Annotated in this window: 53 protein-coding genes and 1 tRNA gene (2 of these 54 only partly in view); 22 read left to right on the top strand and 32 right to left on the bottom strand. The window is 74.2% G+C overall.

Annotation, left to right across the window (positions count from 1 at the left end):
• The 5 genes in view from ACSUPR_RS16205 to ACSUPR_RS16185 are tightly spaced (at most 2 nt apart) and all read right to left on the bottom strand, a layout consistent with a single transcriptional unit that may run on beyond the window.
• Positions 1-212, bottom strand: the 5' portion of a protein-coding gene (locus tag ACSUPR_RS16205) for a branched-chain amino acid ABC transporter permease (RefSeq protein ID WP_436885456.1). Its footprint begins 901 nt before the window's first position; 212 of the gene's 1113 nt are visible here — the first part of the coding sequence; the start codon lies at positions 210-212; the stop codon falls past the left edge of the window.
• Positions 209-1108, bottom strand: coding sequence for a branched-chain amino acid ABC transporter permease (locus tag ACSUPR_RS16200; RefSeq protein ID WP_436885455.1), 900 nt, complete (start codon positions 1106-1108; stop codon positions 209-211). The genes ACSUPR_RS16205 and ACSUPR_RS16200 overlap by 4 nt, the downstream gene beginning before the upstream one ends.
• Complete coding sequence (locus ACSUPR_RS16195) at positions 1105-1857, bottom strand: ABC transporter ATP-binding protein (RefSeq protein WP_436885454.1); 753 nt, start codon at positions 1855-1857, stop codon at positions 1105-1107. Before ACSUPR_RS16195 ends, ACSUPR_RS16200 begins: the two co-directional genes overlap by 4 nt.
• Positions 1854-2675, bottom strand: coding sequence for an ABC transporter ATP-binding protein (locus tag ACSUPR_RS16190; protein WP_436885453.1), 822 nt, complete (start codon positions 2673-2675; stop codon positions 1854-1856). Before ACSUPR_RS16190 ends, ACSUPR_RS16195 begins: the two co-directional genes overlap by 4 nt.
• A gap of 2 nt (positions 2676-2677) precedes the next feature.
• A complete protein-coding gene (locus ACSUPR_RS16185) occupies positions 2678-3853 on the bottom strand; it encodes a substrate-binding domain-containing protein (RefSeq protein ID WP_436885452.1) in 1176 nt (391 codons plus the stop codon).
• Between the two features lie 258 nt (positions 3854-4111).
• On the opposite strand from ACSUPR_RS16185, the gene ACSUPR_RS16180 reads away from it, so the two are divergent.
• Entirely contained in the window at positions 4112-4948 is an 837-nt protein-coding gene (locus ACSUPR_RS16180; RefSeq protein WP_436885451.1) for an SDR family oxidoreductase, read from the top strand.
• Between the two features lie 18 nt (positions 4949-4966).
• On the opposite strand, the gene ACSUPR_RS16175 is transcribed toward ACSUPR_RS16180, so the two are convergent.
• The gene (locus tag ACSUPR_RS16175) at positions 4967-6835 is read right to left on the bottom strand and encodes a PASTA domain-containing protein (RefSeq protein WP_436885450.1); all 1869 of its coding nucleotides are present in this window, start codon (positions 6833-6835) and stop codon (positions 4967-4969) included.
• 151 nt (positions 6836-6986) lie between these two features.
• Between ACSUPR_RS16175 and ACSUPR_RS16170 the strand changes: the two genes are divergently transcribed.
• The gene (locus ACSUPR_RS16170) at positions 6987-7958 is read left to right on the top strand and encodes an ADP-ribosylglycohydrolase family protein (RefSeq protein ID WP_436885449.1); all 972 of its coding nucleotides are present in this window, start codon (positions 6987-6989) and stop codon (positions 7956-7958) included.
• Between the two features lie 37 nt (positions 7959-7995).
• Positions 7996-8517, top strand: a complete 522-nt coding sequence (locus ACSUPR_RS16165; RefSeq protein WP_436885448.1) for a YbaK/EbsC family protein — start codon at positions 7996-7998, stop codon at positions 8515-8517.
• A 207-nt stretch (positions 8518-8724) separates the two neighbouring features.
• Here the strand turns inward: ACSUPR_RS16165 and ACSUPR_RS16160 are convergent, their stop codons facing one another.
• Positions 8725-9801, bottom strand: coding sequence for a CU044_5270 family protein (locus tag ACSUPR_RS16160; RefSeq protein WP_436885447.1), 1077 nt, complete (start codon positions 9799-9801; stop codon positions 8725-8727).
• Positions 9798-10376 carry an RNA polymerase sigma factor gene (locus tag ACSUPR_RS16155; RefSeq protein ID WP_436885446.1) on the bottom strand — a complete coding sequence of 193 codons (579 nt, stop codon included), beginning with the start codon at positions 10374-10376 and terminating at the stop codon, positions 9798-9800. The genes ACSUPR_RS16160 and ACSUPR_RS16155 overlap by 4 nt, the downstream gene beginning before the upstream one ends.
• 218 nt (positions 10377-10594) lie before the next feature.
• Between ACSUPR_RS16155 and paaZ the strand changes: the two genes are divergently transcribed.
• Positions 10595-12634, top strand: a complete 2040-nt coding sequence (gene paaZ / locus ACSUPR_RS16150; protein ID WP_436885445.1) for a phenylacetic acid degradation bifunctional protein PaaZ — start codon at positions 10595-10597, stop codon at positions 12632-12634.
• Positions 12635-12696: 62 nt separating this feature from the next.
• Here the strand turns inward: paaZ and ACSUPR_RS16145 are convergent, their stop codons facing one another.
• On the bottom strand, positions 12697-13887 hold the full coding sequence (locus tag ACSUPR_RS16145; protein ID WP_436885444.1) for an MFS transporter: 1191 nt from the start codon (positions 13885-13887) through the stop codon (positions 12697-12699).
• Between the two features lie 64 nt (positions 13888-13951).
• On the opposite strand from ACSUPR_RS16145, the gene ACSUPR_RS16140 reads away from it, so the two are divergent.
• Positions 13952-14329 (top strand): MerR family transcriptional regulator, encoded by a 378-nt coding sequence (locus ACSUPR_RS16140; RefSeq protein ID WP_436885443.1) that lies wholly within the window; start codon positions 13952-13954, stop codon positions 14327-14329.
• A gap of 64 nt (positions 14330-14393) precedes the next feature.
• Here ACSUPR_RS16140 and ACSUPR_RS16135 read toward each other — a convergent pair whose 3' ends face one another.
• Genes ACSUPR_RS16135 through pdhA form a run of 3 tightly spaced genes read right to left on the bottom strand, consistent with a single transcriptional unit; the run spans position 14394 to position 17821 of the window.
• Positions 14394-15740 (bottom strand): dihydrolipoamide acetyltransferase family protein, encoded by a 1347-nt coding sequence (locus ACSUPR_RS16135; RefSeq protein ID WP_436885442.1) that lies wholly within the window; start codon positions 15738-15740, stop codon positions 14394-14396.
• Positions 15737-16732 carry an alpha-ketoacid dehydrogenase subunit beta gene (locus tag ACSUPR_RS16130; RefSeq protein ID WP_436885441.1) on the bottom strand — a complete coding sequence of 332 codons (996 nt, stop codon included), beginning with the start codon at positions 16730-16732 and terminating at the stop codon, positions 15737-15739. Before ACSUPR_RS16130 ends, ACSUPR_RS16135 begins: the two co-directional genes overlap by 4 nt.
• 3 nt (positions 16733-16735) lie before the next feature.
• Positions 16736-17821, bottom strand: a complete 1086-nt coding sequence (pdhA, locus tag ACSUPR_RS16125; RefSeq protein ID WP_436885440.1) for a pyruvate dehydrogenase (acetyl-transferring) E1 component subunit alpha — start codon at positions 17819-17821, stop codon at positions 16736-16738.
• Between the two features lie 309 nt (positions 17822-18130).
• Between pdhA and ACSUPR_RS16120 the strand changes: the two genes are divergently transcribed.
• A complete protein-coding gene (locus ACSUPR_RS16120; protein ID WP_436885439.1) occupies positions 18131-18628 on the top strand; it encodes a phosphoribosyltransferase in 498 nt (165 codons plus the stop codon).
• A 152-nt stretch (positions 18629-18780) separates the two neighbouring features.
• On the opposite strand, the gene ACSUPR_RS16115 is transcribed toward ACSUPR_RS16120, so the two are convergent.
• Positions 18781-20490, bottom strand: a complete 1710-nt coding sequence (locus ACSUPR_RS16115) for a hypothetical protein (protein WP_436885438.1) — start codon at positions 20488-20490, stop codon at positions 18781-18783.
• Between the two features lie 79 nt (positions 20491-20569).
• Positions 20570-23398: an AAA family ATPase gene (locus tag ACSUPR_RS16110; protein ID WP_436885437.1), complete on the bottom strand. Its 2829-nt coding sequence runs from the start codon at positions 23396-23398 to the stop codon at positions 20570-20572.
• Between the two features lie 121 nt (positions 23399-23519).
• Here ACSUPR_RS16110 and ACSUPR_RS16105 point away from each other — a divergent pair, with 121 nt between their 5' ends.
• The gene (locus ACSUPR_RS16105; protein ID WP_436885436.1) at positions 23520-24191 is read left to right on the top strand and encodes an esterase/lipase family protein; all 672 of its coding nucleotides are present in this window, start codon (positions 23520-23522) and stop codon (positions 24189-24191) included.
• Between the two features lie 60 nt (positions 24192-24251).
• On the opposite strand, the gene ACSUPR_RS16100 is transcribed toward ACSUPR_RS16105, so the two are convergent.
• The 3 genes from ACSUPR_RS16100 to ACSUPR_RS16090 all read right to left on the bottom strand — a co-directional run bounded on the left by ACSUPR_RS16100 (position 24252) and on the right by ACSUPR_RS16090 (position 26706).
• Positions 24252-24830, bottom strand: coding sequence for a DUF1349 domain-containing protein (locus tag ACSUPR_RS16100; protein ID WP_436885435.1), 579 nt, complete (start codon positions 24828-24830; stop codon positions 24252-24254).
• Between the two features lie 135 nt (positions 24831-24965).
• Positions 24966-26321 carry an MFS transporter gene (locus ACSUPR_RS16095; RefSeq protein WP_436885434.1) on the bottom strand — a complete coding sequence of 452 codons (1356 nt, stop codon included), beginning with the start codon at positions 26319-26321 and terminating at the stop codon, positions 24966-24968.
• 253 nt (positions 26322-26574) lie between these two features.
• On the bottom strand, positions 26575-26706 hold the full coding sequence (locus ACSUPR_RS16090) for a hypothetical protein (RefSeq protein ID WP_436885433.1): 132 nt from the start codon (positions 26704-26706) through the stop codon (positions 26575-26577).
• A 79-nt stretch (positions 26707-26785) separates the two neighbouring features.
• Between ACSUPR_RS16090 and ACSUPR_RS16085 the strand changes: the two genes are divergently transcribed.
• The 4 genes from ACSUPR_RS16085 (at position 26786) to ACSUPR_RS16070 (ending at position 29561) form a co-directional block, all read left to right on the top strand.
• Positions 26786-27232: a MarR family winged helix-turn-helix transcriptional regulator gene (locus ACSUPR_RS16085; protein WP_436885432.1), complete on the top strand. Its 447-nt coding sequence runs from the start codon at positions 26786-26788 to the stop codon at positions 27230-27232.
• Between the two features lie 77 nt (positions 27233-27309).
• Positions 27310-27765, top strand: a complete 456-nt coding sequence (locus tag ACSUPR_RS16080) for a hypothetical protein (RefSeq protein ID WP_436885431.1) — start codon at positions 27310-27312, stop codon at positions 27763-27765.
• Between the two features lie 81 nt (positions 27766-27846).
• Positions 27847-28509: a hypothetical protein gene (locus ACSUPR_RS16075; protein ID WP_436885430.1), complete on the top strand. Its 663-nt coding sequence runs from the start codon at positions 27847-27849 to the stop codon at positions 28507-28509.
• Positions 28510-29069: 560 nt separating this feature from the next.
• Complete coding sequence (locus tag ACSUPR_RS16070; RefSeq protein WP_436885429.1) at positions 29070-29561, top strand: FBP domain-containing protein; 492 nt, start codon at positions 29070-29072, stop codon at positions 29559-29561.
• A gap of 165 nt (positions 29562-29726) precedes the next feature.
• Here ACSUPR_RS16070 and ACSUPR_RS16065 read toward each other — a convergent pair whose 3' ends face one another.
• Complete coding sequence (locus tag ACSUPR_RS16065) at positions 29727-30545, bottom strand: alpha/beta fold hydrolase (RefSeq protein WP_436885428.1); 819 nt, start codon at positions 30543-30545, stop codon at positions 29727-29729.
• A gap of 104 nt (positions 30546-30649) precedes the next feature.
• A complete protein-coding gene (locus ACSUPR_RS16060) occupies positions 30650-31315 on the bottom strand; it encodes a DUF4097 family beta strand repeat-containing protein (protein WP_436885427.1) in 666 nt (221 codons plus the stop codon).
• Between the two features lie 225 nt (positions 31316-31540).
• On the opposite strand from ACSUPR_RS16060, the gene ACSUPR_RS16055 reads away from it, so the two are divergent.
• From ACSUPR_RS16055 to ACSUPR_RS16045, 3 genes are all read left to right on the top strand, one after another.
• Entirely contained in the window at positions 31541-32287 is a 747-nt protein-coding gene (locus tag ACSUPR_RS16055) for a helix-turn-helix domain-containing protein (protein ID WP_436885426.1), read from the top strand.
• 89 nt (positions 32288-32376) lie between these two features.
• Positions 32377-33231 carry a MerR family transcriptional regulator gene (locus ACSUPR_RS16050; protein ID WP_436885425.1) on the top strand — a complete coding sequence of 285 codons (855 nt, stop codon included), beginning with the start codon at positions 32377-32379 and terminating at the stop codon, positions 33229-33231.
• Positions 33232-33461: 230 nt separating this feature from the next.
• A complete protein-coding gene (locus tag ACSUPR_RS16045; protein ID WP_436885424.1) occupies positions 33462-33593 on the top strand; it encodes a hypothetical protein in 132 nt (43 codons plus the stop codon).
• A 20-nt stretch (positions 33594-33613) separates the two neighbouring features.
• Here ACSUPR_RS16045 and ACSUPR_RS16040 read toward each other — a convergent pair whose 3' ends face one another.
• Positions 33614-34468 carry a helix-turn-helix transcriptional regulator gene (locus ACSUPR_RS16040; RefSeq protein WP_436885423.1) on the bottom strand — a complete coding sequence of 285 codons (855 nt, stop codon included), beginning with the start codon at positions 34466-34468 and terminating at the stop codon, positions 33614-33616.
• 113 nt (positions 34469-34581) lie between these two features.
• On the opposite strand from ACSUPR_RS16040, the gene ACSUPR_RS16035 reads away from it, so the two are divergent.
• Positions 34582-35184: an NADPH-dependent FMN reductase gene (locus ACSUPR_RS16035; RefSeq protein ID WP_436885422.1), complete on the top strand. Its 603-nt coding sequence runs from the start codon at positions 34582-34584 to the stop codon at positions 35182-35184.
• A 104-nt stretch (positions 35185-35288) separates the two neighbouring features.
• On the opposite strand, the gene ACSUPR_RS16030 is transcribed toward ACSUPR_RS16035, so the two are convergent.
• The 6 genes from ACSUPR_RS16030 to ACSUPR_RS16005 all read right to left on the bottom strand — a co-directional run bounded on the left by ACSUPR_RS16030 (position 35289) and on the right by ACSUPR_RS16005 (position 43208).
• Positions 35289-35957, bottom strand: a complete 669-nt coding sequence (locus tag ACSUPR_RS16030) for a response regulator (RefSeq protein ID WP_436885421.1) — start codon at positions 35955-35957, stop codon at positions 35289-35291.
• Positions 35954-37294 (bottom strand): sensor histidine kinase, encoded by a 1341-nt coding sequence (locus tag ACSUPR_RS16025; RefSeq protein ID WP_436885420.1) that lies wholly within the window; start codon positions 37292-37294, stop codon positions 35954-35956. The genes ACSUPR_RS16030 and ACSUPR_RS16025 overlap by 4 nt, the downstream gene beginning before the upstream one ends.
• Positions 37295-37361: 67 nt before the next feature.
• A complete protein-coding gene (locus ACSUPR_RS16020; protein WP_436885419.1) occupies positions 37362-39347 on the bottom strand; it encodes a serine hydrolase domain-containing protein in 1986 nt (661 codons plus the stop codon).
• Between the two features lie 318 nt (positions 39348-39665).
• The gene (locus tag ACSUPR_RS16015) at positions 39666-41999 is read right to left on the bottom strand and encodes an ATP-binding cassette domain-containing protein (RefSeq protein WP_436885418.1); all 2334 of its coding nucleotides are present in this window, start codon (positions 41997-41999) and stop codon (positions 39666-39668) included.
• A gap of 88 nt (positions 42000-42087) precedes the next feature.
• Positions 42088-42405 (bottom strand): hypothetical protein, encoded by a 318-nt coding sequence (locus tag ACSUPR_RS16010; protein ID WP_436885417.1) that lies wholly within the window; start codon positions 42403-42405, stop codon positions 42088-42090.
• Positions 42406-42449: 44 nt separating this feature from the next.
• Positions 42450-43208, bottom strand: a complete 759-nt coding sequence (locus ACSUPR_RS16005; RefSeq protein WP_436885416.1) for a L,D-transpeptidase family protein — start codon at positions 43206-43208, stop codon at positions 42450-42452.
• A gap of 217 nt (positions 43209-43425) precedes the next feature.
• On the opposite strand from ACSUPR_RS16005, the gene ACSUPR_RS16000 reads away from it, so the two are divergent.
• Together ACSUPR_RS16000 and ACSUPR_RS15995 are read left to right on the top strand one after the other, a co-directional pair.
• Complete coding sequence (locus ACSUPR_RS16000) at positions 43426-44124, top strand: response regulator transcription factor (RefSeq protein ID WP_436885415.1); 699 nt, start codon at positions 43426-43428, stop codon at positions 44122-44124.
• Positions 44114-46282 carry a sensor histidine kinase gene (locus ACSUPR_RS15995; protein WP_436885414.1) on the top strand — a complete coding sequence of 723 codons (2169 nt, stop codon included), beginning with the start codon at positions 44114-44116 and terminating at the stop codon, positions 46280-46282. The genes ACSUPR_RS16000 and ACSUPR_RS15995 overlap by 11 nt, the downstream gene beginning before the upstream one ends.
• On the opposite strand, the gene ACSUPR_RS15990 is transcribed toward ACSUPR_RS15995, so the two are convergent.
• The gene (locus ACSUPR_RS15990; protein ID WP_436885413.1) at positions 46279-48246 is read right to left on the bottom strand and encodes a M3 family metallopeptidase; all 1968 of its coding nucleotides are present in this window, start codon (positions 48244-48246) and stop codon (positions 46279-46281) included. The two genes, ACSUPR_RS15995 and ACSUPR_RS15990, sit on opposite strands and share 4 nt — an antisense overlap.
• A 264-nt stretch (positions 48247-48510) precedes the next feature.
• Between ACSUPR_RS15990 and ACSUPR_RS15985 the strand changes: the two genes are divergently transcribed.
• The gene (locus ACSUPR_RS15985) at positions 48511-49197 is read left to right on the top strand and encodes an HD domain-containing protein (protein ID WP_436885412.1); all 687 of its coding nucleotides are present in this window, start codon (positions 48511-48513) and stop codon (positions 49195-49197) included.
• A 561-nt stretch (positions 49198-49758) separates the two neighbouring features.
• On the opposite strand, the gene ACSUPR_RS15980 is transcribed toward ACSUPR_RS15985, so the two are convergent.
• Both ACSUPR_RS15980 and ACSUPR_RS15975 read right to left on the bottom strand, forming a co-directional pair.
• Positions 49759-50328 (bottom strand): hypothetical protein, encoded by a 570-nt coding sequence (locus ACSUPR_RS15980; RefSeq protein ID WP_436885411.1) that lies wholly within the window; start codon positions 50326-50328, stop codon positions 49759-49761.
• Between the two features lie 213 nt (positions 50329-50541).
• Entirely contained in the window at positions 50542-51090 is a 549-nt protein-coding gene (locus tag ACSUPR_RS15975) for a carboxymuconolactone decarboxylase family protein (RefSeq protein ID WP_436885410.1), read from the bottom strand.
• A 110-nt stretch (positions 51091-51200) separates the two neighbouring features.
• On the opposite strand from ACSUPR_RS15975, the gene ACSUPR_RS15970 reads away from it, so the two are divergent.
• The 4 genes from ACSUPR_RS15970 to ACSUPR_RS15955 all read left to right on the top strand — a co-directional run bounded on the left by ACSUPR_RS15970 (position 51201) and on the right by ACSUPR_RS15955 (position 53102).
• Positions 51201-51773 (top strand): TetR/AcrR family transcriptional regulator, encoded by a 573-nt coding sequence (locus ACSUPR_RS15970; RefSeq protein WP_436885409.1) that lies wholly within the window; start codon positions 51201-51203, stop codon positions 51771-51773.
• A 186-nt stretch (positions 51774-51959) separates the two neighbouring features.
• Complete coding sequence (locus ACSUPR_RS15965; protein WP_436885408.1) at positions 51960-52142, top strand: hypothetical protein; 183 nt, start codon at positions 51960-51962, stop codon at positions 52140-52142.
• A 29-nt stretch (positions 52143-52171) separates the two neighbouring features.
• Positions 52172-52348, top strand: coding sequence for a hypothetical protein (locus tag ACSUPR_RS15960; protein ID WP_436885407.1), 177 nt, complete (start codon positions 52172-52174; stop codon positions 52346-52348).
• Positions 52349-52571: 223 nt separating this feature from the next.
• Positions 52572-53102: a S26 family signal peptidase gene (locus tag ACSUPR_RS15955; RefSeq protein WP_436885406.1), complete on the top strand. Its 531-nt coding sequence runs from the start codon at positions 52572-52574 to the stop codon at positions 53100-53102.
• A 451-nt stretch (positions 53103-53553) separates the two neighbouring features.
• Here ACSUPR_RS15955 and ACSUPR_RS15950 read toward each other — a convergent pair.
• The 3 genes from ACSUPR_RS15950 to gyrA all read right to left on the bottom strand — a co-directional run.
• Positions 53554-53627 (bottom strand) — tRNA-Ile (locus ACSUPR_RS15950).
• Positions 53628-53816: 189 nt separating this feature from the next.
• Positions 53817-54392 carry a DUF3566 domain-containing protein gene (locus tag ACSUPR_RS15945; RefSeq protein ID WP_436885405.1) on the bottom strand — a complete coding sequence of 192 codons (576 nt, stop codon included), beginning with the start codon at positions 54390-54392 and terminating at the stop codon, positions 53817-53819.
• 105 nt (positions 54393-54497) lie between these two features.
• Positions 54498-55708, bottom strand: partial view of a DNA gyrase subunit A gene (gyrA, locus tag ACSUPR_RS15940; RefSeq protein WP_436885404.1) — the end only. 1384 nt of this gene lie beyond the right edge of the window; only the last 1211 of its 2595 coding nucleotides appear in the window; its start codon lies beyond the right edge, outside the window — the gene reads right to left on this strand; its stop codon occupies positions 54498-54500.

The raw sequence follows: 55708 nt of genomic DNA, 5'->3' as shown, positions 1-55708 counted from the left end.
AGGCAGAACGCGATGAGGTGCAGGGTGGCGGGGGAGTTGAGGGCGCCCTCGAACAGTCCGGGGACGGTCAGGGTGGAGAAGGGCAGGGTGGCCAGGACCGCCAGCACGGCGGTCGGGCCCGCCCAGCGGGGGAGTCGGCGCCGGGCTCGCGGTGTCCCGGTCGGGTCGCCGTCCGCGGCTGCGGTCGGCCGGGTTTCGGTCTCGGTGATCATGCCACCCTCTCCGCGGACTTCTTCGCGGCCAGCCCGCCCTGCCTGGTGAGCAGCACCAGGGCGAGGACGATGACCACGGCGATGTCGCCGAGCCCGGCGACGGTGTAGTAGTTGGCGAACTGCTGGACCAGGGCGACGGTGACGGAGGCGGCCGCGCAGCCGGCCAGCGAGGTGGTGCCGCCGATGACCACGACGATGAACGCGAAGATCAGCAGCGACATCCCCTGGGTGGGGGTGACCACGCCGTAGTAGAGGCCGCCCAGGGCCCCGGCCAGGGCGGCCGCGGCGCCGCCGATGGCGAACACCAGGGTGAAGGACTTGCGGACGTCGATGCCCAGGGCCGTGACCATGGCCCGGTCCTGGACGCCGGCGCGGACGATGAGCCCGTAGCGGGTGCGGGAGTTGAACAGCCACAGGGCGGTGAACAGGGCCGCCGCGGCGAGGATGAGCAGCACCCGGTCCTTGGGGATGCTGGCGCCCAGCAGCTCGACGGTGCCGCGCACGAGCCGCGGCCGGGGGAAGGTCAGCGGGTCGGCGCCCCAGATCGCCTGGAGGAGTGCCGGGGTGGCCAGGCTGAGACCGACCGTGGCGAGGATCTGCTCGCGGTGCCTGCCGTAGAGCGGGCGGATCACGCACAGTTCGACGAGGGTCGCGGCCAGGGTTCCGGCGGCGACGCCGAACGCCAGGGCCAGCAGGAAGCCGATCCCGTCGGGCCCGGCCCCGGGCAGGAAGGACGCCGCCCACCAGGTGCCGTAGGCGCCGATGGCGAGGAAGGCCCCGTGCGCGAAGTTGAGCACGTCCATCAGGCCGAAGATCAGCGACAGTCCGGAGGCGATGAGGAAGTAGAGGGCGCCCAGGCCGAGCCCGGTGACGATGAGGAGGACCACGGTGCTCACGCGGTCGGCCTCCCTTCGGTGTCGGCGGCGGATGCGGCGGCCGCACGGGACACGCCGAGGAGTTCGCGGACGCGGTCGGCGTCGTCGAGGAGGTCCTGCGCCGGTCCGGTGTGGACGACCCGGCCGGCGTCCAGGACGACGGCGTCGCCGCCGACCCGGCGGACCAGGGACAGGTTCTGTTCGACGAGCAGCACCGGCACCTGTTCGGCGGCGCGGGCCACCGCGTCGGCGACCTCGCGGACGATGCGCGGGGCCAGGCCCTTGGTGGGCTCGTCGACGATGAGGAGCCGGTTGGGGTTGAGCAGGGCGCGGCCGATGGCGAGCATCTGCTGCTGGCCGCCGGACAGGGTGCCCGCGGGCTGGTCGCGGCGCTTCTCCAGCTCCGGGAACAGCTCGTGGACCAGGTCGTAGCGGTGGGGTCCGGGGCGGCGCTCGGCGATGCGCAGGTTCTCGGCGACGGTGAGGGCGGCGAAGATCCCGCGTTCCTCGGGGACGTAGCCGATGCCCCGGGTGACGATGGCGTGGGTGGGTTCGGCGGTGATGTCGGCGCCGTCGAAGGCGATCCGGCCGGTGCGGGGCACCAGGCCCAGGACGGCCCTGACGGTGGTGGACTTGCCGACGCCGTTGCGGCCCAGCAGGGAGGTGACGCCGCGTTCGGGCATGGTGAAGGCGACGCCCTGGAGGATGTGCGAGCCCTCGATCCACACGTTGAGGCCGGCCGCCTCCAGCAGCGGCCCGGCGCCGGTCACGCCGCGTCCCCGAGGTAGGCGGCCTGCACGTCGGGGTCGGCCATGGCGGAGTCGGGGTCGGTGAAGGCGAGCAGGGCGCCGTGGTGCATCACGGCCAGCCGGTCGGCCATGTCGAGGAGCACCTCCATGTGGTGTTCGACCATGAGGACGGTGCATCCCTGTTCGCGGTGCACGTCCTGGATGACGGTGGTGAGTTCGCCGATCTCCCCGGCGCTGACCCCGGCCATGGGCTCGTCCAGGAGGATGAGGCGGGGGCGGCGGGCCAGCAGCAGGGCGAGTTCGAGCTTGCGCTTGTCGCCGTGGGAGAGGTCTCCGGCCGGTGCGTCGATGCGGTGGTCGAGGCGGACCAGTTCCAGGGCGGCGGCCGCCTCGGGTCCGCCGTCGGCCCCGGCGCGCTTCCAGAACCTCCGGGAGTCGCCGGTGCGCGCCTGGACCGCCAGGCCGACGTTGGCGCCGACGGTGAGGTCGGCGAAGACGCTGGAGGTCTGGAAGGTGCGGCCCATGCCCAGGCGGGCCCGTCTGTGGGGGGCGTGCCGGGTGATGTCGGCGCCTCCCAGGGAGACGGTGCCGGAGGTGGGCCGGGTGAGGCCGGAGACCAGGTTGAACAGGGAGGTCTTGCCGGCGCCGTTGGGGCCGATGAGGGCGACGAACTCGCCCTCGGTGACGTGCATGGTGATGTCGTCGACGATGACGGCGCCGCCGACCGACCAGCTCAGGTGGTCCAGGGCCAGGGAGACGGCGGCGGTGGGCGCGGGAGCCCCGGGTGCGGCGGCGCCGGGCGCGGCGGACGCCGCGCCCGGGGCGTTGTCGGTGGTCATGCCTACTCCGCGGTGACGGGCTCGACGTCGGCGGCGGGGATCTCCGCGACCAGCTCGGGCCGGGCGTCGTCGCCCTCGCCGACGAGTTCGACCTGGTACATGGGCTGGATGAGGGCGTGGTCCTCGGCGCGGATGGTCAGCTCCCCCTTGACCCCGTCGAAGGTCCAGCCCTCCAGGGCGGCGACGCGGTCGGCGGTGGTGTCGCCCTCGGTGGCGGCGTGGACGATCATCTGGGCGGCGGTGAAGCCGTCGGGGGTGAACAGGTCGACGCTGCCGCCTGCCTCCTCGACGCGTTCGCGCATGGCCCGGGCCGCCTCGGTGTCGGAGGCTCCGTCGAAGTAGTGGGACAGGAACGAGATGTCGCCGCCGGCCTCGCCGAAGACCGGGTAGGAGGCCCGGATGTCGAGGCCGGTGACGACCTCGGTGGAGGAGAGGACGCCCTGCTGGTCGAGGGACTGCCACATGGCGGCGGCGGTCTCCCCGGCCCAGGCGACGAACACGAGGTCGGCGTCGGCCCGGCCGACCTGCTCGGCGAAGGGGGTGAGGTCGGTGGTGTCCGCGGGGGCGAGGACGCTGTCGACCTCGGCGCCCTCCCCGCCCAGCACGGCGGTGACGGCGTCGACGTTGGCCTGGCCGAAGGTGCTCTGCTGGGCGAACACGACGACCTTGGCGCCCTCGGGGTCGTCCATGAAGGTGCCCGCGGTGAGGATGTCCTGGTAGGTCTGGCGGCCGGAGCGGAAGGTGTTGCCGTTGATGCCGGTGATGGCGTCGGTGGCGGCCGGTCCGGAGATGAAGAGGACGTCGTCCTGCTCGGCCAGCGGGGCGACCTGGACGGCGATGCCGGAGGCGGTGGATCCGGCGATGATGTCGTGGCCGGTGCCGATGAGCTCGCGGGCGGCGGAGACCGCGGCGGTGGGGTCGCCGCCGTCGTCCATGTACTCGACCTCGACGGCGCGGCCGTCGATCTCCATGGTGCCGCCGGTGGCGTAGTCCAGGCCCGCCTCCAGGCCCTGCTTGTACTGCTCGCCGTAGGTGGCCAGCGGGCCGGTGGCGGAGTAGACGATGCCGACGCGGATCGGTCCGTCCTCACCCCCGCCCGCGGCCTCGCCGGGACTGCCGCAGGCGGTGAGGGCGAGGACGGCCGCGCAGGAGGCGGCGGCCAGGGGGGTCTTGCGCATTTCTCTTCCTCCAGTCGGCACCGCCTGGTCACGATCGCCCGCGCTGGGGGATGGGGGTGCCAACCCGAAGGTAGAGCCGCGGTGATCCGTTTCACATGTACGTGTGACATACATTCGGGCGCGAACCGGTGTAGGGGGCGGCCACACCGGCCCGGAGCCGGCGCACACCCCGAGCCTTGACCTCAACCTTTATTGAGGAACCAGGCTGGTGGTCGGACACCCGGCGGCCGCCGGGTGCGCGACCGAGGAGGAACGACCATGGAGCGACCCGTACTGGTGACCGGGGCCACGGGCAACACCGGGCGGCACGTGGTGGCCGGGCTGCTCGCCGAGGGCGTGCCCGTGCGCGTCCTGGTGCGCCGGGAGGACCACGGGCTGCCCGCCGGGGTGGAGGCGGTGGTCGGCGACATCACCGACCCGGAGTCGGTGGCCGCCGCGGCGAAGGGCTCCCGCGCCGCCTACCTGGTGTGGCCGCTGATGACGGCGGACGGGGTGGGACCGGTGGCGGCCGCCCTGGCCCGGCACGCGGACCGCGTCGTCTACCTGTCGGCCGCCAACGCCGGCTCCGGGGACCCGCAGGAGCGGGGCTCGTGGGGAGCGGTGGAGGACGCGGTCCGGGAGTCCGGCGCACAGTGGACGTTCCTGCGGGTCACCGGTCTGGCCGCCAACGCCCTGCAGTGGGCCGACCAGGTGCGCACCGGCACGGTGCGGGCCCCCTACGGGCGGGCCGAGCGCTCCCTGGTCCACGAGTACGACGTGGCCGCCGTGGCGGTGCGCGCCCTGCTCGACGACGGGCACGCGGGCCGGGCCTACCTGACGACCGGGCCGGAGGCGGTGTCCCAGCGGGACCAGGTGCGGATCCTCGGCGAGGCGATCGGGGTGCAGGCGCGGTGGGAGGAGCAGCCGCCGGAGGAGGCCGTGGCGGAGCTCACCGCCCTGTTCGGGGACGCCGGGTACGCGGAGGACGCGCTGGCGCACTGGGCTTCCATGGCCGAGCGCCCCGAGGCGGTGTCGCGGGACGTCGAGCGGGTGCTCGGACGCCCGGCACTGCCCTTCCGGGAGTGGGCGCGCGACCGCGCCGCCGACTTCCGGTAGCCCGCGGCGCGGCCGGGGTCAGCAGCGGCCGCGGTCGGACCAGGGGCCCCAGAGCGAGCTCGGGTCGGGCGGGCTGTCCGTGTTCCACCAGCGGGCCTCGTACTCGCGGCCGTCGTGGCTCACCGTGTCCCCCTCCTGGTAGGTGGTACCGGAGGCCCAGGCGGGGGCGGAGCAGGAGTCGCCCCGGCCGTTCCCGTTGCCGTGGCCGTTGCCTCCACCGTTGCCGGTGGGCCCGGTCTCGGGGGTCTCGTCCCGGTCGTCGTCTCCGGACGGCTGCTCGGGGGCCTGGGAGGGGGTGTCGTCCTCGTCCTCGCCCTCTTCCTCCTCCTCCGGTTCCGGGCCGGTCGAGACGGTCACCGTCACCTCGCCCTCCTCGGGCAGGATCGACCCGGGTTCGGGGCTCTGGCCGCTGACGTTCCCCTCCTCCACCGTCTCGTGGTGCTCCTCGACGACCACCGGCGTCAGGCCGATCCGGGTGAGGGCTTCGGTGGCCTCCTCGCCCGTCATGCCGTCCAGGGCGGGCACCAGGGTGCCCTCGCTGACCCGGATGACCACGTCCGCCTCCCGGTCGCCCTCCTCGCCCGCGGCGGGCTCGGTGGCCAGGACGGTGCCAGGCATCTCCTCGGCGGAGTGCTCCTGGACCACCTCGATACGGGTGAACCCGGCCTCGCGCAGGCTGTTGCGGGCCTCGTTCTCGCTGCCGCCGACCACGTCGGGCACCGCGACGAGGCGGGGGCCGACGGACAGCGACAGCAGGACCTGGTCGCCGGGGGACAGGACGGCGCCCGGCCGGGGGTCGCTGCGGGCCACCCCGCCCGGGTCGACGGTGTCGTCGTAGGTGTCCCGGTAGCGGATCACCAGGTCCAGGCCGAGCGCCTCCAGCCGCGCCTCGGCCTCCTCCGCGGTGGTGCCCGCCAGGTCGGGGAGGGTCGCCTCGGGCTCTCCCGGGAGCAGCGCCCACCCGGCCGCGAGCAGGACCGCGACCAGCAGCCCCGCGGCGGCGGCCAGGAGGGGGACCCGGCGCCGCGACGGGGCCCGGTGCCCCCGTCGGCCCCCGTCGGCCGGGGGTTCGGCGGGGGCGGCCGCGACGATCGGGATGGGCCGGGTGGTGCCGGCGTCCCCCTCGTCGAGCGGCCGGGCCATCGACCGCATCACCTGCTCGACCAGGGTGAGGTACTGGCCCGCGTCGCGGGGCCGGTAGCGGGGGTTGGGGTCGGTCGCGTTGGCGACCAGCATGTCCAGGTCGGGCGGGAGGGAGTCGATCAGCGCGGAGGGGCGCAGCGGGCGCACCTCGTCGGGGGTGACGCGTTCGCCGGTGAGGAGCAGGTGCAGGAGGAGCCCCACCGCACGTACGTCGGTTCGGGTGTCGGGTGCCTCGTCCTCGGCGGCGTCGAAGAGGAGGGGGAAGCCGGTGATCCCCACCCCGCCGTCCTCGCCGACGACGATCCGGTCGGGGGCGAGCGCGCCGTGGACGATGCCCTGGGCGTGGGCGGTGTCGAGCACCTCCAGGACGGAGGCCGCGATCCCCAGGGCCGTGTGCGGGGTGTAGTGCAGGTCGCCCGCGCCCAGCGCCCGGTCGAGGGTCTCCCCATGGAGGTACTCGGTGACCGCGTAGACCCGGTCGCCGTCGCGGCCCTGGCCGAGGAACCGGGCCAGGCCCGGGTGGGAGACCGCTTCCAGGTGCTGCGCCCGCCCCTGGAAGGCGTGCACCACGGAGTCGTCGCCGACCAGCCAGGAGTGCAGCACGGTGACCACGACGGTGTCTCCCGTGGCGAGGTCGTGGGCCGGGTAGGCGCTCCCCGAGGCGTCACTGCGCAGGAGCTCGCCGAGGGCGTAACGCCCGTCCAGGACGGCACCGGAGTGGGGGTCGGGGGTGGGGGTCTCCATATCTCGGAATTCTACGGGCCGAAATTACGGAATTCGGCTCTGATCCCGGCCTGTACCGGACACCGCGGAACCGCCCGTCGGGCTCCCGCGGGAGCCCGGCGAGCGATATTCTCGGCCCCGTTCACCGTCACCCGGACCCTGCGAGGCAGCCGTGCGAATCCCGTCGACCGGAAGCATCGAGGACCGCGCCGTGGGCGTGCTGCTGGGCGCCGCGTGCGGGGACGCGCTGGGCGTGCCCTACGAGTTCGGGCCCGCCCTGTCGGAGCGCCGGGTGCCGGAGATGATCGGCGGCGGGCTGGGACCGTACGCGCCGGGGGAGTACTCCGACGACACCCAGATGGCGGTGTGCATCGCCCGCGTGCTGCGCGACCACGACGACCCGCTGTCCGCCGCCGCCCTCGACGCGACCGCCGACGCCTTCCTGGAGTGGGCGAACGACGGGGCCTCCGACATCGGGAACCAGACCAGGGCGGTGATGCGCGGCGCCGGGGGTTCCTTCCGCCGCCCGGGGGTCGCCGGGGTGATGACGGAATACGCCGCGGGCCTGTTCGCGCAGGGGCGGCCGAGCGCGGGCAACGGCTCGCTGATGCGCACCGGACCGCTGGCCCTGGCGTATCTGCGCGACCCGCGGGGGCTGGCCCGGGCGGCGGACGCCTACAGCCGCCTGACCCACGGGGACCCGCTGGCGTCGGAGGCGTGCGTGCTGTGGTGCGAGGGGATCCGCCGGGCCGTGCTGGAGGGGACCCCCGACGGGGTCCGCGCCGGGCTGGAGCTGCTGCCGGAGGGGCGGCGGGGACAGTGGAAGACCTGGCTGGACGGGGCGGAGGAGGCCGCCCCGCACGCGTTCCCCGACAACGGATTCGTGCTGAGCGCGCTCCAGGCCGCCTGGTCTGCCCTCACCCGCCACCCGGAGGGGTACGTGCCCGCCGTGCACACGGCGGTGCGGGCGGGCAACGACACCGACACCGTGGCATCGATCGCCGGGGCGCTGGCCGGAGCCCTGCAGGGGGCGTCGGGCATCCCGGCGGGGTACCTGTCGGCGGTGCACGGATGGCCCGGATACCGGGCCGACGACCTGGCCGGACTCGCCCTGGATATCCTGCGGCGGCACTCGGCCGCCTGATCCGGGGCGTCGGGAGAACGAAGCGAGGAGTATGCCCATGTCCGTGACGTTGAACTGGGTGGACGCCGGCGAGCAGGAGCACCTGATGGCCGCCCCGGTGCGGGAGTCCGTCAGGGGCCACGCGGAGGTGCGGGTGGCGCCGATCGACCCGAACCTGGCGGACACCGCCGCGTTCTGCTCCCACTACGGCATGGCGATGGAGACCAGCGCCAACTGCGTGGTGGTGGCGGCCAAGCGCGGCGGCGAGACGACCTACGCGGCGTGCCTGGTCCTGGCCACCGACCGGGCCGACGTCAACGGAACGGTCCGCCGCCACCTGGGCGCCCGCAAGGCGTCGTTCGCGTCGATGGCGGAGGCGACCGGGCTCACCGGGATGGAGTACGGGGGGATCACCCCGTTCGGGCTGCCGCAGGGGTGGCCGATCCTGGTGGACGAGGCCGTGGCGGCCGCTCCGCACGTGGTGGTGGGCAGCGGTCTGCGCCGGTCCAAGCTGTGGGTTCCGGGCAAGCTGGTGGCCGCCCTGCCGAACGCCGAGGTCATCGCCCTCGCCCAGCGCTGACGCCCGGATCCGCCCGGTCCCGGGGTTCTGCGGCAGCGGTCCCGGGCCGGGTGCCCGGCCCGGCCGCCGGTCCCCCGGGAGGGCGGTGGCGGCCCCGCCCGGCCTGTGTGGGGCCGGTGTACACCGTGACGACCGGCGGTCCGCTCCGGTGGGGGAGGGCCGGCGGCTCCGTCCACAGGCTGTGGACGGAGCCGCCGGCCCCGGGGGTCAGGGCCGGTCCTCCACCTCCGCGACCCAGGCCGTCTCCACCAGGACCGAGTAGTGGTTGACGACGGGCAGCCCGACCCCTTCGGGCTGTTCGTGCTCCGACTCCACGGCGACGATCTCGAAGTACAGGGGCATCCCGGTGTCGGCGTCGAACATGATCCGGCGCTCCAGGGTCGTGCCCTCCTGGGACGCGGTGTCCTCGACCAGGAACAGCTCGCCCCCGCGCCCGTACCTGTCCTCGGCGTGACCCGCGTAGAGGACGCCTTCGTGACCGGCGAGCACGCGCAGCACGGCCGCCTGGACCCGCGGATCCACCGGGGCCTCGGCGTACAGCTTCTCCAGCGCGTGGAACAGGCTCGCCTCCGGTGTGCCCGCGTCGTGCCCGGCGCCGTCGAGGAGCTGACGCTCCAGGGCCTCCGGGTCCGTGGCCAGCGAGTCCGGGTCCCAGGTGAAGAACATCCCGTCCCCGCCCTCGCCCCCGCCCCAGGTGAAGCGCTCGGTACCGTCGCCGAAGAGGAAGCCCAGCGGTCCCGCGTCGCCGCCGAGGTGCTCCGGCGCGCCCGGCACGGTCAGCTCCACCCCCGACTCGTCGGGGGTCCGCCACACGCTGCGGTCCTCCGGCAGGATCCCCCAGCCGCTCCGGCCGTCGTCGGCGTCCTGTGCGTAGGTGAAGGTCCACTCCGAGGTCCGCACGTAGGCGACGTCGCCGCCACGTGCGGGCGGCTCCGCCGCCTCGGCCGCCCCGGCGAGTTCGAGCAGGCGCACGCGCCCCCCGGCGTGTTCGGCGGCGGACACGTCCAGCGGGGCGGGCGGCGGATCCGCGTGGGCGGGCCGTCCGGCCTGGAACACCGTCGGGACGGCGACCGCGGCGGCGGTCAGCACCGCGGCGGCCGCGATGAGGACCGGGCGCAGGAGGCGGCGGGGCGGCGAGGTCCGGCCCGGCCGGCTCCCGGCGGCGACGGCCTCGATCCGGGACAGCTCGCGCGCGGCGGCGTCCGGCGGGTACGGGGCCGCTGGGTCGTGTTCGGCGAAGATGCGCCTGACGGCGTCGACGTCACGGGATGCGGTGTCCTTCACGGCTTCTCCTTCAGTGCGGTGCGGGCGGTGGCCGGGGCGGCGGCCGCGGGGCGGGGGGCCGGGGGCGGGGGGTCCAGGAGGCGCTCGATCCGCCGCCGCGCCCGGTAGAGCCGCACCCGGGCCGTGGCCGCGGTGCAGCCCAGGACCCGGGCGGCGTCCCGCAGTTCCAGCCCCTCCCAGGCCAGGAGCATGATCAGTTCCCGGTCGGTCTCGCCGAGCCGTGACAGCGCCCGCAGCGCGCTGTCGCGTTCGGCCACCGCCCCCGTGGGGTCCGGTGCCCCCGGCTCCCGGTGGCCGTCCTCGGAGAACGGGGTCGACATCTCGCCCTGTCGCCTCATCTCCCGGAACCGGGCGCGCACGATGTTGCGCGCCACCCCGTACAGCCACGGCAGCGGTTCGTCCCAGGGCACCCGGTCGAACCGGCGCCAGGCGACGGAGAAGGTCTCGGCCGCGACGTCGTCGGCCGAGTCCGGGCCCAGCCGCCGCAGCGCGTAACGCCGCACATCGTCGTAATGCCTGGTGAAGAAGCGGGTGAACACCCCGCCCGCACCGTCCTCCGCGCCATCGCCGCTCATCGCTTTCCTCTCGGTGTGCCGGTCTCACCCCTCTTCTGTCCGCCGCGGACCGTTTGTTACAGGTCACCCCCGGCCTGTCGACAAAGCGGCCTCCCCACATGTCCGCATGGCGGGAAGCCGCAGGTGGCGGTGGACGCCGCCGAGCGGGAACTATTTACTGAACGATCGGTCTGTAATACTGTTCCGGTAGACCCGCCGCCCGAGGAGAGGACCGTCAGGTGTCCGAAGTACTGGAGAGCTACGCACTGGGGTCGTGGTTCACCCCCGCCGACGAGGGCGAACCCCTCGCGGACGCGAACACCGGCGAGACCGTCGCCCGCCTGGCGGGCACCGGCCCCGACGTCTCCGCCATGGTCGACTACGCCCGCACCGTGGGCGGTCCGGCCGTCCGAGCCCTCACCTTCCACCAGCGCGCGAACCTCCTCAAGTCGCTGGCCCAGCACCTGATGCAGTACAAGGACGAGTTCTACGCGCTCTCCTACCGGACCGGCGCCACCAGGCGCGACAGCGCCGTCGACATCGACGGCGGCTTCGGCACCCTCTTCAGCTTCTCCAGCAAGGGCCGCCGCGAACTGCCCAATTCCACGGTCATCCTCGACGGCCCCCTGGAGCGGCTGAGCCGCGAGGGCACCTTCGCCGGCCAGCACGTCTACACCTCGCGTCCGGGCGTCGCGGTGCAGATCAACGCGTTCAACTTCCCGGTGTGGGGCATGCTGGAGAAGCTCGCCCCCGCCTTCCTGGCCGGGCTGCCCAGCATCGTCAAGCCCGCCGCCCAGACCGCCTACCTCACCGCGGCCGTGGTCCGCCGGGCCGTCGAGTCCGGGATCCTGCCCGAGGGCTCCCTCCAGCTCCTCGCCGCCGGGCACCGGGGCCTGCTCGACGACCTCGGGCCCCAGGACATCGTCGGCTTCACCGGCTCGGCCGCCACCGGCGCCATCCTGCGCAACCACCCGAACGTGGTCAGCGGCGGGACGCAGCTCAACGTCGAGGCCGACTCCCTCAACTGCTCGATCCTGGGCCCGGACGTCACCGCCGAGGACCCCGAGTTCGAGCTGTACATCAAGCAGGTCGTCACGGAGATGACCGTCAAGGCGGGGCAGAAGTGCACCGCCATCCGCCGCGTCATCGTCCCCGAGGCCATGGCCGACACCGTCGTCGAGGCGCTCCGGGCACGGCTGTCCAAGGTCGTGGTGGGCGCGGCCGACCACCCGGACACCCGCATGGGCGCCCTGGTCTCCCTGGCCCAGCGCGACGAGGTGCGCAAGGCGGTCAAGGCCCTGCGCACCTCCTGCGAGCTGGTGTACGGCGACCCCGAGCGGGTGGAGGTCGTGGGCGCCGACGCGGAGTCCGGGGCGTTCATGTCCCCGATCCTGCTGCGCGCCGAGCCGGGCGCCCGGGAACCGCACGAGGTCGAGGCTTTCGGCCCGGTCAGCACCGTCATCACCTACGGCTCGGTGGCCGAGGCCGTCGAGCTGGCCGCCCTGGGCCGGGGCTCCCTGGTGGGCTCGCTGGTCACCCACGACCCCGACGTGGCCCGCGAGGTCGTGCTGGGCGTCGCCCCCTGGCACGGCCGCATCCTGGTCCTGGACCGGGACGACGCCAAGGAGTCCACCGGCCACGGCTCCCCGCTGCCCGTGCTGGTGCACGGCGGTCCGGGCCGCGCCGGCGGCGGCGAGGAGATGGGCGGTGTGCGCGGCGTCAAGCACCACATGCAGCGCACCGCGATCCAGGCCTCGCCGGACATGCTCACCGCGATCACCGGCCACTGGACCACCGGGTCCAGGCGGAACACCGGCGACGTCCACCCCTTCCGCAAGAACCTCTCCGAGCTGCGGATCGGCGACACCATCGAGTCGGCGGAGCGCACGGTGACCCGCGCCGACATCGACCACTTCGCCGAGTTCACGGGTGACACCTTCTACGCCCACACCGACGAGGAGGCCGCGGCCGCCAACCCGCTCTTCGGCGGGATCGTGGCGCACGGCTACCTGGTGGTGTCGCTGGCCGCCGGCCTGTTCGTGGACCCGGCCCCGGGCCCGGTGCTGGCCAACTTCGGCGTGGACAACCTGCGGTTCCTCACCCCGGTGAAGGAGGACGCGGTCATCCGGGTGACGCTGACCGCCAAGCAGATCACCCCGCGCACCAACGCCGAGTACGGCGAGGTCCGCTGGGACGCGGTGGTCACCGACCAGGACGGCGAGGCCGTCGCCACCTACGACGTCCTCACCCTGGTCGCCAAGGGCGACGAGGAGGCATAGCGACGTATCGCCCTGTCGACGAATCGGTGCCCCCGGCCGGTCGGCCGGGGGCACCGCCGCGTTCAGAGCCGGGAGGCGGGGAAGGCCCGCCGCGCCGTCAGCACGATCAGCAGGACGGGGACGAGCAGGGCGAGCACCGCCCACGGCAGCGCGCCGGTGCCCGCCCGGACGAGCAGCGCCCCGCCCGCCGCGCCGCCCCCGGCCATGGCGACGTTCCACAGGGTGACGTACACGGACTGGGCGATGACCGCGGAGGATCCGGCCGCGTCGGTCACCGAGGTCTGGAGGAGGGTGGGCGCCCCGCCCCAGCCCAGGCCCCACAGGGCCGCCGCGAGCAGGACCGCTGCGGGCAGGTCGGCCAGGAGGGCGAGCAGGGAGGCCGCCGCTCCGATGAGCAGGACCCCGGCGGCGGCGAGTGCCCGCAGCCTCCGGTCGACGAACGCGCCCACGAGCCAGACCCCGCCCAGGGAGGCGACGCCGAACACCAGCAGCACCAGGCCCACGGACCCGCCCTGGCCCGCGTCGGCCAGGAAGGGGGCGATGTAGGTGTAGAGCACGGTATGCGCCGTGACCAGGACCAGCGTGACGGCCAGGACCGGGGCGAGCCCGGGCAGTGCGAGCACCCCGGCGAGCGGCACGCGCTCGTCGCGCGGACGCCCCGGCCGGTCCGGCACCGCGACGAGGATCCACACGAGCAGGACGACCGCGATCACGGTCACGGCGAGGAACGCGGCCCGCCAGCCGAGCACCCGGCCGAGGAAGGCCCCCGCGGGCACGCCCAGGGAGAGGGCGATGGGGATTCCCGCCAGAACGACGGCCAGTGCGCGCCCCTGGAGGTGTACCGGCACCAGGGAGCGGGCGTACCCGGCGAGCATCGCCCAGGCGAGTCCCGCCGCGATCCCGGCGGCGAACCGGGCGGCCAGGGTGAGGAGGTGGTCCGAGGAGAGCGCGGTCACGGTGTTGGCGAAGGCGAACAGCGCCACGGTCGCCAGCAGCAGCGGGCGGCGGCGGACCCCGGCGGTGGCCGCGGCCAGCGGGATCACCGTGACCGCCGTGCCGACCGCGTACGCGGTGACCGCCTGGCCCGCGGCGGACTCGCCCACCCCGAGGTCGGCGCTCATCTGCGGCAGCAGCCCGGCGGGCAGCAGCTCGGTGAGGGCGGTGGCGAAGGCGACGAGGGCCAGGGCGAGAAGGGGCGCCAGAGGGAGCCGCTCCGACCGCTCCCGGACGGTGTCTTGTGCTGTGGAGATCATGGCGCCATGCTCGAACCTTCACATACGTGTGAAGGTCAAGGTGGAGCGTCGTGAGGTGGACCACATGAGGATCGGGGAGCTGTCGGAGCGCACGGAGGTCCCGCGCCGGCTGCTGCGCTACTACGAGGAGCAGGGCCTCATCCTGGCGGAACGCCGGGAGAACGGGTACCGGGACTACGACGAGGCCACCGTGGACCGGGTGCTCCAGATCCGGGGGCTGCTCGACGCCGGGCTGCCCACGAGGATCATCAGGCAGATCCTTCCGTGCCTGGACAGGCCCCGGTCGATCCACTTCCCCGATGCCACCCCGGAGATGATCGCGACCCTGCGCTGCGAGCTCGACCGCATGGAGCGGCGCATCCGCTGCCTGGAGCAGAACCGGCGGGCCGTGGCCGAGTACCTGGACGAGGTCCTCGCCTACGAGCCGGATCCGGTCTCCTGAGCCGGGCGCGCGGGAGCGCTCCGGAGGGTGCCGACCCCCTCCGGAGCGCCGTCCGGGGCCCCGCCTACAGGCGGGCGATGGCCGCGGCGGGGTCCTCGATGGCGTCGGCGACGACCCGCATGAAGCCGGCCGCCGCCCCGCCGTCGCACACCCGGTGGTCGAACGCGAACGACAGCTGGGTGACCTTGCGGACGGTCAGCTCGCCGTCCACCACCCACGGGCGGTCGATGATCCGGCCGATGCCGAGGATCGCCACCTGCGGGTGGTTGATGATGGCGGCGCTGCCGTCGACCCGCAGGGAGCCGTAGTTGTTGAGGGTGAACGTGCCGCCGGTCATCTCCGCCGGGGTGGCCCGGCCCGCGCGGGCGGCTGCTGTGAGCCGCCTGATCTCGGCGTCCAGCTCGGCGGTGGTGAGCCGGTGCGCGCCGAGCACGGCCGGGGCGACCAGGCCGCGGTCGGTCTGCACGGCCAGGCCGAGGTTGATCCCGTCGTACTGGACCAGCTCGCCGCGCTCGGTGTCCACCAGTCCGTTGAGCTCGGGGTGGGCGCGCAGGCCCGCCACGGTGAACCGGGCGACGTAGGACAGCAGGCCCGGGCCCTCGGGGTGGGCGGCGCGCAGGCGCACCAGCTCGGTGGCGTCGACGTCCACCCACACGGTGGCCTCGGGGATCTCGCTCCGGCTGCGGGAGAGGGCGGCCGCGACGCTCTTGCGGAAGCCGCTCATGGGCACCCGGCTGGACTCGGCCAGGCCGGTGCGCGGGTCCACGGCCCCCGCCGGGACGGGCTCGGCCACCGGGACCGCCGGAGCCGCCGGGACCGCCGGGGCCTTGGCGGCCTCGATCGCGGCGAGCACGTCGCGTCGGGTGATGAGACCGCCCGGACCGCTGCCCTCGACGTCGGCGACGCGCAGCCCGGCCTCGCGGGCGAGCTGGCGCACCAGCGGCGATGTCACCAGCGGGACCCGGCGCGGGGGCGCGGGCGCGGGGGAGGGAGCGGCCGGGGCCGCGGAGGCCTTCCGGCGCGGTCGGCGCCGGCGCCCCCCGCCCCCCGCCTCCGGGGTGCCGTAGCCGATGAGGACGTTGCCCGAGCCGGTGCCCGCGCGCTCCTCCTCGCGGTAGCGCTCGCCGTCCGCCGACACCGGGGCGGGGGCGGACGCGCCGGGGGCGGCCGCCTCGTCGGCGACGCTGATCAGCGGGCCGCCCACGGCCAGCACCTCGCCCTCGGCGCCGTGCAGCTCGTGGACCACGCCGGCGTAGGGGGTGGGCACCTCCACGATCGACTTCGCGGTCTCCACCTCGGCGATCGGCTGGTCGACGGCGACGGTGTCGCCCACCGCCACCAGCCACTTGACCACCTCGGCCTCGGTGAGGCCCTCGCCCAGGTCGGGCAGTTCGAAGATACGGATCGTCACTGGTCGTCCTCCCACTGGAGGTCGTCGACCGCGTCGAGGATGCGGTCGACGCTCGGCAGCTGGTGGCGTTCCAGCTTGGGCGGCGGGAACGGGATGTCGAATCCGGTGACCCTGCGCACCGGGGCGGCCAGGGAGTGGAAGCAGCGCTCGGTGACCCGGGCGGCGATCTCCGAGGCGACGCTGGCGAACCCGCTCGCCTCGGCGACGACCACGGCCCGGCCGGTGGAGCGCACCGCGGCGCACACGGTCTCGTCGTCGAAGGGGACGATGGAGCGCAGGTCCACGACCTGGAGGCTGCGGCCCTCCTGGGCGGCGGCCTCGGCCGCCTCCAGCGCGGTGGGCACGGACGGCCCGTAGGCGATGAGGGTGGCGTCGGTGCCGGGGCGGCACACGACGGCGGTGCCGATGCCGGGGCGCCCGGCGGCGGGGTCGAACTCCTCCTTGGCCCAGTAGAGCTTCTTGGGCTCCATGAACACGACCGGGTCGTCGGAGGCGATGGCCTCGCGCAGCAGGTGGTAGGCGTCGGCGGGGGTCGCGGGGGTGACGACCTTGAGGCCGGGGGTGTGGGCGTAGTACGCCTCGGAGGAGTCGCAGTGGTGCTCCACCCCGCCGATGCCGCCCGCGTAGGGCACCCGGATGACGATGGGCATGGAGACCCGGCCGCGGGTGCGGTTGCGCAGCTTGGCGATGTGGCTGACGATCTGCTCGAACGCCGGGTAGGCGAACGCGTCGAACTGCATCTCGATGACGGGGCGCATCCCGTTCATCGCCATGCCGACGGCCAGGCCGGCGATACCGGACTCGGCGAGCGGGGTGTCGAAGCAGCGGTCCTCGCCGAACTCGGCGGTGAGGCCGTCGGTGATACGGAAGACGCCGCCGAGGGGGCCGACGTCCTCGCCGAAGACGTACACGGTGTCGTCCTCGGCCATGGCGTCGCGCAGCGCCCGGTTGAGGGCCTGGGCCATGGTGAGCTTGGTGGGGTCGGTCGCCATGGGTCAGTCGTTCTCTCTGCTCAGTTCGTCGGCCAGGACGGCGGCCTGCTCCCTCAGCTGCGGGGTGGGCTCGGCGTAGAGGTGGGCGAACAGTTCCGAGGGGTGGGGGTCGGTGTCGCGGGAGATGCCCTCGCGCATGGCGGCGGCGACGGCCTCGGCCCGCTCGGTGATCTCCTCCTGGCGCGCCCTGGTGAGCACGCGCTTGCGCTTGAGCAGCGCCTCCAGACGCAGCAGGGGATCGCGGGAGACCCACGGGTCGACCTCGTCGCTGCTGCGGTAGCGGGTGTCGTCGTCCGCGTTGGTGTGCGCCTGCATGCGGTAGGTGTGCGCCTCGACCAGCTGCGGGCCCGCTCCGGAGCGGGCGGCCTCGACGGCGCCGCCCAGCACGGCCAGCACGGCGGCGGTGTCGTTGCCGTCGACGCGCTCGCCGTTCACCCCGTAGCCGATGCCCTTGTGGGCGAGGGAGGGGGCGGCGGTCTGCCGGGCGAGGGGGACGGAGATGGCGTACTCGTTGTTCTGGACGAAGAACACGACGGGCGCCTTGAGGACGGCGGCGAAGTTGAGCGCCTCGTGGAAGTCGCCCTCGCTGGTGGCGCCGTCGCCGCACAGGGCCATGACGACCGTGTCCTCGCCGCGCAGGCGGGCGGCGTGGGCGACGCCGACGGCGTGCAGCAGCTGGGTGGCGAGCGGGGTGGCCTGCGGGGCGACCCTGTGCTCGTAGGGGTCGTACCCGGCGTGCCAGTCGCCCTTGAGGAGGGTGAGGACCTCGACGGGGTCGACGCCGCGGGTGACGACGGCGACGGTGTCCCGGTAGGTGGGGAAGAGCCAGTCGCTCTCGCGCAGGACGAGCGCCGCCCCCACCTGGCAGGCCTCCTGGCCGTGCGAGGAGGGGTAGACCGCCAGGCGGCCCTGGCGGACCAGGGCGCCGGCCTGGTCGTTGACGCGGCGGCCGACCACCAGGGCGGTGTACGCGGCGAGGAGACGTGCGTTGTCGGGGAAGGGGAGGGTCGGGTTCTCGACCGGCCTCCCCGACTCGTCGAGCAGCTGCACCGGCTGCTCGGAGGGGAGCAGGTCCCGGTCGTCGGCCATGCCTCTGCCTCCATGTGTCGGATCGTCGGGTGTGTCGAAGCTGACGTGTACAGACATATGGTGCGGTTTGTGGCCATATGTTCGCCATACGTGCGACAAGATCAAGAAAACGTCGCACCAGAGGCCGCAATCCGTAACCGATCGTCCAGATATGTGACCCCGGGCACGGTTTCCGGTGGACAGGTGGCCGCCCGCTCTCCGCACCCACCTCCACCTGCCCGAACACCGTGCCCCCGGGCACCCGCTCGCAGCGGATCCCGGCATGCGTGGCAGGGTGGGTCCCAAGGGGAACGAGGGAGCGAGGCGACCATGGGCAACGACCGCGAGACGCTCACGTACGAGCTGTTCGGCACCGCGATGCGGGAGCTGGCGCAGGAGATCGCCGACGACGGGTTCGAGCCGGACATCATCCTGTCCATCGCCCGCGGCGGCCTGTTCGTGGCGGGCGGGCTCGGCTACGCGCTCGGCGTCAAGAACCTCCACGTCATGAACGTGGAGTTCTACACCGGTGTGGGCACCACCCTGGACATGCCCGTCATGCTGCCGCCCGTCCCCAACGTGGTGGACCTGAGCGACAAGCGGGTCCTGGTCGCCGACGACGTGGCCGACACCGGCAAGACCCTCAAACTCGTCCACGACTTCTGCTCCGAGCACGTCGCCGAGGTGCGCAGCGCGGTCGTCTACCAGAAACCCCACTCGCTGATCGACTGCGAGTACGTGTGGAAGCACACCGACCGGTGGATCGACTTCCCGTGGTCGGTGCTGCCCCCGGTGGTCACCCGCGAGGGCGGGGTCCTCGACTCCTGAGGAGCTCCCCGGAGCAGCCTCGCACGCGTCCCCCGGCCACACCCGCCGGCGGCAGGACGGCGGGGCCGCCCATCACCCGCAGGCGGACGCTGCCGGGTGCGCCCCGGCCGTACCGCTCCCGGTACGGGGTCGGCCCGCGGGCGTCGGCGCGATCAGGTCGCGGCGGCGCGCAGCCGCTCGGCCAGCCACGGCGGCACGTTCGTCGAGTCCCGGGGGAAGTACCGCAGGTCGAGGGCGTGGTCGAAGGCGAGCGGCGCCAGGGAGAAGGCGGGTTCGCCGTCCCGGTCGTAGACGATCCGCCAGCCGGAGACCCGACCCACGGTGATGTCGACCGTGAACCAGGCGCCGCGGCCCTCGATGTAGGTGGCCGAGCGCAGCACCTCCAGGGCGGCGCGCAGGTCCCCGCCCACGGGCAGCTCGCGGTCGCCGCCGGGGGTGGCGGCGGCCAGGGTGCCGCCCGCGTACCCGGCCAGGGCACGGTAGGTGAGGCGCAGCCGGGACCACTCCAGGCCCCCGGCGAGGCAGCGCATCCGATCGGCGATGCCGTCGAGCAGGTCGACCCGGCGGGCCGGGGCGATCCGCAGCGGCGGCACGCTGGGGCGTCCGGGCGGGCCCGGCCGGGGCGGGTCCTCGGCGGCGCGGTCGGACAGCAGGTCGGCCCACGGGGGGCGGCGGGAAGGGGGGCGGCGTTCCATCTCGGCGCGGAGTTCGGCCACGTCGCCGGGCTCGCCGGTGGCGTGCGCGAAGCCCAGTTCGCGGATCTCCTCGTCCACAGGGCCGGGCATCCACTCCGGCCAGTGGTCGTGGGCCCGCTCCAGGGCCGCGTCCTCGCGGGTGACGGTCAGCCGGGCGAAGAGCCACCGTCCGTCGGCGTCCCCCTCGTGCCGCCGCAGTCCCTCCAGTACCGCGTGCAGGCCGGGGCCGGTGGCGACGGGGGACAGGTCGTCGTGGACGAGGCCGTACGGGTGGGGTGCGCGGTAGAGGAGGACCCGCCGGTCGGCGTCGCCGAGCAGGTGGCCGCGGACCAGGGCGGCGGCCTCGGCCAGGGCCTCCTCGGCACGGCCGCTCGGGGCCCCGCCCGCGGCCAGGACGGTGACGGGGTCACCGCGGCCGGGCAGCTCGCGGGCCGCCCGCATGGCATCCCCGAGCAGCAGCATCAGCGAGTGTCCGCCGACGGCGGGGCGGCCGCCGGCGGGCGCGGACCCGCTCGGCTCCATCCGTTCGGGATCCCGCTCGCCGGTGAGCCCGAGGCGGCGGGCCAGTGCCTCCGCGGCCGCGAGGTCGTGGCCGTCCCGGGCGGCGTGGACCAGGACCGCGGCGAGCGCGTCGGCGTCCAGGGTGCGGTCCAGGGCGCGGGCCGCCAGATCGGCCACGGCCTTGCGGGCGGAGACGGCGCCGGCGGCGTCGACGGCCCCGAGGGCGGCGCGGGCCACCCACTCGGTGAAGTCGTCCGGGTCGGCGCACCAGCCGACGGTGGCGGCCAGGCCGTCGTCCTCCCAGTCGTCGGGGTAGGCGGCGCGCGCCCACTCCCCGTCCCACCAGTAGGCGAAGTCGGGACGGGGCCGCCCGGCCAGCCAGTCCCAGGGCAGCGCCTCGGGCGCGCCCTCGAAGATGTCGATGGGCCGGGTCCAGGAGCGGGCGCCGGTGTTCTCGGGGTCGTGGCCGATGAGCAGGAACCTCCCCCCTGCCACCCGGGCCAGGCAGAACCGCGACCCCAGGACCAGCCGGAAGTGCACGGCCCCGGGGCCGGGGACGCATTCGGTCAGCCCGAGCCCGGCGCAGACGGCCGCGTAGGCCCCGGCCCGGGCCCAGAGGACCTCGGGGTGGGGCAGGTCGGAGGGCGATCCTGGCAGGTGGAACACCGTGGTGCCTTTCCTGGGAGAGCCGTCCCGCACATTGTCCCCCAGCCGGCACGGGGCGACCCCGTATTGCGCCGCCGTGTCACGGCCGATGTTTCACGTGAAACATCGGCGGCCCGGAGGGTACGCCCGGATCCGCGCGGTCGGCGAACGCCGGGCGGTCGACGAGCCGGGTCAGCTCCACCCGGGACCGGATGCCGAGCTTGGCGTAGATGTTGCGCAGGTGGTGGTCGACGGTCCGGGTGCTGAGGAACATGCGCGCCGCGACCTCCCGGTTGGTGGCGCCGTCCGCCACGTGCCTGGCGATGCGCAGCTGCTGGGGGCTCAGGTCGGCCAGGCGCGTCTCCGCCGCGGTCACCGCCCCGCCCGCGGCGCGCAGCTCCGCTCGGGCCTGCCGGGCCCAGGGTTCGGCGCCCAGCCGCTCGAAGGCCTCCCGGGCCTCGGTGAGGTGCTCGCGGGCCGGGCCCGGGTGCCGTGAGCGGCGCAACCGCGCGCCCAGCAGCAGACGGGTGCGGGCCTGCTCGAAGTCGCAGTACCCCGAGGTGTGCAGTTCGAGGGCGCGCAGCAGACCGTCGTTGGCCTCCTGGCCGTCGGCCAGCAGGCCGCGGCAGCGCGCCACCAGCGCACGGGCCGTGTCGTTGCCGGTGGCCTCCGCCCAGGCGTGCAGGGTGGCGACTCCGGTGTCGAAGCGGATGTCGAGGCCGGCCCGCACCCCGGCCTCCACCAGGTGCGGGGTCAGCAGCAGGCGCACCGCCGTGTGGCTCTGTCCGGGGCCGGAGCGGGTGAGGGCGCGCAGTCGCGCCGCGGCCTCGCGGGGCCGGCCCGCGCCCAGGTCGAGCAGGGCCAGCGCCCAGGACGCCAGCGCCGCGGGCAGCCCCACGTCGTGCGCCTCGGCGGTGGCCAGGGCGGCCCCGGCCAGTGCCCGGCAGGATTCCTCCTCGCCTCGGACCGCGGCGACGAACGCGAGCGCGGCGCGGTGGTGTCCGGCGCAGTTCTCCTGACCGGTGGCCAGGGCGGTGCGCAGCCCCTCCGCCGCGCTCTCCTCGGCCAGGGACAGCCGCCCGAACCAGAGCTCGGCGTAGGTGAGGAACTCCAGGGCCTGGGGCACCAGGACGAGGGCCCCGGTGCGGCGGGCGGCGAGGACGGCGCGCCCGGCCAGGGCGCGGGTGCGGACGTGGTCGCCGCACAGCAGTCCGGCGATGACGCCCAGGACGAGGGTGTCGGGCTCTCCGATCCGGTCGGCGGAGGCCTGGACCCGGCGCAGGGCGCTGACGCCCTCGGCGTGGCGGCCCTGGAACATGGCGGACTTTCCCGCCATGTAGTCGAGGAGGACCCGGTCGCGGGGTGCGGACGCGCCGCCCGCGAGGACGTGGGCCCGGGCGACGGTGGCGAAGTAGCGCTCGTGGTCGCCGGCCAGGCAGCATGCCTCCGCGGCCTGGTGGAAGAGGTCGAGGGCGAGGGAGAGGTCGTACGGGGCCGTGCTCTCGGCGGCGGCGGCGAGGCGGTGGTGGGCGTCGACGGCCACACCGCTGCGCAGGTCCATCCGGGCGGTGAGGGGGTCGGCTGCGCCGCCCGCCCGCTGGGCGTGGCGCCGGGCCCGCCGCTGGTCCCCGGCCAGCCAGGCGTGCCGGGCCGCGGCCAGGAAGCGCTCCTCCCGCGCCGTGGGAGCACCGCCGCCCCGGGCCCCGGCCACGGCGGGGGCCGTGCCGTGGGGAGCGGCGGGCGTCCCGGCGGGGGTCAGCTCGGCGGACCGCTCCCACAGCCGGGCGGCGGTGGCGTGGTCGGCGGTGGCGCGTGCGGTCGCGGCGAGGTCGGCGGCCAGCCCGGCGTCGGTCCCCGCGACGGCGGCAGCGCGGTGGCGGGCGGCCACTGCGGGAGTGTCCGCCCAGAGGTCGGCCAGGGCCCGGTGGGCGGCGTGGCGTTCGGCGGGCGGGGAGCGGTGGCGGCAGACGGAGCGGACCAGGGGGTGCGCGGGGACGGGGCGCCCGGCCTCGCGGCGGACCAGCCCGGCGGCGGCGGGGTCCAGGTCGCCGGGGTCCAGTCCGGCGCGCTCGGCCCGGTCGTGGTGTCCGTCGGCGTCGTCCAGCGCCAGGGCCAGCAGCCGGTGGCGGGCCCGGTCGGGCAGGGCGCGCAGCCGCCGGGCGAGGTCGTCGGTGATCGGGCCGTGCGAACGGGGCGGGTCGTCCGGCGGGTCCTCGCCCCGCGCCTGCTCGGGGGTGAGGGCGGCGGCCAGCTCCACCGCGGCACCGGGGTTGCCCCCGGCGGCGGCGACCAGCTCGGCACGGACCCCGGCGGCGAGCGGGTGCGGAGACCGCTCGTCGAGGAGGTCGGCCACCGCCGGGGCGGGCAGCGGCGCCAGCGCCAGGCGGTCCGGTCCGGCCAGGCGGCCGAGCGCGTCGGCGTCGGCGGTCAGCAGGGTGGCGACGCCCTCCACCGAGAACCGGCGGGCGGCGAAGGCGACGGCCCTCCGGGAGGGTGCGTCCATCAGGTGGAGGTCGTCCACGCACACCAGCAGCGGGTGCTCGCCGGCGGCCTCGGTGAGCAGGGCCAGGGCGGCGGCCGCCAGCGGGAAGGGGCGGTCCTCCCGGCCCAGGGACAGCGCCCCTTCCAGGACCTCGCGCTGGGCGGCGGGCAGCCGGGGCAGGTAGGGCAGGACCGTGCGCAGCAGCTGGTGCAGGCCCGCGTGGGCGAGGTCGCTCCCCTCGGGGACCGCGCGGGCGTACAGGACGGTGAGGTCGGCGGCCTCCGTGACGGCGCGGGCGAGCAGTGTGCTCTTGCCCGAGCCCGGTCCGCCGGTGACGAGGAGGGCGGCGCTGCGCCCGGCGCGGGCGGCGCGCAGGAGACGGCGGACTGCGGCCAGGTCGCGGTCGCGTCCGGACGGTGCGGTGACAGCGGGGGGCACTCTGGTCACCCACCAAAAGTTACCCACGAGTTAAAAAGATGTAAAGGGACCGGCGATTCAGCCGATGCGCGGCCGGCGGCCGGTGTCACACACTCGCTCCAGATCCCCCCGCCGATCCGGAGGACCCCCCATGAAACGCCTCCTCTCCGTTCTGAGCGGCCTGCTGCTGGCCGTCGTGCTCTCCTTCGCCCAGGCCGCGCCCGCGGCCGCAGCGCCGCAGACCCCCGTCATCTTCATCCACGGTTTCGCCGGCAAGGGCGAGCAGTGGTCCACCATGCGCGCCCAGCTGACCGCCTCCGGCTACCCGCAGGACCGGCTGCACGTCTTCACCTACGACTGGGCCCGCTCCAACAAGACCATCGCCGGACAGCTCTCCTCCTACGTGGACGGGATCCTGGCCCGGCACGGCACCGACAGGGTCCACCTGGTCACCCACTCCATGGGCGGGCTGTCGTCCCGCTGGTACATCAAGAACCTGGGCGGCGCCGGGAAGGTCCACCACTGGATCTCGATCGGGGGCCCCAACAACGGGACGGACATCGCGAGCCTGTGCCCGGGCATCGTCACCTCCTGCGCGGAGATGCGGCACGGGTCGTCGTTCCTGAACGAGCTCAACGCCGGGGACCCCACGCCCGGGTCGACGGTCTACACGACCTTCCGCTCCCCCTGCGACCTGGTCATCTCCCCGACGTCCAGCACGTCCCTGGAGGGCGCCTCCAACATCCGGACCGGCTGCCTGGAGCACATCTCGATGATGTGGAGCTCCGAGGTCATCTCGGGCGTGCGCTCCACCATCACCTGACCACCTCCCCTCCCCCGCTCGGGCGGGTCGGCCCCCTCCCGGCCGACCCGCCCCCGGCCTTCAGGCGTGGTCGTCCTCGGGGATCTCCGGGGAGACCGAGAAGTCCCGGAAGACGGCGCGGAACCCCTCCCGCTGCGGTGAGCAGCACATGACCCCCACACGGCAGGTCCCGCCCAGCGGCAGGTGGGCCAGGCGCAGCAGCCGCCAGGCGCCCCAGCCGTCGAGATACTGGACGTTGACGGTGTCGCCGGTGCGGACCGCCCGGACGGTCACCGGACGGAAGGAGCCCCCGGTCCGCGGCAGGGAGACCATCGACCAGTCGGAGTGCCCGCGGGTGACGACCGCGCCGACGTCGAGCCCGCCGTGGACGAACTCGGTGCCGGTCTTGATCCAGTTCTCCTCGTCGGCCCGGATCATCAGCCCGGCCTGGTCGTACTGCTCCAGGTAGTCGCCCTCGAAGGTGGCCTGGACGGTGAAGTCCCCGGTGGCCTCGGTGTACAGGAAGTGGCCGTCGTCGTGCACGAACCCGTAGTGGGTGTGCCGCCAGAAGTCCTTGCGGTCCCCGGTGGCCACGGTGAGGACGCCCTCCTCGACCTGCCAGGAGGGGGGCTCGTTCATCCAGGTCATGTCGGTGAACACGGTGGCGCCTTTCGCTCGGGGGACAGCAGTGAGAGCGCTCCCACTATCGTCGGCGCGGCCCCGTGTCGACAAGGGGAGAGGGCGGTACGGCGACGAGTCGCCGTACCGCCCCCGGGCGCGGTCGGATCCGCGGGGTCAGGAGGCCTTGGCGGCCTCGCCGTCCTCGTCCTCGACGTGCAGGTCGACGCCCATCCTCTCCTTGACCAGCGAGACGCCCAGGAAGGAGATCGCGGCGGCGACGACCATGTAGACGCCGATGCTCCAGGAGACACCGGTGTTCTCCAGCAGCATCTGGGCGATCATCGGGGCGAAGGCACCGCCCAGGATCGCGCCCAGGGCGTAGCCGATGGAGACGCCGGAGTAGCGGATCTCGGCCGGGAACATCTCGGCGTACAGCGCGGACTGGGGACCGTAGCTCAGGCCCAGGGTGAGGCAGAAGACGAAGACGCCGACGAAGTACATGAAGATGTCGCCGGTGTCGACGAGGAACCACATCGGCACCGCCCAGGCGGCGAGCAGGACGTAGCCGATCTGGAAGGTGCGAACCCGGCCCCAGCGGTCGCTGACCCAGCCGCCGTACAGGGTGGAGATGAGCCAGCCGAAGGAGGCGAGGGTGGTGGCCAGCAGGACCGGCCCGCGCTCCATGCCCAGGGCGGTCGAGGCGTAGGTGGCCAGGAAGGCGATGACCAGGTACCCGGCCGCGTTGTTGGCGAGGAAGATCAGCGCGGAGAGCACGACCTCCTTCGTGTTCTTGCGGAACAGGGTGCCCAGCGGGGCGGAGGACTTGGCGCGGCGCTGCTGCATCAGCTTGAAGACCGGGGACTCCTCCACGGTCTTGCGGATGAGGTGGCCGATGATGATGAGCAGGAAGGACAGCAGGAACGGGATGCGCCAGCCCCACGCGAGGAAGGCGTCCTGGCCGATGACCATGGTGATGAGCCAGACGATGAAGGTCGCCAGGATCATGCCGCAGGGCACGCCGATCTGCGGGTAGGCGCCGAAGAAGCCGCGCTTGTTCACCGGCGCGTGCTCCACGGACATCAGGGCGGCGCCGCCCCACTCGCCGCCGGCGGAGAAGCCCTGGAGGATGCGCAGCGTGATGAGGAGGACGGGGGCGGCCGCGCCGATCTGGGCGTAGGTCGGCAGCACACCGATGAGGCAGGTGGCGACGCCCATCATGACGAGCGTGGCGACCAGGACCTTCTTCCGGCCGAACCTGTCCCCCAGGTGGCCCGCGACGATGGCGCCCAGGGGACGGAACAGGAAGGAGATGCCGATGGTCGCGAACGACAGGATCTGGGCCAGCCCGGGGTTCGCCTCCGACACCGGGGCGAGGAACAGGGGCGCCAGGACCAGGCCGGCCGCCTGCGCGTAGATGAAGAAGTCGTACCACTCGATGGTGGTGCCGACCATGGTCCCGGCCAGGACCTTGCGCCGCTCCTTGGCGTCCAGGGGGGCGGGTCCCGATGCCGTGGCTTCGGATGTTGCCATTGCTGCTCCGTAATGTCTGCCGACCGGGGTCGGTCACTCCCGTGGGCCGCGCCCGGCGCCCGGGGGCGGGCGCCGAATCGACACAGGACGGATGTGTCGAGACATAGGTCACGAGCCCTAGGACACTATGCCATGTGACCTACGGCATTTAGAACAGCAGGGCGAGGTTTGAGCAGTTCAGACCATGTGTACTGACCGAACGTTCGGTGAGTGGGCGAACACCGACAGGCAGTCGCACCAGCCCAGGGCCGCATCACCGCCCCCCGGGGCAGCCCCCGGAGAGGACGAGGCGCAGCCGCAGACACAGGCCGAACAGGCGGAACGGCAGGGAGAGCTCCAGGGGCCCGAGAGCGGAGGCGGCGGCACAGGTCGGAGAGTCGTCCATGGTCGCATTATACCCCCTAGGGGTACCCGGACAATCTCCGTGGACGCCCCGCACCCCGCCCATGGGGGACACTGGAGCGGTGAGCACCGAGAACGACCGCCCCGGCCCGCCCGCACTGAGCGTCTCCGTTCTGGTCCTGACGCTGGCCCGGCGGGTGGAGAACGAACTCGGCGCCGCGCTGGCCCCGCTGGACCTCACCGTCGCCCGCCTGGGCCTGCTCGGCCACATCGCGGGGGTGCCGGGCATCTCGTTCAGCGATCTGGCCCGCATGTCGGGGATCACCGTGCAGAGCGCGCACACGGGCGTGAAGGCCCTGGTCGCGGCGGGCCTCGTGCGCGACCTCACCGCCCGGCCGGGGGCGGCCTCGAGCATCGAGGCCACCCCGCGCGGACGGGAACTCCTGGAGCGGGCGGGGCGGGAGATCGCGCGGGTCGACGAGGAGCTGTTCGGCCCCGACGCGGACCCGGTCCAGCGCCAGGTCGGCGCGGCGTTCCGCGCGGCCTTCTCCTCCGTTCCCCGGGGCTGACCGACCCCGCCTTCAGCATGGTTGAAGCATGCCCTAAGCTTCAGCCTGTCTGAAGGTAACGCACCGAGGAGTCACCCATGGAAGACCTCCTGCTCTCGATCCACGTCCTGGCGGGCATCGTGTTCGTCGGCGGCTCCGCCGTCGCCACCAGCCTGTTCCCCCGCTACGTCCCGGTCGCCGTCCCGGCCGGCGCGCCCGTGCAGGGCGGCGAACGCAGCCGGAACACGGCGCTCGTCCTGCACCGCATCACCCGGGTCTACGCGCTCATCGGCATCGTCGTCCCCGTGGTGGGCATCGCCCTGGCCCTCCTCCAGGGGCGTATGGCCGAGATCTGGGTCAACGTCGCGATGGTCCTCACCGCCGCCGCGGGCATCCTGCTCGCCTGGCAGATCCACCCCCGCCAGCGCGAGGCGCTGCGCGAGCCCGGCGAGAGGTCGGCGCTGGGCAGGCTGTCCATGTGGAGCGGGTTCTACAACCTGCTGTGGGCCGTGGTCGTCGTGCTCATGATCGTCCGCCCGGGCTCCGCCGCCTGAACCGGAGACTCGAAAGGGTTGGAGAGCCCGAACCGGGGAACCGTGACAAAATACCTCGGAAAGCGAGAGAAAAGGTTCCCGATGGTCTCCCTCGTCTTCGCGGTCTTCGCACTGGTCCACCTGTGCCTGACCGCCTGGCTCGTCCGCCTGGCGCTCACCCGCCGGTCCGCCGGTACCTGGCTCGCCGTGCTGGTCGCGGCCGGTCTGGTGTACGACAACGGCGTCGTCGCCCTGGGCTCCACGCTGGGGGAGGGCCCGCTGCTGTACGCGCTCAACCTGCCCCGATTCGTCGTGCACGCACTGGTGACGCCGCTGCTCATCGTTTTCGCCCACAACGCGGCCCGGGACGCCGGGCTCGGCTGGGCCCGGCCCCGCTGGGTCGGCGCCGCCTTCGCCGGAACGGCGGCCCTGCTCATCGCCTACGGAGTGGTGTTCGAGCTGTTCGAGCTCACCCTGGTCGCCGGGACCGAGGGGGACGCCCTGCGCTACTCCGCCGCCGAACCGGCCCCGCCGATCCCCTCCATCGCCACCATCCTGGTGCTGGTGGGAGTCGGCCTGGCCTTGGCGGTGTCCCGCCGAGAGTTCTGGATGCTCGCGGGCGCGGCGCTGATGTTCCTGGCGGCCGCCGTACCGACCGCCCCACTGGCCGTCGGGAACCTGGGCGAGGTGGCGCTCATCGCCGGGCTGGCCCTGACCGCCCGCCGCATGGGCTCCGGAGCACCGCGCGTCCCGGCGTCGGTCTGACAGGCCGAGGTCTCGCCCCGACGGCGTGCCGGATGCGGGCGGCCGTGCCGGGGTCCCCGGGACCGTGGGTGCACGGCCCCGCCGGGCTCGGGCCCCACGCGGACCCCGGCCGGCCGGCGGGTCCCGGGGATTGGGCGGGAGAGGTCCGGGTGACCCAGACGATCCGGAGGGTGTACACGATCGAGCACCGCGAGGACGACCCCTTCCTGAGCGCCGTCCGGTGCGCGGAGGCGACCGGGCCGGGAATGTACCTCGACCCGGCCACCGAGCGGTGGGGGCTCGCTTTCACGGTCTGCCCGGACCGGTCGGTGCGCGCCGGGCTCTCGGGACCGCTGCCCTCCCCGCGCACCCTGCCGAGGTCCCGGGGGAGCGGCACCGGGGGTGGAGCTGCGGCCGGACATCGTGGTCGCGGGGTACGACAAGGTAGCGATGGTCGGGAGCCCGGAACCGGAGTACGTCCACACGACCCTGCTGGAGGCGACGCGCTCGCTGCGCGGTCCCGGGACCAGCGGGAACAATGCCGTTGCCCGCTGGGGAAGGGCGCTGTTAGCGTCACAGGAATGATTCCCGTGACCGAGAACGAGATCCGCGGCTCGTTCATCAACTGCTCCAAGGGCGAGGCCAAGCGGCTGGCCCTCCCGCGCGATCTGGACACACGACCGTGGGAGGACCTGGACTTCCTCGGCTGGCGCGACCCGACGGCGCACGAGCGGGCGTACCTGGTCGTCGAACGCGGCGACGGTCCGGTGGGCGTGGCGTTCCGGCTCACCGGCGCGGACAACGGGTCCCGCCGGGCTCTGTGCTCGGTGTGCGTGACCAGCCGCCAGGGGCCCGGCGTGGCGCTCATGGTGGCACCGCGCGTGGGCAGGGCCGGACGCGAGGGGAACACGATCGGGCTGCACATGTGCACGGACTTCGCGTGCTCGCTGTACGTGCGGGGGCTCAAGCAGCCGGAACCGGGAGGCCGCTTCGCGGAGTCCCTGACCGTCGACGAGAAGGTGAAGCGCCTGGTGGAGAACCTGGACGGGTTCCTGGACCGGCTCAGCGGCTGAGGCGGCCTCCGGCCGGGGTGTTCCCGGCCGTCCCGCGGTGGCGGGCCCGGTGCGTCGTACGCGCCCGGCGAAGACCCCCTCCACCGCCGGCAGGGGGACATGCGGGCATGTCGACGAATCGGCATGCCCGCATGTCGGGGAACCCGCGGGCCCCTCCCGCCGCGGTCAGTGGTCGCGCCCGTCCAGGGCGGCGACCTCGCGGACCGCACCGGCGATGGCGCGGAAGTCCTTCCTGAGGATCGCGCCGTGGTTGCTCGGGACCTTGGCGAAGAGCCGGATGTTCTCGTTGCGCTCGAACACCGGGTCCATGCCCGCCCGGATCACCTCCTGCTCCTCGCCCCTGCTCCCCAGGGACGTTCCCGAGGCGAGCACGTACCGCAGCGGGACGGTGGTGGCGTCCAGGACGGCGCCCAGTTCCTTCTCCCCGCCGAGCCGGCCGAGCTCGATGTTGCTCTGCGCCATCTGCTCGGCGTTCATCCGCGGGAGCAGGCCGGTGGGGCGCAGCAGCGGTGCGAACAGGGCGACCCGCCGGAACAGCCCGCAGATCCGCTGCTCCATCGCCTCGTCCATCCAGTCGTAGGGCTGGGCGCCGTCGACCAGGACCGCGCCGATGGCGCGGTCCGGGTTCCGGGAGGCCCAGTGGGCGCCCACGTAGGCCCCGTAGGACCAGCCCACCACCAGTGCCCGCTCCACGCCCCGGGCGGCCAGGACCGCGTCCACGTCGCGGACGGCGGCCTCGAAGGAGTAGTCCGAGGAGGTCTTCGACCTCCTGCCCCGGGCCCGCTCGTCGTAGGTGATGTGCCGCCACCCCGGCCCGAGCTCGGCGATGGTCCGCCGCCAGTACCCCTGGGTGGCGAACTGCCCGTTGAGGTAGACCACGGGGGTCCCGGTCCCGCCGGTGTCGGTCACGGCCAGGGCGGTGTCGTCCACCGGCACCATGCCGGTCCACGGGGTCTCGGTGCGGGATCCGCTGTTCTTCGTCATGTGCCTTCTCCTGGTGTTCTCGTGCTCTGGTGTCGCGGGGGTGTCGTGCGTCCTGGGCGGTGTCCCCGGGCCCGGCGCGGGTGTGCCGGGCCCGGACCCGCTCCTCAGAGGCTGCGGGCGGTGATGTCGCCCATGCCGGTGGTGGCGCGGATGTCGAGCGCCGCGGTGCCGTCGTTCCTGAGGGCGTTGTCGACGCGGCCGTGCCCGGTGCCGGCGTCCAGGGCGGCGGACACCCCGGGGGCGGCGGCCACCGAGATGTCGCCGGCCCCGGTTCGGAGCACGACCGCACCCGGGGCGGCCTCGGCGATGCTGATGTCGCCCCGGCCGGTCTCGATCTCGGCCGGGCCGGTGAGGCGGCCGACCTCGACGTCGCCGTCGAGCGCGGTCAGTCGCAGCCCCGCGGCCTCGTCGACCTTGGTCCGGCGGTAGGAGCCGTCGAAGGCGACCTCGCCCAGGCGGCCGACCCCGCGCAGCTCGGCGCCGCTGCTGCGGCCCTCCACCCGGGAGCCGGTGGGCACCTGGACGGTGACCTCCAGGGCCCCGGTCGGCCCCAGGAGGCGGTTCCCGGTGCCCGAGGTGTGGATCCGCAGCACGCCGTCGTCGTAGGTGACGGAGGTCTGCTCGGCCGCCCTGACGTCGCGGCTCCTGGCACCGTTGGCGGGCCGGACCTCGACGGTGCTGTCGGCCCGGTCGGAGGCGATGATCTGGACCCGTCCGGAGGGGATGTCCAGGACGACGGAGACCGGGGCGGCGGTGGCGAACTTCTGCATGGTGTCCCTCTTCGTTCTCTTGTTTCCGACAACGTGAACGCTACGTTGCATTTCTAAATCTGGCAACTACCTTGTTGCCAATGAGCATAGAAAAACCAGCTCGGAGCATGATTTTCATTGCAATGAGCATCGAATTAATGCAACAAACAACCTTCTCGTTGTTGCATTGGATGCGGCCGAACGCTACGCTGGCCCCACCGACGGACCACGGAGGAGGAGATCGCGGTGCCGGGAGGCAGGCTCACCCAGCAGGAACGCCAGCGGATCGCGCAGGGACTGGCCGACGGCCTCGCCTACGCGGAGATCGCCCGCGGCCTGGACCGCCCGACCTCCACGGTCACGCGCGAGGTGATGCGCAACGGCGGCCCCACCGCCTACCGCGCCGACCTGGCCCAGCGCGCCACCGAACGCCGCGTCCGCCGGCGCAGGCAGGCGGAGCCGGAGGGGCGGACCGCCTCCCGGGACGGCGGCCGCGACGACGCGGCACTGGCCGAGTACGAGGAGAGGTTCACGACCCTCCTCATGCAGCAGGGCCTGCCCGCGATGATGGCCCGGGTGCTCACCTGCCTGTTCACCGCCGAGAGCGGGAGCCTCACCGCGGCCGAACTGGTGGGGCGCCTCGGGGTCAGCCCCGCGTCGGTCTCCAAGGCGGTCGCGTTCCTGGAGGGGCAGGGCCTCCTCCGCCGGGAGCGCGACGAGGGCCGCCGCGACCGCTACTTCGTCGACGACGACGTGTGGTACCAGTCGACGATCGCCAGCGCCCGGGGCACCGCCATGCTCGCCGAGACCGCGCGGCAGGGCGTGGACCTCGTCGGACGCGGCAGCGTGGCCGCCAACCGCCTGGAGAACATCGCCCGCTTCAGCGACTTCATCAGCGAGAGCATCCTCCGCGCCGCCGAGCAGGTCCGCGACGTCCTGCACACCGCGCCCCCGGCGGCCCCGGACGGCTCCGGCCGACCGGAGCGGGTCTGAGCGCCCCCGAAGCGCCCCGGCCGCACACATCCGGGGCACCCGGCCGCCGGGGTTGACCTTCCGGTTACCACAGGGCCCACACTCGTCCCATGCTCTCCATCAAGGACTTCAGCGAGATGTGCCGCCTCTCCCCGCAGACGCTCCGCTTCTACCACGCCGAGGGGCTGCTGGTACCCGCCGAGGTCGACGAGCGGACCGGGTACCGGGGCTACACCTTCGATCAGATCGAGACCGCGATGAAGGTCATGGCCCTGCGCGGAACCGGCATGAGCGTCAAGCTCGTGCGGCGCGCCCTGGACGAGCCCGGGTCGGCCGCCGACCTCCTGCGCGAGCACGTCGAGGAGCTGCACCTGAAGCGGGCGGCGGAGGACGACGCCATCGCCACCGCCCGCGAACTCCTGACCGCGCGGCCCGAGGTGCGGCGGAGCACCGCGCCCGGTCGTACCGTCCTGACCGCCGTCGCCCCCGACCCCGCCGAGCCGCCCACCGGGCTGGAGGACGACGTCTGGGCGCCGACCATGACCGCCGTCGCCGCCACCGCCGACGGGCTGGCCGCCCTGGCGCGGGCCCGCGGCGGACGGGTGTCGGGCCGCCCCTGGGCGTCCATGACCGCGGAGACCGAGGAAGAGCTGCGCCGGTTCGGCTCGGACGAGGGACCGATGTGGCGGGTCGAACTGCCCGTCGAGGGCCTGCCCCCCGGTCCGCTCACCGAACACGCCGAAGTCCGCGCCTTCGGCCCCCGCGACGAACTCTCCGTCTTCCTCCCCGGCGCGCAGTCCATGGCCAAGTACGGCACCGCCCTGTCCATGCTCACCGCGCACCGGGTCGAAGGCCTGTACATCGACATGTCGGCGATCCGCCTGGTCCTCCACGACGGCGGTGTCGAGACCGCCGCACGCCTGAACCCAATGGACGGCCCCGCGGGCGGGGCCGCCCCCTCCTGAGCCGTGTTCTCACAGGCTCCGCTCCGACCCGCCGTCGGCCGCCCCCGCCCACCACGCGCAGCCCCACCGAGGCGCCGGGGACGACCCGCAGGTGCTCGCGGGCCATCGGCCCGCCGTCCACGGGCACCACGTCGGTCACGCCCCCTCCGCACGGGCAGGGGACGACGGCCACCGCCCGGAACCCGTCGTTCACCGGGGGTGGGATCCGCGCCCGCGCCTACGGTGCCGCGGTGGAGAGCGTCGCGGGCATCGCGGTGGCCGGGAGCGGGGGGTACCTTCCCACGGCGTCCGCGGTGCCCGTGCCCCGCGCCCGGCCGGCGGTGTCCGCCGCGGTCGCGGTGTTCGGGCGCCGGGACGTGTGACCGGACCAGGCCGCCCGGGGTCAGCGGCCGGAGCCGGCACCCGCGGCCGCCCGGTCCCGCAGGCTCGCGACGGCGGCCTCCGTCGCCTCGTCCGCGGGCAGCAGGACCAGGATCTGCTGGTCCTGCGAGGACAGCTCCAGGACCTCACGGTGCAGCAGGAGCGCCCCGGCCACCGGGTGCTCCAGGGCCAGGCTCCCGCGTTCGGGGAGCACGTGGCGGTTCAGGCGGTCGGTGAACTCCGGGCCCGCCACCGGTGCCAGCTCCGCGCCCATCCACTCCGACGACTCGCGCGAGGGCGCGGTCCACAGGTCGAACGCCTGCCCGTCGGCGACGGCGCCCCAGTCGGGGAACAGCTCGCGCGCCCGGGGGTCGGTGAACACGTACCGGGTCAGGTTGGGGAACCCGCCGTCCCTCCCCTCCGCGGTCTCCAGCAGCCCGGTCCCGGCGAACACCGCGTCGAACCCGCCCGTGCGGGCCAGGATGTCGCCCAGCCGGTCGACCACGGCGGCGACACCCGGCTCCAGCAGCCCCAGGGTCCGCAGCGTGGTGGGCCGGACCTCCCGGTCCACCGGTGCGGGGCGGTTGTGCGAGGGGCAGCCGCCACCGGTGATCTTGGCGAGGTAGAGCATGTGCGCGCGCTGCGACCCGTCGAGCCCGAGCGCGTCTCCGACCGCGTTCACCACGGCGGGCGAGGGGTTGCGGTCGCGCCCCTGTTCGATCCGGGTGAGGTATTCGACGCTGATCCCCGCCAGTGAGGCGAGGTCGACCCGGCGCAGGCCGGGCGAACGGCGGCGGTGGCGGGTCGGCAGCCCCAGCGCCTCCGGTTGGATGGAGTCGCGCCGGGCCCGGATGAAATCGCCCAGAGGAGTACCCATGCCGCGATCCTAGGCGGGGCCGGGCCGCCGGGTCACGACCTCAGGGTGGCCCTGCGGGGGCCAGCCCGACCACGGCCTGTTCGCGGCCCCGGGCGGGGCGGATCGTGGTGGGCATGGACAACACAGCACACGCTTTCAAGCTCGTGATCGTCGTCGGCAGCGTCCGGGAGGGCCGGTTCGGCCCCACGGTCGCCTCCTGGGTCGCCGAGCGGGCGAGGGCCCACGGGGCCTTCGAAGTGGAGGTCGTCGACCTGGCGGACTTCGACCTGTCGCCGGCCCTGCCGGCGGTCCCGCCCAAGATGGCCGGCGACGACTACCCGTTCCCGGAGGACCTGGCCCCGCTGACGCGGGCCCTGGCGGACGCGGACGCGTTCCTCCTGGTCACCCCCGAGTACAACCACAGCTACCCGGCCTCGCTGAAGGCCGCCATCGACTGGCACTTCACCCAGTGGACGGCCAAGCCGGTCGGGTTCGTCGGCTACGGCGGCGCGGCGGGCGGCCGCCACGCGGTACTGCACCTGGAGAACGTGCTGACGGAGCTGCACGCGGTGACCATCCGCGACGGGCTGAGCTTCCCGAACTACTTCTTCTCCTGGGAGGAGGGCCGCCCGACGGACCCCGAGGCCGAGGGGTACGCCAAGGCCATGCTGGAGCAGCTGGCCTGGTGGGCGGGGGCGCTCCGGTCCGCCCGGGCGGCCGCCCCCTACCCGGGCTGACGCCGGGTCGCCATGGAGGCGTGCGGGTCCGTCGACCTGTCGACAGGTCGACGGACCCGCACGTCCGCATGTCCTCATGTCCGCAGAGCCGCACGCCCGGGGTCTCAGGGCCGGGCGACGCCCGTCCGGTAGGCCCAGACGACCGTCTGCAGGCGGTCGCGGGTGCCGATCTTGGCCATGGCCCGGGTCAGGTGCGACTTCACGGTGCTGGTCTCGATGAACAGCGCCCCGGCGATCTCCGCGTTGGACATCCCCTGCGCCAGCAGCCGCACGATGTCGGCCTCGCGGGCGGTGAGCACCCCCAGTGCTTCGGGGTCGGCGCCGCCCGGCGGCCTGCGGCGGGCGAACTCGGACATGACCCGGCGGGTCACCGAGCGGTCCATGAGCCCCTGGCCGCCTGCCAGCCGCCGGACCGCCTCCACGAGGTCGTCGGGGTCGGTGTCCTTGAGGACGAACCCCGCGGCCCCCGCCTCCAGTGCCCCGAACACGTACTCGTCCAGGTCGAAGGTGGTGATCACGAGGATCTCCGGCGGGCGCTCCCCCGTCCGCAGGGCCGCCCGCTCCAGGATCTCCCGGGTCGCGGACAGCCCGTCGCCGCCGGGCATCCGCACGTCCATGCAGATCACGTCCGGCCTGAGCCGGGCCGCCAGCTCCACCGCCGTCGGCCCGTCCCCGGCCTCGCCGACGACCTCGACGCCGTCGGCCATGTCGAGGATCACCCGGAACCCGGCCCGGACGATGGCCTGGTCGTCCACCAGCAGGACCCTGATCACCGCTCGCCCCCGTCCACCGGCATCTCCCAGCCCACCCGCCATCCCCCGTCCCCGGTGGGCCCGGCCTCCAGTGCCGCGCCCACCACCTGGGCCCGTTCGCGCATGCCCAGCACGCCCAGCCCGCGGTGCTCCCGATCGGTCGCCCGGGATCCGCCCGGGCCGTTCACCACCTCCAGGGAGAACCGGTCCGGACGGTACCGCAACAGCACCCGGACCCGCGCACCGGCCGCGTGGTCGCGGGCGTTGGTCAGCGACTCCTGCACCACCCGGTAGGCGGTGACGTCGGCGATCGGCGCCAGCTCGTAGGGCTCGCCCTCGCGCACCACGTCGATCTCCGCGCCGATCTCACGCTCGGTGCCGACCAGGCGGTCCAGGGCGGACAGCCCCGGCACGGGTGCGCCGCGGTCGATCCCGCCCCCCTCGTCCTCGCCGGGGTCGCGCAGCGCGCCGACCACCGAGCGCAGACTGGCCAGCGTCTCCTTGCCCTGGGACCGCACCCAGGCCATCGCCTCCCGGGCGGCGTCGTCGTCGCGGCCGACGAGCCGTTCGGCGGCCCCGGCCTGCACGACCATGCCGGACAGGTGGTGGGCGGCGATGTCGTGCAGTTCGCGCGCCATCCGGGCCCGCTCCGCCCGGATCGCACCCTCGGTCCGGTCGTGCTGGGCGCGGATCTCCTCGGCGGCGCGCACCCGCAGCAGGTCGACGTAGCGGCGCCGGGTGCCCACGTAGGCGCCGACCAGGGCGGGCAGAACGAACGTGGGGACGCCGGAGACCAGCAGCCCCAGCCACGTCACCACGGCGTTCTCGGGAACCGGCGGCAGGTCCACCGGCGGTGCCAGCAGCCCCTGGAACAGGCCGCCGCCCAGCCAGTACAGGGCGGTGCCCCCCGCCGCCGCGGCGGTGAGCCGGAGCGCGGGAAGCCGGGTCCCGCAGGTGTAGGCGGCGATGAACAGCGCCGGCCCCTGGAGTCCGACCTCGGGCGGCAGCAGCGCCATGACCAGAACCTGGACCGCCGCCCCGGCGAGCAGGCACACGGCCGGGAGGCTGCGGCGCACGACCAGCAGCAGGGACTGCACGGTGAAGGCGGCGGTGAGCGCGGCCCCGGTGGCCGGCGGGAGGCCGACCCCCTCCAGGTACTCCAGCAGGTCGAGCAGCGACCAGAGCAGTGCGACCGAGGCCGCCGCCACGAGCACCGCCAGGGCGGTGTCCCGGGAGGCCTGCCCGCGCAGTCCCACCCGGTCCAGCAGGGCGTCGGCGCGGTCGGCCGCCCCGGCGAACGGGGAGACCGGAGCCGGATCCGCCCCCCGCGCGGCCGGGCCGCGGTCTCGGTCATCCATCGGGTCTCCTCTTCGTTCGTCCATGGACATGCTCCCGGAACCGCCCGCCCGGTCGGTACGACGGCGGTCAGTACGACAGGTCGAGCCCGAGCAGCCCGAAGGTGACGGCGAACCACTGGACGGCGAGCAGTGCCGCCAGGACCAGCGCGCCGGCCGTGCACCTCTTCCATCCGGCACGCCTGCGCACGTCGCCGGCCAGGGCCCAGGCCGCGGGGAGGACCGCCGCGCAGCCCAGCAGCTGGAGCCCCTGGATTCCGCGCAGGGCGGCCTCGGGGACGTCCTGGAGCCCCATGACCGTGACGACCACCGCGGCCCAGCCGGCCAGTGCGGCGACCGCGCAGGCCACGCCGACACGGGTGAGGACCCGCGCGGTGCGCCCGGCCCGGTCCCGGGCGGGCCGGGACAGCAGGCGGCGCGCCACGGCTCCGACCGGCCAGGACAGCACCGCGACGAGCAGGACCGCCACGGCGGACAGCAGGACCGGCAGGGCCGCGGAGGTCTCGGGGGCGGCACGGAGCAGGGTGAACGCGGAGGCGAAGCCGATGGCCTCCACCCGGCCGTCCTCGACCCTCATGGTGAGGATCCGCTGTCCGCCGACCTCGCGCCACACCCACGGTTCGATCTCCTCGTAGACCGTGGGGGTCATGGTCTCCGGCCCCGGGGAGACCAGGATCGTGCCGTCGCCGCGCGCCGTCACGCTGGTCGTGGACACGGCGTTGACGACGGACAGGAAGGTGCTGTGCATGGTGCGCGAGGGCGTGTAGGTGCCCTCCGCCATCCGCGCGTGCTCCGCCGCGGTGTCCGTGACGGCGGCGTCCGGGGGGTCACCGGGCAGGTAGCGGTCGACGAACCCGTTGACGACGGCCTCGCGCAGGGCGAGGCTGTCGGTCCCCGCGCCCCCGCCCCCGTTGAGGGACACGAAGATCCCGGTCCCGTGCTCGGGCTGGATCGACAGGTGGGAGTGGAAGAAGAGGGTGTCGCCTCCGTGCCCGAGTCCGCGGTGGCCGTTGCGGTCCTCCTCGAAGAAGCCGAGGGTCATCCGCGGCCCCTCCGCGAGGGTCCCCAGGGACTCGGCGTCCAGGGCGGGGGAGTGCATGAGCTCGAGGGTCTCGGGCGCGAGCGGCGCCGTCCCGGGGTCGGCCTCGCCCAGGTGGGCGAGCATGAACCGGGCCATGTCGGGGGCGGAGGCGGTCAGCGCGCCCGCGGGGGAGTCCTCGACGATCTCGAAGAAGCCCGCTCCGGACGCGGCGTCCGCGTATCCCTGGGAGAGCCGCCCGCGAAGGTCGTCGGGGAGCGGCTGGGAGAAGGTGGAGGAGTCCATGCCGAGGGGTTCGAGGATGGTGTCGCCCACGTACTCGTCGAAGGGGACCCCGGACTCCAGCTGGACGATGTACCCGGCCAGGGCCATGCCGTAGTTGGAGTAGGCCGGGACCGTCCCGGGCGGGTGGACCTGCTCCGGCGGGTCCTCGACCAGGGTGGAGCGCAGGTCGAACTCGTCGCCCTCGGCCTTGATCAGCCCCCTGACGCGTTCCTCGAAGCCGGGCGTGTGGGTCAGCAGGTGCCGCAGGGTGACGGGCTCGTCGAACGCGGTGGGGAGCGTGAAGTCCAGGTACTCGTTCACGTCGGTGTCCAGGTCCAGGCGCCCCTCCTCGACCAGCCGCATCACGGCCGTCGCGGTGAAGAGCTTGGACACCGAGCCGACCCGGAACAGCGTCTCCTCGGGGTCGACCGGCACCGGCGCGCCCCCGTCGGTGCCGGTGTCGGAGTACCCGTAGCCGCGGACGGTGAGGATCTCGCCGTCGTGGACGACGGACACGACGGCTCCCGGGATCCCGGTGTCGTCGAGGGCCGCCGGGAGCAGGCCGTCGAGCCAGGCGTCGACGTCCTGCGCGGTCGGTTCGGCGGCCGCGGGGACGGGGGTGGCGGGGGCGGGCGGGGCGGCCGCGCCGGGGGCGGCGCAGCCCGCGGCGAGCAGCACGGCGGTGACCGCGGCGGTGGCCGAGGCGACGAGGGAGCCTCGGCGCGGGGGCGGGGCGGGGTGCTCGGGGATCACGGTCCCCTCCTTCCGGTGGTGTGATCCCAGCGTCGTGGAACCCGGGCCCCCGGCACATCGGGCGCGGATCGGCACCTCGGTTGCGACCTTGGTGGGAGGCGGCTCCACCGCGGGGGCGAACCGGGGTCCACCGGAGCGGCGCCACGGCGGGTCGACATGCCGACCGGTCGACACGCCTCCGGGTCGACACGCCTCCGGGTCGACACGCCTCCGGGTCGACACGCCTCCGGGTCGACATGCCGGCGAAGCACCCGGTCGACGCACCGGCGGGCCGCGGGCGCGGGACGACCGGCCGCCCCCGGCACGGCGGCGGTCGCCTCAGCGGACCAGGGCCTCGAGGTAGGCGGCGGTGCGGCTGCCGGGGGCGGCGGCCACCTCGGCGGGGGTGCCCGCCGCGACCACCCGGCCGCCCTCGTCGCCGCCGCCCGGGCCCAGGTCGATGACGTGGTCGGCGGTGGCGACGATCCGCATGTCGTGCTCGGCCGCCACCACGGTCGCGCCCGCGTCGACGAGGTCGCGCAGCCGCTCCATGAGCACGTCGGCGTCGTGCGGGTGCAGCCCCGTGGTGGGCTCGTCCAGCAGGTAGACGGTGTCGGCGACGGTGCGGCGCTGGAGCTCGGTGGCGAGCTTGATCCGCTGGGCCTCCCCGCCCGACAGCTCGGTGGCGGGCTGGCCGAGCCGCAGGTAGCCCAGGCCGACGGCGGCGAGGGAGTCCAGCGAGCGCGCCACGGCGGGCACGTCGGCGAAGAACTCCAGCGCCCCGCTCACCGGCAGGTCCAGCACCTCGGCGACGTTCAGCCCCCGGTACGCGACCCGCAGGGTGTCGGGGTTGTAGCGGGCGCCCCCGCAGGTGGGGCAGGGGGCGTAGGTGCTGGGCAGGAACAGCAGCTCCACGGACACGAACCCCTCGCCCTCGCAGGTGGGGCAGCGCCCCTCGGGCACGTTGAAGGAGAAGCGGCCGGGCCCGTACCCCGCCCGGCGGGCGTCGTCGGTGGCGGCGAACAGCCTGCGGACCGTGTCGAACAGCCCCGTGTAGGTGGCCGGGTTGGAGCGCGGGGTGCGGCCGATGGGCTTCTGGTCCACCCACACCGCCCGGCCGCGCGCGGCGGCCCGTTCCCCGATCTCTCCGAGCAGGGTGGACTTGCCCGACCCCGACACCCCCGTGACGGCGGTGAACACGCCCAGCGGCACGTCGGTGTCGAGTCCGCGCAGGTTGTTGCGGTCGGCCCCGCGCACCTCCAGGGTCCCCGCCGGGGTGCGGCCGACGCGCTCGGGTGCGGGCGGGCCGAAGAGGTAGCGGCGGGTGACCGACTCCCCGACTCCGGCGAGCCCGGCCACCGGGCCGCTGTACAGCACCCGGCCGCCGTCGCTCCCTGCGCCGGGGCCCACGTCCACGACCCAGTCGGCGCCGCGCACGATGTCCATGTCGTGCTCCACGAAGCACACGGTGTTGCCGCCGTCGCGCAGTCGACGCAGGATGCCCGACAGGGCCTCGCAGTCCGCCGGGTGCAGCCCCGCCGACGGTTCGTCGAGTACGTAGACCACGCCGAACAGGGCGGTGCGCACCTGGGTGGCCAGGCGGATGCGCTGGAGTTCCCCGGTGGAGAGGGTCGGGGCGGGGCGGGCGGTGGCCAGGTAGCCCAGGCCCAGCTCCGCCAGGACCTCGATCCGTCCGGTGATGTCCTGGACGAGGGCGCCCGCGGGACCGGGGTCCCCGCGCCAGGGGGCGAGCAGGTCGGCGAGCGCGGACAGCGGCATCCGGGCCAGCTCGTCGATGGTCCGGTCCGCGAACGTCACCCGCAGCGCGGCCCGGCCGAGCCGCCGCCCGCCGCACTCCCGGCAGACCCGCTCGTCCATGAAGGAGCGGGCGCGCTCCCTGCGGGCCTCACTGGCCGAGGACGCGTACGCCTTGAGGACCAGCCGCCGGGCACTGCTGTAGGTGCCCCGGTAGGGGCGCTGCACCCGGCCGGCCTCCCGGACCGGGTGCACGGTGACCACCGGCTGCTCGTCGGTGAACAGGATCCACTCGCGCTCCTCGGCCGGGAGTTCCCGCCAGGGCCGGTGGACGTCGTACCCGAGGGTGTCGAGGATGTCGCGCAGGTTCTTGCCCTGCCATGCGCCGGGCCAGGAGGCGATCGCGCCCCCGGCGATGCTCAGCGAGGGGTCGGGGACCAGTGATCCCTCGGTGACCTCGTACTCCACGCCCTCCCCGTGGCAGACCGGGCAGGCGCCGACGGGGGTGTTGGGGGAGAAGGAGTCCGAATCCAGGTGCTCGGCCCCGGGCGGATAGGTCCCGGCCCGGGAGTAGAGCATGCGCAGCGAGTTGGAGACCGCCGTCAGGGTGCCGACCGTGGACCGGCCCGAGGGCACCGAACGGGCCTGGGCCAGGGCCACCGCGGGCGGCAGCCCGGTGATGCCGTCCACGTCCGGGGCGGGCAGCTGCTGGAGCAGGCGGCGCGCGTACGGGGCGACCGACTCCAGGTAGCGGTGCTGGGCCTCGGCGTAGACGGTGCCGAACGCGATCGAGGACTTTCCGGACCCGGACACCCCGGTGAAGGCGACGAGCGCGTCGCGGGGCAGGGACACGTCCACGGCGCGCAGGTTGTGCACCCGCGCGCCGCGGACCCGGATGTGGGCGTCGGTGTTCTCCATGTTCAGAGGACTACCCGACGCCGCACCGTGCTCCGCCCGGGGCCCGGCCGGTCCCGTCTCCGCCCGGCGGGCCCGTGGCGGGCGCGGGTCAGCCGGTGTAGGAGGGGTTCTCCTCGATCGGGGTGGCGGGCACGGCCTCGGCCGGGGTGTCCGGGTCGGGGGCGGGGGTGGGCTCCTCGGTCGGCTCCCCCGGGGCGGGGGAGGGCACCTCTTCGGCGGGACCGCCGCCCTCGTTGGGGTCGGGGGAGGGCACCTCTTCGGCGGGACCGCCGCCGTCGGCGGGGTCGTCCGAGAACGGCGCCACCACCGCGGGGGCGGGGGCGGGCTCCGCGGCGAACGCCGGGGAGGCCCCGAAGAACGCCGCGGCCAGGGCCGCTGTGAGGAGGAGGGTGGGCTTGACGCGCATGGTCGGCCTTTCGTCGTGTGCTCGTGGTTCCGCTCGCCGAGCGGTCATTCGGTGATCTCGACCGGCGTGCCGAGCGGCAGGTGCTCGGCCATCCAGGTGATGTCCTCGTTGGAGACCCGGATGCAGCCGTGGCTGACCTCGCCGCCCAGGCCCGACTCGTCGTCGGTGCCGTGCACCGCGAGCTGGCCGGGGCCGCCCGCGAAGCTCTCCAGGGTGTCGGAGTGGCCGCTGAGGCCGAAGGCGTACACGCCGTAGGCGCCGTCGGGGTCCGGGGGCTCCAACAGCTCGGTGAAGTAGTACTCACCGGGCGGTGTCGGGGTGTCGCTCGTACCGATGCCGATCGGCCCGGTCCGGAGTTCCTCCCCGCCTTCGAGGACGGTGAAGGAGAACTCCGACATGTCGATCTCCACGCGGAACGCGGTGACGGTGAGTTCGACGTCGGCGGCCTCGATCCAGCCGGTGGAGCCGTTGGGCCGCACCGGCAGGAGCACCTCCAGCCAGTCGCCCCGGACCTGCCGGACGAGGAAGGTGCGCTCCGCGCCGAGGTCGTTCGGGTTGGCGAGGGTGTGCACCACCTCGCCACCGTCCGGCTCGGAGCGGACCTCGATCCCGTCTCCGGTGACCGTGGCGATGCGGGCTTCCTCGGACTCCTGGACGTCCCCGGCCCCCTGGGAGGCCTCGGCCGCACCCTCGGGGGACGACCCCTCCGAGGGGGGCGAGCAGGCCGTGGCGGCGGTCAGGGCGACGGCGGCCAGGACGGGGAGGAGCCCGACGGCTCCGCGGGACATCAGGGATCGGCGCATGGGGGTCCATCCGGTCGAGGGGGTCCGGCGGGTCTCTCCGCACCGGACGCCATGAAGAGTGGACGAGGAATGTGAAGAACCCGTGTGGCCGTCGTGTGCGTCCCGTGTTCCGACCTGGGGCGCCGCCGTTCGGTCCCGCCGGCCGGCCGGGAGGCGGCCGTACGATCGTCGGTGTCGGGGGCGCCCGCCCCCCCGGTCGGCGAACGGAGGTCCCCGCGTGTGCGCACATGTCCTGGTGGCCGAGGACGACGTGAACCAGGCCGAGCTGATCCGGCGCTATCTGGAGCACGAGGGCCATGCGGTCCGCGTCGTGCACAACGGCCGCGCGGCGCTGGAGGAACACCACCGCGAGCGGCCCGACCTGATCGTGATGGACGTGATGATGCCGGTGATGAGCGGGCTGGAGGCGTGCCGGGTGCTGCGTGCGGAGTCCGACGTGGCGGTGCTGCTGCTGACCGCCCGCTCGACCGAGGAGGACCTGCTGACCGGGCTGGACCTGGGCGCCGACGACTACGTCACCAAGCCCTACAGCCCGAGGGAGCTGATGGCGCGGGTGCGCACGCTGCTGCGGCGTTCGCGCACCCCGGTCCGGGACGAGGAGCAGGTGCTGCGCGCCGGCCCGATCACCGTGGACCCGGCCCGGCACGCGGTGCTGGTGGACGGGGCGCCGGTGGAGTGCACCCCCGTGGAGTTCCAGCTGCTGCGGGCTCTGGCGGACCGGCCCGGCCGGGTGCTGAGCCGGGCCCAGCTGCTGGAGCGCATCCATGGGATCAGCGGGTACATCACCGAGCGGACCATCGACGTCCACGTGAAGAACCTGCGTCGCAAGATCGAGCCGAACCCGCGGCGGCCGGTCCGGCTGGTCACCGTGTACGGGGTCGGCTACAAGCTCGCGGGGCCCGACCGTGTCCGCTGAGCGGCGGGGCCCCGGTCGGCGGGCGCCCGGGCACCGGGGCTCCCTGCGGCACGGCCTGCTGTTCCGCCTGCTGACCGGCTCGGTACTGGTGGCCGTCTGCTCGATCACCGCGACGGCCTGGCTGGCGGTGCAGCGGACGTCGGAGTCCATCACGGTCCAGCAGGGCGAGACCCTGGCGGTGGACACCCACATCCACGACACCCTCCTCGGCTACGCGGCGACCCACCGGGGGTGGGAGGGGGTGGAGGAGACCGTCCGGGAACTGGCCGGGGAGACCGGCCGCCGGATCGCGCTCACCACCGAGGGCCGGGCCGTGATCGCCGACTCCGCCTCCCCGGCCGCGGGGGCCACCGGGGAGGCCCAGCCGCTGCCGCCGAGGACGTCGTCGGTGGTGGACGCGCTGGCGGTGGACGTGACCCTGGCCGCCGGGAGCAGCGACCGTATCGACCCGCGGGCCGTGGGCCCCTTCGCCCTCACCGACCACGAGAACGCCGTGCTGCGAGCCGAGGCCGAGCAGGGGGCGTCCTGCCTCAGGTCGCTGTACGGGGTCGCGGCGGAGGTGGTGTCCGGGCCGTCCGGACGCCCCGTGGTCGAGACGGAGGAAGAGGACGCGTACATGTGGGCCGACTGCGGCCTCGACGTCCTGGACCGGCCGGTCGGGGCCGAGGAGGAGGCGCTGGCCGACCTGAACGCGCGCGTCTCCGACTGCGGGGCCGCCGGGGAGGGCATCGCCTACGCGATGGACGGCCGCACCGGCGGCCTCGTGGTCACGGGGGCGGGCGCCGGGGACCCGTCGGCGCGGCCGGACCCCGACGAGTCCCGCGCCCCGGCCGCGCCGGGGGACCCCGGCGACTCCGCCTTCGAGGAGGCCCCGAGCCCCGCCCCCGGCGGGGAGGGGGGCGGGCCGGCCCCGGATCCGGTTCCAGAAGAGCCCTCCGAGGCCCACCGGGATCCGGAACCGGTCGAGGCGGTGCCCCCCAGGCTCCCCGAGGCGGACGTCCCGCGGGAGGAGACCCCGACGGCCGCTCCGACGCCCCCCGCCACGGAGGGGGTGGCCCGGTCCCGGGTCGACCTGTCACCGGAGGCGGCGGCCTGCCTGGACGCCGCCCGCCGCGCCCAGCTCGCCCCCTACGTGGCCCCCGCCGCGCTGCTCTTCATCGACGACCCCGCCGAGGGACCCGGGGCGGAGTTGTCGCTGTCCCGCGAGGGGGCGCTGCGCGTGGGCGGGGTGGTGCTACTGGTCCTGGTGCTGACCGTGGTGGTGAGCACGACCCTGGCCACCCGGCTGCTGCGTCCCGTGCACGCGCTCACCGACGCAGTGCACCGCATGCGCGAGGGCGGAGGGCCCGCCCGGGTGGAGGTCCGCGACTCCGGTGAGATCGGGCGCCTGGCGGAGGCGTTCAACGAGATGTCGGCGCACCTGGAACGGGCCGAGGAACTGCGCAAGGCGATGGTGAGCGACGTGTCGCACGAGCTGCGCACCCCGCTGAGCAACCTGCGCGGCTGGCTGGAGGCGGTCCAGGACGGGGTGGTCGCGCCCGAACCGGACCGCATGGGGATGCTGCTGGGGGAGACCCTGCTGCTCCAGGCGGTCATCGACGACCTCCAGGACCTCGCCCTGGCCGACGCCGGGCGGCTGCGCCTGGACCCGGAGCCGGTGGAGGTCGGCCCGCTGGTCGAGCAGGTGGTCGCGGGCCACGGGCTGCGCGCGGAGGAGGCCGGGGTGCGGCTGGTCGCCGAGACCCGCGACGTGACCCTGGTCGCCGACCGCACCCGGATGCTCCAGGTGCTGGGGAACCTGGTCGGGAACGCGCTGCGGCACACCCCGGCGGGCGGGACCGTCACCGTGCAGGCCCACCGGGCGGGCTCGGAGGCGGTGCTCAGGGTGAGCGACACCGGGGTGGGCATCGCCGCGGAGGACCTGCCGCACGTGTTCGACCGGTTCTGGCGGGCGGACAGGTCCCGCAACCGGCGCACCGGCGGCAGCGGGCTGGGGCTGGCCATCGTGCGCGGGCTGGTGGAGCTGCACGGCGGGACGGCGGCGGTGAGCAGCACGGTCGGCGAGGGCACCGCCTTCACGCTCCGGCTGCCCCTGGCCGGCCCCCCGGAGAGGAGACCGGCCGCGGAGCGCGGAGCCGGCGGGGCCGACGGGTTCTAGACCAGTCCGCGGCGGCGCAGCAGCGGCTCCAGCCGCGGCTCGCGGCCGAGGAACCCGGCGGTGGCCGCCAGGGGGTCGACGCTGCCGCCCACGGACAGCACGTACCGGCGGAAGCGGTCGCCGTTCTCCCGGGTGAGGCCGCCGTTGTCGTTGAACCACTCGACGCTGTCGGCGTCGAGCACCTCGCTCCACACGTAGGAGTAGTAGCCCGCGTGGTAGTCGCCGGAGAAGCAGTGCTGGAAGTAGGCGGTGCGGTAGCGGGGGCGGACCAGGTCCAGGTCCAGCCCCCACCTCGCCAGGGCCTGCGCCTCGAAGGTCTGCGGGTCCACCTCCTGTCCCGGGGCGATCCGGTGCCAGGACCAGTCCAGCAGCGCCGCCGCCAGGTACTCGACCGTCGCGAAGCCCTGGTCGTAGCGCTCGGCAGCGGCCAGCTTCTCGATGAGCTCGGCGGGCACCGGCTCCCCGGTCTCGTGGTGGCGGGCGTAGTTCGCCAGGATCCGCGGGTGGTTGGCCCACATCTCGTTCACCTGGGAGGGGAACTCGACGAAGTCGCGCGGCACCTCGGTGCCCTCCAGGCGGGGGTAGCGCACCGCCGAGAGCAGGCCGTGCAGGGCGTGCCCGAACTCGTGGAAGGCGGTGTTGACCTCGTCCGGGGTGAGCAGGGTCGGCCCGGAGCCGGGCTTGGTGATGTTGAGGTTGTTGACCACCACCGGCTTCTGGCCCAGCAGCTCCGACTGCTCGACCAGGTTGTGCATCCACGCGCCGCCCTGCTTGGTGGGCCGGGCGTAGGGGTCGAGCAGGAACAGGCCCAGCCCGGACCCGTCGGCGTCGAACACCTCCCACACGCGCACGTCCGGGTGGTAGCCGGCGAGGTCGGGGCGCTCGGCGAAGGTGATGCCGTACAGGCCGGTGGCCGCGTGGAAGACGCCGTCGACGAAGACCCGGTCCAGCTCGAAGTAGGGGCGCAGGGCGGCCTCGTCCACCTCGTAGCGGCTCTGGCGCACCTTCTCCGCGTAGAACGGCCAGTCCCAGGGCTCGATCGTGTGCCCGGCCAGCTCCGCAAGCTCCTCGGTCTGGCGCAGGACGTTGCGCACCGCGGGCTCGACCATGGCGCCCAGCCGCTCCTCGACCGCCTCGGGGGTCCTGGCCGTCTGGTCGGCGACCTTGTGGGAGGCGTGGTCGGGGTGGCCGAGCAGGGCGGCGCGCTCGGCGCGCAGGACCGCCATGCGGGCGGCGATCTCCTGGTTCCGCGGCGCGCGCTCCACGCTGAGCCGGTACAGGCGCTCGCGCACGGACCGGTCGGTGAGGCGCGCCAGCGCGGGCTGGACGGTGGTGTTGAGCAGCGGCAGGGCGTAGGTGCCGTCCTCGCGGGCGGCGGCGGCGATCCGGTCCCCGTCCAGGCCGTCGAGCGCGGCGGCGTCGTCCACGACCAGTTCCGAGTCGGTGGCGGCGGAGACCACGTTCTGGCCGAACTCCGTGGAGAGCCGGGCCAGCTCCTCGTTGATCTCTCTCAGCCGGTCCTGGGCGGGGCCGTCCAGCCGGGCCCCGGCCTTGACGAAGTCGGTGCGGTAGCGCTCCAGGAGGGCCTCGTCCTCGGGGTCCTCGGCGGTCACCCGCTCGATCCGCTCCCACAGGGCGCGGTCGAGGGTGATGGCGTCGGCGTGGGCGCTCAGCCGCGGCATCATCTCCGTCTCGATCTCCTTGACGGTGTCGGAGGCGTCGGAGGAGGCGAAGGTGAAGAAGACGTTCGTGACGCGGCGCAGGACCGCGCCGGAGCGCTCCAGGGCGACGAGGGTGTTGTCGAAGGTGGCGGGGGCCGGGTCGTTCCTGATGGCCTCGATCTCCGCGAGCTGCTCCGCCATGCCGCGTTCGAAGGCGGGGACGAAGTGCTCCTCGCGGATGTTCGCGAAGTCGGGGAGCCCGTAGGGCAGACCGCTGGGGGCGAAGAACGGGTTGTCGGTCAAGGTTCGGACTCCTCTGGTCGTGCGTCGGTCTCCGTGCCGTTCTACCTCGCCCGGGTCGTCCTGTCACTACGCTTTCGTCACCGGTGACGGCGTGTCGACATGTCGAGGTGACATGTCGATCATGAGTGCATTTGTACAGTTTTGCGCCCACCCGGAGCCCGCCCTCCGCCCCGGGAGCCCGGGATCGGACCGGACGCCGCCCCCACCTTCAGGCAAGCTGAAGCCAGAGATAAGCTTCAGGCAATCTGAAGGATGGAGTCCTGCATGGATACCTACGGCGATCTACCGTTCCCCCGGACCGGTCTCGCGCTCGACGCCCTGCGGCTGGCCCGGGAGACCGAGGCCCCGGCGATCTTCAACCACAGCATGCGCACCTACCTCTACGGCCGCTTCCTGGGTGAGCACCGGGGGCTGCGTCCGGACCACGACTACGACGACGAGCTGCTGTTCCTCGGCTGCGTGCTGCACGACATCGGCCTCACCCCGCACGGGGACCTGGGAGGGCGCTTCGACATCGACGGAGCCGACACGGCGGCCGCCTTCCTCCACGACCGGGGGGTGGAGGCGGACCGGGTGGAGGTCGTCTGGGACGCCGTCGCCCTGCACCTGTGCTTCGAGGTGGCGGTGCGCAAGCGCCCGGAGATCGCACTGGTGTCCCTCGGTGCCGGATACGACCTGGGGCGGGAGGGCCCCGCGCTGCCGGAGGGCGAGGCCGACCGGATCCACGCCGTACTGCCCCGCCTGCGCGCGTCCGCCGTACTCTTCGACACCGTCGTCGACCAGGCGATCGCCGACCCCCGCAAGGCACCTCCCTTCAGCCTCCCGGGCGAGTTCCTGCGGCAGCACACCGGGGGGCGGTGGCCGACCTGGCGGGAGCTGATGTCCGAGGAGTCCGGATGGGACGACTACGCGGCGGCGGACGGGCCGGAGCAGGACGGGACCGACGGGTAGACCTGTCGAGAGGTCGACAAGGCGGCCGATCCCCCTGTCTCCCGGCGGCCCCGCGGAACCGGATCAGCCCCACGGGCGGTGCGTCCTCCACTCCGGCGACCGCGCCACACGCTCCTCGGACGGCCCGGCGGTGTCGCGCCGGTGTCCGGAGAGGTCCGGGTCCGGGGGGTGGGGGCCGGTCCGCCAGGGACTCCCGGGCGGCGCCGGACACCCCCGCGGCCGGACACCCCCGCGGCCGGGCGCCGACGCGCGGGCGGCAGATGGCACGGGCACCGGCGGCGAATCGCCTGCGCCCGGTCTCGGCGCCGGGTGCGAGCGGGATGCGGCGGTCCGACAGGTCGGCCGCAGCCGCGTGGAGGGCGGCCGGCCGCTGGGCGGGCGGTGCTCCGGGAGCGGGCGGGGGCGGCCCGAGGAGGATCTCCCCCAGGGCCCCGCGGTCCCGGACGGCGGAGGCCGCAGAGTCCGGATCCCGGCCGGCACGGGCCCTGCGGTCGGAACGGTCGACGGATCGATGAGGGGACGAAGCCCCTTGTCGACAGGTCGGCGCGTCGACCCTCGGGCTCAGCGGCCGTGCGGCGGGGGAACCGCGTGGCCCGGACCCGGCACCCGCTGCTCGCGGAGGGTCTCCGGACTCCCGATCCCCGCGGGGAAGGGCGCCTGGAGCGCCGCGGGGGGCATGCCGTGCGCCACCAGGGCCCGCTTCAGGCCCTCCACGTCCCTGGCCCGCGTGATCAGGTAGCGGCCGTCGCGGGTCACGAACTCCATCCCCTCGCCGGGGCGGCGCTTGGTGAAGTTCCCGTCGGTGCGCAGGGTGGTGTCGCGCAGCCGGAAGCGCGCCCCGCCCGCGTAGGCGATCTCGGCGACGGGCAGCCGCAAGCGCTCACTCTCCGGGGCGTCGCCGCCGAAGAGCCACAGCACCTCCAGGAACGACATCTTCGACAGGGTCAGGACCCCGGCACGGACCTCGGTTCGGACCGAGGACATCCGGGACACCCACCCGGTCAGCAGCAGCCCCAGGGCGAGGGCCAGGAACACGTAGAAGGTCGCGGGCCCCGGATCGAAGGCGAGGTAGCCGAGCAGGGACACCGGCACCAGGGGGACGGGGAGGAGGAAGCCGAGGGCACGCGCCACCGGGGCCACCGTGACCCGCGAGCGGTACCGCGGGGGCACCGGACGGGGGGAGGGATGCGTCAAGGGACTCACTTCCGGAGAGGGCGGGGCCGACGCGGGCTTCGATGCGTGCGCCCGTCCTCCGGTTTCCCGCGGCGACCACGCACCCCGCCCCCGCGCGAACGGGGCCGGACCCGGGCGGGGGCCCGGGTCCGGCCCCGTCGTGCTCCTGGATCACAGGGAGGTGAGGGGCTCGGCCCGCGGCCACTCGATGTCGACGTCCAGCGCCTTGTTGACGTAGTTCGTCAGGACGTTGAGGGCGACCGCCGCGATGACCTCGACGATCTCGGCGTCGCCGAGCCCGGCCGCCCGGGCTGCGTCCAGGGCGGACCCGTCGACGGAGCCGCGCGTCTCCGTGACCTGTACGGCCAGCCGGACGACCGCGGCGGACCGGGGGTCGGAGCTGGTGCCGCGGCGGGCGGCGACGATCTCGTCCCCGTCCACCCCGGCCACGTTGGCGGCGATGTAGGTGTGCGCCGAGAGGCAGTAGTCGCAGCCGTTGGCCTCGGCGACGGCGAGCGCGATCCGCTCGCGGTCCGCGGCGGACAGGGCGCCCCCGGCCAGCGCACCGCTGAGGCCGAGGTAGCCCTTGAGCGCGGAGGGGCTGTTGGCCAGGGCCTTGGCGAGGTTCGGGACGACTCCGAGCGCCTGCTTCACCGCGTCGAGCTGCTCGGCGGCGGCGGTGTCGGCGGTTTCGCGCTCGATGAGGGTGACACGGGACATGGGGGTTCTCCTGACGCTCTTATCGAACAGACCTGTTCGTTCGATTGAGATGAACCTAGCCAGCGCCTCCCCGACTTGTCAAACAGACCTGTTCGTTCGAAGCTGGAGGCATGGAACTCACGACGAAACGCCCCTCCGCACGCGAACGGCTCCTCGCCGCGGCCGACCGGCTGTTCTACGAGGAGGGCATCCACCCGGTCGGGGTAGACCGGGTGATCGCCGAGAGCGGGGTCGCCAAATCCACGATGTACGTGCACTTCCGTACCAAGGAGGCGCTCGTGGAGGCCTACCTGAGGCAGCGCCACCAGGCGATCCGCGAGCAGGTGGAGGCGGTGGTGGACGCCGCGCCCGAAGGGGTGCGGGAGCGGGTCATGGCCGTCTTCGACGCCTATGGGGGCGGGGTCTGCTCCCCCGACTGGAAGGGCTGCCCGTTCGCCAAGGCCGCCGCGGAGTACCCCACCCACGAGGGCATCCGCTCGGCCGTCCGGGACTACCGGTCCTGGCAGCTCGGGCTGTTCACCCGGGTCCTCGGTCCGCGGAAGGAGCTCTCCTACCTCGTGCCCGCCCTGCTCCAGCTGCTGGACGGGTCCATGGCCGGCGCCCACCTCGACGGCGACACCGGCTCCGTCGGGACCGCCCGGCGCACGGCGGGAACGCTGCTCACGGCCGCCGACATCGGCTGATCCGCCCTGACCGCCCCGCCGGGAGCGGGCGGGGCGGTTCTGCACGCCCCAGGCGGGCGGCGGCCGCGTGTATCGCGTGTGTATCCCGGATGTATCCGCCGTCCCTACCGTGGTCGTCGGCCGCCGGGAGCCACCGGCGGCCCGGTACACGGCCACGACGGACCACGGGTCCGGGATCGGAGTGTCATGTTCGGGAGCATCGGAAGGCTGGGGGACCGGCTTCTCGCCCGCGTCGTCCCCCGGGCCGAGGCCGACGCCTCCTCCTGCTGGTACGAATACGCCCCCATCAGCTCCCCCTGCATCCGGCGGACCTGCTGCAACATCGGCGGATACGTCGGAGTCCAGTGCAGCGCCTTCAGGCCCTGCTGACCCGCGCACGACCAACGGAAAGGACCCCCATGCTCGGCTCTCTGGGAGACCGGCTTCTCGCCCGCGTCGTCCCCAAGGCGAAGGCGAGTGCCAACCCGTACTGCTGGTACCAGTACGCGCCCGTCACCTCGCCCTGCATCCGCCGCTACTGCTGCGACCCGCCCGGCAGCACCCCCGTCACCTGCACCCTCTACAAGCCCTGCTGACCCGGTCCGATGACCGACCGGCCCCGTGAAGGGGCCGCGTACCGGAGGTGCCGCCGATGTCCCACCCCCGCATGGCGTGCCGGGCGCCCACCGCGCCCGCGTTCCACCCGCCCGCCGACGGCGGGCCGTGCGGGAGGGGGGCGGTCGGCGGCACCACCGCCGCGCGCGGGCCGAGACCCCCGTGGGCGGCCCGCCGCCCCGGACCCGGGCGGGAGGGGCGGCCATGACGGCGGCGCTCCTCACCGCCGCGGGGATCGCGGTCGCGGTCCCGCTCGGCCTGCTCCTGTGGCTCAACCGCACGCTGGTCGCGGTGGACGTGGTCGGGCAGAGCATGGAGCCCGCGTTCCACCACGGCGACCGGGTGCTCGTGCGCCGCGTCCCCGCGCGGCGCCTGCGCGTGGGGGACGTGGCCGTGCTGGGCCGCCCCGACACGGAGGACCTCCAGGACCTGGCCCTGCTCGTGGGCTCGCTGCCGCCCTGGGTGGTCAAGCGGGTCGCGGCGCTGCCCGGCGACCCCGTCCCCGGCTCCGTCCCCGCGGAGGGCGGCACGGTGCCGCCCGGAAGGCTGGTGGTCCTGGGCGACAACACCGGCAACAGCACGGACTCGCGCGTGTGGGGACCCGTCCCGGACGACCGGGTCCTCGGGGTCGTGCTGCGGCGGATGGCCTCCCGGCCCGCGCGCTCCAGCGGCTCCGGTCCGGGGAGCCGGGCGGCCCGGCAGCGGGGAGCCGCCGGACCGGGCCCGGCCGCATAGGCGCGCGCCGTCACCGCCGGTCAGGCGAACCGCGCAAAGGCGGCGTGCGTCTCCGCCCCCGGACCGCACACCCCAGGACAGGGGGAGCTGCGCCCCCGCCCGCCCCGCCGCCGCAGGCCGCACGGCCCCGGACCCCGCGCACGCCGGTCCGGTGGCCGCGGCCCCGGGAGCACCGGGGCCGGCGTCGCCGTCCGCCCCCGCGCCGCGGGCGGAGGCTCTCCGTCCCCCTCGCCGGCGCGGCACGGGGTGCGTGCGGACCCCGCCCCGGCCGTGTCGGGAGACGGGCCCGGGAGGCCCGGCGCCTCGGCGCGCACCCGGCCCGGGCCGACCCGCCGACGAACCGGCGTGTCCCCTTGTCGGCGCGTCCCCTTGTCGACACGTCGTCCCGTCGACATGTCCCCGAACACGCGAGAGGCCCCCTGCCTCGATGGCAGGGGGCCTCTCGACCGTGTGGGCGTACCAGGACTTGAACCTGGGGCCTCATCCTTATCAGGGATGCGCTCTAACCGACTGAGCTATACGCCCGTGTTCCGTGTGGAACTCTACCGCATCCGGTGGGCCGGGGCGAACCGGCGGCCGAGGGCGGACGGAAGCCGGAACGCGGTGTTCGCGTCCCTCTTCACCTCCGATTTTACCGCCGTCCGGGAGTGCTCCGGACACCCCCGGACGCGCCGAGGGGCCGCCCGTCCGGGCGGCCCCTCGCACGGACACGTCCTACTCGGCCTCGGAGAGGGTGATGTCCAGGCCGCCCACCAGGTCGGCGACCAGGTTGTACACCATGGCGCCCACCGTGGACAGGGCGGTGATGAGCACGATGTTCAGCGCCCCGACCACACCCGTGTAGCCGAGCACCCGGCCGGGGGAGAACCACGCGGCGGGGTTGAGGCCCAGCTCGTCCTCGCCGCCGCCCTCACCCTCGAGCAGGGCGTTGATCATGTTGGTCAGCTCGTCGAACACGCCCAGCATCGACAGGGTCGCGTAGATCACGGCGATCGCCACGAACAGGACGATGAAGCACACCAGCGAGACGACGAAGCTGAACTTCATCACCGACCAGGGCTCCACGCGGGACACCGTCAGGTGCGCCTTGCGGCTGCTCAGGCTCGCCTTGCCCGCGGCCGCCTCCTGGGAGCCGGTGCCGACCGCGGCCGCCTCCTGGGGCTCCGTGCCGCCCGGGGTCTCCGTCATGGTGGCCGCCTCTCCGTCGCCCGCAGGGGCCGTGTCGGTCGTCTCCACGTCCCCTGCGGGAGCGGTGTCGTTCGTGGTGGTGTTCCGCTGGTTGTCAGACATAGAAACGTTACCGCTGGACTTTCCTTGAGAGCGGGTGGTTGAGCGACCAGGACCCGTGGGGGTGGTCCGTACCCCCACGGGTCCTATCGGGACTTAACGCGCAGTCTAGGCCTCGGGTTCACCTTCGGCGGCGACCGTCTCGACGGCCGTGTCGCCCACGATGCCCTCGAGCTCCTCCTCGGCGTCACCGGCCTCGGCGTTGCGGGCGATGGCGACGATCTTGTTGCCCTTGTCGAGGTTCATCAGCCGGACGCCCATGGTGGTGCGGCCCGACTGCTTGACCTCGGCCGCGCCGGTGCGGATGACCCCGCCGGCGGAGGTGATCGCGAAGACCTCGTCGATCTCCGGGTCCACCATGAGCGCGCCCACCAGCTTGCCGCGGGCCTCGACGACCTTGGCGGTCAGCACGCCCTTGCCGCCCCGGTTCTGCACCGGGTACTGGTCGGAGGGGGTGCGCTTGGCGTAGCCGTTCTCGGTGGCGACCAGGACGTCGGTGGACCCGTCGCCCGGCCGGATGACGTCCATGCTCAGCAGGTAGTCGCCCTCCAGGAACCGCATGCCGATCACACCGCTGGTCGCCCGGCCCATCGGGCGCAGCGACTCGTCGGAGGCGGGGAAGCGGATCGCCTGGGCGTCGCTGGAGATCAGCAGCAGGTCGTCGTCGCCGAACACCAGGCGGGCGGCGATCAGCTCGTCCCCCTCGCGCAGGTTGATCGCGATGATGCCGGCCGAGCGCGCCGAGTCGAAGTCCTCCAGGCGGGACTTCTTGACCAGGCCCTCCCGGGTGGCCAGCACCAGGTAGGGGGCCGCCTCGTAGTCGCGCAGCGCCATGATCTGCGCGATCTCCTCGCCGGGCTGGAACGGCAGCAGGTTGGCGACGTGCTGACCGCGGGCGTCGCGGGCGGCCTCGGGCAGCTCGTACGCCTTCGTCCGGTACACCCGGCCCTGGTTCGTGAAGCACAGGATCCAGTGGTGGGTGGTGGTGACGAAGAAGTGCTGGACGATGTCGTCCTGCTTGAGCTGGGCGCCGCGCACGCCCTTGCCGCCGCGCTTCTGCGCCCGGTAGTTGTCGATGCGCGTGCGCTTGGCGTACCCACCGCGGGTGATCGTGACGACCACGTCCTCCTCCGCGATGAAGTCCTCCATGCGCATGTCGCCCTCGAAGGGGATGATGTGCGTGCGCCGCTCGTCGCCGTACTTGTCGACGATCTCGCCCAGTTCCTCGCGGATGATGGTGCGCTGGCGGGTGTCCGACTCCAGGATGTCGTTGTAGTCGGCGATCTGCGCCATGAGCTCGTCGTACTCGGACGTGAGCT

This window comes from Nocardiopsis dassonvillei (assembly GCF_964273065.1).
In the GTDB taxonomy this organism is placed as follows: domain Bacteria; phylum Actinomycetota; class Actinomycetes; order Streptosporangiales; family Streptosporangiaceae; genus Nocardiopsis; species Nocardiopsis dassonvillei_B.
Note: the sequence above shows the minus strand (reverse complement) of the source record. Positions and strands in the feature narration are given on the sequence as shown.

Coding starts and splice junctions, on each gene's coding strand:
- ACSUPR_RS16010 (WP_436885417.1), bottom strand. CDS start 42,405: ATGCGCGTCAAGCCCACCCTCCTCCTCACAGCGGCCCTGGCCGCGGCG.
- ACSUPR_RS16080 (WP_436885431.1), top strand. CDS start 27,310: ATGGAAGACCTCCTGCTCTCGATCCACGTCCTGGCGGGCATCGTGTTC.
- pdhA (WP_436885440.1), bottom strand. CDS start 17,821: ATGGCCGACGACCGGGACCTGCTCCCCTCCGAGCAGCCGGTGCAGCTG.
- ACSUPR_RS15955 (WP_436885406.1), top strand. CDS start 52,572: ATGACGGCGGCGCTCCTCACCGCCGCGGGGATCGCGGTCGCGGTCCCG.
- ACSUPR_RS16075 (WP_436885430.1), top strand. CDS start 27,847: ATGGTCTCCCTCGTCTTCGCGGTCTTCGCACTGGTCCACCTGTGCCTG.
- ACSUPR_RS15965 (WP_436885408.1), top strand. CDS start 51,960: ATGTTCGGGAGCATCGGAAGGCTGGGGGACCGGCTTCTCGCCCGCGTC.
- ACSUPR_RS16050 (WP_436885425.1), top strand. CDS start 32,377: ATGCTCTCCATCAAGGACTTCAGCGAGATGTGCCGCCTCTCCCCGCAG.
- ACSUPR_RS16070 (WP_436885429.1), top strand. CDS start 29,070: ATGATTCCCGTGACCGAGAACGAGATCCGCGGCTCGTTCATCAACTGC.
- ACSUPR_RS15985 (WP_436885412.1), top strand. CDS start 48,511: ATGGATACCTACGGCGATCTACCGTTCCCCCGGACCGGTCTCGCGCTC.
- ACSUPR_RS15970 (WP_436885409.1), top strand. CDS start 51,201: ATGGAACTCACGACGAAACGCCCCTCCGCACGCGAACGGCTCCTCGCC.
- ACSUPR_RS16065 (WP_436885428.1), bottom strand. CDS start 30,545: ATGACGAAGAACAGCGGATCCCGCACCGAGACCCCGTGGACCGGCATG.
- ACSUPR_RS16060 (WP_436885427.1), bottom strand. CDS start 31,315: ATGCAGAAGTTCGCCACCGCCGCCCCGGTCTCCGTCGTCCTGGACATC.
- ACSUPR_RS16175 (WP_436885450.1), bottom strand. CDS start 6,835: ATGGAGACCCCCACCCCCGACCCCCACTCCGGTGCCGTCCTGGACGGG.
- ACSUPR_RS15945 (WP_436885405.1), bottom strand. CDS start 54,392: ATGTCTGACAACCAGCGGAACACCACCACGAACGACACCGCTCCCGCA.
- ACSUPR_RS16005 (WP_436885416.1), bottom strand. CDS start 43,208: ATGCGCCGATCCCTGATGTCCCGCGGAGCCGTCGGGCTCCTCCCCGTC.
- ACSUPR_RS16035 (WP_436885422.1), top strand. CDS start 34,582: ATGGACAACACAGCACACGCTTTCAAGCTCGTGATCGTCGTCGGCAGC.
- ACSUPR_RS16015 (WP_436885418.1), bottom strand. CDS start 41,999: ATGGAGAACACCGACGCCCACATCCGGGTCCGCGGCGCGCGGGTGCAC.
- ACSUPR_RS16155 (WP_436885446.1), bottom strand. CDS start 10,376: ATGAGCGGCGATGGCGCGGAGGACGGTGCGGGCGGGGTGTTCACCCGC.
- ACSUPR_RS16140 (WP_436885443.1), top strand. CDS start 13,952: ATGAGGATCGGGGAGCTGTCGGAGCGCACGGAGGTCCCGCGCCGGCTG.
- ACSUPR_RS16165 (WP_436885448.1), top strand. CDS start 7,996: ATGTCCGTGACGTTGAACTGGGTGGACGCCGGCGAGCAGGAGCACCTG.
- ACSUPR_RS16090 (WP_436885433.1), bottom strand. CDS start 26,706: ATGGACGACTCTCCGACCTGTGCCGCCGCCTCCGCTCTCGGGCCCCTG.
- ACSUPR_RS15975 (WP_436885410.1), bottom strand. CDS start 51,090: ATGTCCCGTGTCACCCTCATCGAGCGCGAAACCGCCGACACCGCCGCC.
- ACSUPR_RS16185 (WP_436885452.1), bottom strand. CDS start 3,853: ATGCGCAAGACCCCCCTGGCCGCCGCCTCCTGCGCGGCCGTCCTCGCC.
- ACSUPR_RS15960 (WP_436885407.1), top strand. CDS start 52,172: ATGCTCGGCTCTCTGGGAGACCGGCTTCTCGCCCGCGTCGTCCCCAAG.
- ACSUPR_RS16130 (WP_436885441.1), bottom strand. CDS start 16,732: ATGGCGACCGACCCCACCAAGCTCACCATGGCCCAGGCCCTCAACCGG.
- ACSUPR_RS16120 (WP_436885439.1), top strand. CDS start 18,131: ATGGGCAACGACCGCGAGACGCTCACGTACGAGCTGTTCGGCACCGCG.
- ACSUPR_RS16040 (WP_436885423.1), bottom strand. CDS start 34,468: ATGGGTACTCCTCTGGGCGATTTCATCCGGGCCCGGCGCGACTCCATC.
- ACSUPR_RS16105 (WP_436885436.1), top strand. CDS start 23,520: ATGAAACGCCTCCTCTCCGTTCTGAGCGGCCTGCTGCTGGCCGTCGTG.
- ACSUPR_RS16190 (WP_436885453.1), bottom strand. CDS start 2,675: ATGACCACCGACAACGCCCCGGGCGCGGCGTCCGCCGCGCCCGGCGCC.
- ACSUPR_RS16095 (WP_436885434.1), bottom strand. CDS start 26,321: ATGGCAACATCCGAAGCCACGGCATCGGGACCCGCCCCCCTGGACGCC.
- ACSUPR_RS16025 (WP_436885420.1), bottom strand. CDS start 37,294: ATGGATGACCGAGACCGCGGCCCGGCCGCGCGGGGGGCGGATCCGGCT.
- ACSUPR_RS16180 (WP_436885451.1), top strand. CDS start 4,112: ATGGAGCGACCCGTACTGGTGACCGGGGCCACGGGCAACACCGGGCGG.
- ACSUPR_RS16145 (WP_436885444.1), bottom strand. CDS start 13,887: ATGATCTCCACAGCACAAGACACCGTCCGGGAGCGGTCGGAGCGGCTC.